This window comes from Mycobacterium sp. pUA109 (assembly GCF_041287095.1).
Lineage (GTDB): Bacteria > Actinomycetota > Actinomycetes > Mycobacteriales > Mycobacteriaceae > Mycobacterium.
Genome location: NZ_JBGGKS010000008.1, coordinates 57,672 through 115,342, shown reverse-complemented (window position 1 = coordinate 115,342; position 57,671 = coordinate 57,672). Strand labels below are relative to the sequence as shown.

Genomic DNA, 57,671 nt, shown 5'->3' with positions numbered 1-57,671 from the left:
GGCCGCCGAGAGCTGCTCGGCGACCGTCTGCAGCGTCTTGGTTTTCCCGGTGCCGGTGGCGCCGGCCACCAGGCCGTGCCGGTTGATGGTCGCCAGCGGAATGCGGATCTGCGCGCTCGGGTCGACGGCGCCGTCGACGACGACGGTGCCCAGCTCCAGGGCCTGGCCGCCGACGGCGTAGCCGCTGGCGATCTGCTGTGCGGGGGTCCCGGTGGATTCTGGGCTCATACGACATGAGACTACTTGGCACGGGCTGACCTTTGCTGCGGAAGGTGCCCCAGCGGCCAGCCTCGCCGCGGCGGGCGCGATCACATCACCGTCGATATTGATGCCGTGGTCGGAGACGTTCTGCCATACCACGGGGGTGTCAGTGGGTGGTGGGATGCTGCGTAGCGATGAGTCGCCACACTACGTTTAAGTTCTGCCTCGACCCCACGGTCGAGCAGCAGCATGCGCTGGCTCGGCATGCCGGGGCGTCTCGGTTCGCGTTCAACCAGTGTCTGCGTATGGTCAAGGTCGGGCTCACCGCGCGCAAGTCCAACCCTGCCATTGAGGTCCCGTGGACTGGTTTTGATCTGATCAATGCGTTCAACGGGTGGAAGAAGACCGAAGACGCCGGCAGAGTATTCGCCGTAGATGCCGTTGGCACGGCACAGACGATCGTGACAGGTCTGTCGTGGCGTACCGAGGTGTGTCAGCAGGTGTTCGAGGAAGCCGCCGTCGACCTGGGCAATGGACTCAAAGCGTGGTCTGCCTCGCGTTGCGGGAAGCGTAGGGGCAAACGTGTCGGCTTCCCGAAGTTCAAGAAGAAGGCCAACACCCGCCCGTCGTTTCGTCTGCGTAATAAGCACCGCAAGGACGGCCGGGCAGCGATCCGCATCGGCGATGGCCGTCGGCCCCGTTCGGTCACGCTGCCTGGCATCGGACATGTCGGGGTGTTTGATGACACCCGCCGGCTGCGCCGGATGCTTGCCAAAGACCGGGCCGCCGTTTTGTTCGCCACCATCTCCCACCACGCCGGACGCTGGTGGGTGTCGCTGAACGTGCAGGCCGCCGACCTACACCCCGCCGCTCAGCACTCGGCTCGTGATCCAGGCGACGCCAGCGGTTGGGTTGGCGTCGACCGCGGCCTATCGGCCTTTGCGGTCGCCGCCGACGCGGCCGGCCACGAAGTCGCCCGCATCACCGGAGCTCCCAAAGCACTCGCCGTCAGAATGCGCAAGCAGCGCCGACTGGCCAGGTCGTTGTCCCGCAAGAAGGAGGGATCACACACCCGACGAAGTGCCGCAGCCAAGCTGGCCCGGCACCACAATCACGTCGCCAACATGCGTCGCCATTTCGCCCATCAAGTCTCCAACCAGCTGGTCAAGACCCACGACCGGCTCGTCATCGAAGACCTGAATGTGTCAGGGATGCTGAGCAACCACCACCTGGCGCGCGGCATCTCCGATGCCGGCTGGGCTGAATTTGGCCGCCTGCTGCACTACAAGCAGGCATGGCGCGGCGGCCAGGTCTTGGTCGCTGACCGCTGGTACCCGTCCAGCAAGCGCTGTGCGGCGTGCGGGGCTATCGACCGCGATCTAACCCTGGCGGACCGGGTATTCAGGTGCGAATGCGGATACTCAGCCGACCGGGACCTCAACGCCGCGGTGAATCTGGCCCGCTGGGGCGAAACCCATCACGCCGCCCACCGATCCCCGGACCCCCAAGCAGGAGGCCGGGCCACCAACGCCCACCGACGAGACGGCTCTGACCAGGATCCTTCGTGTCCTGGCGAAACCGACCCGAATGACGTGGGAACCGACGTTCACACCGCTCCAGCGGTCTGAACCGACGACGCCCGAGAACGGCGGTGCCGACCCAACTCCAGCGAGTTATTCGACACGCTTTAACGTGGGCTCATTGTGAGCGCTGCGCGAGACGAACTGGTGTGGATCGACTGCGAGATGACCGGGCTCGACCTGGGCTCGGACAAGCTGATCGAGATTGCGGCCCTGGTCACCGACGGTGACCTCAACATTCTCGGTGAGGGTGTCGACGTGGTGATCCACGCCGAGGACGCCGCCCTGTCGTCGATGATCGACGTCGTCACCCAGATGCACACCCGGTCGGGCCTGATCGACGAGGTGCGGGCGTCCACGGTCGATGTGGCGACCGCCGAGACGATCGTGCTCGACTACATCCGCGAACACGTCAAGCAGGCTAAGACGGTGCCGCTGGCCGGCAATTCGATCGCCACCGACCGGGGCTTTTTGGCCCGCGACATGCCCCTGCTGGACGCCTACCTGCACTACCGGATGGTCGACGTCAGCTCGATCAAGGAGCTGTGCCGGCGCTGGTATCCGCGGATCTACTTCGGCCAGCCCGCCAAGGGGCTGGCGCACCGCGCCCTGGCCGACATCCACGAGTCGATCCGGGAACTGAAGTTTTATCGCAGCACCGCCTTCGTCCCGCCGCCCGGGCCTCCTACCAGCGATATTGCCGCGGTCGCCGCGGAGTTGGGGCCGCCGGGGGACGCGCCGCAGGGAAACGATTCGGCCGCGGAGCGCCCCAGCGGTTAGTATCGACGTCGCCGCCGCTACGGCTCCGCTCGTCGGACCGGTTAGGTGGCGATGGTGGCTGTAGTTCAGCTGGTAGAGCACCAGGTTGTGATCCTGGGTGTCGCGGGTTCGAGTCCCGTCAGCCACCCCGAGTAGAAATGCCGCCTCACCTGCGAATATGCGGGTGAGGCGGTGTTCGTTTCGCCGGCAATGCGTTAATGTCTCGCAAACGCGGTTTCTGGGCCATCCGCTGCACTTCCGATACTTTCTCCAAACTCCGGGAACAAGGTGCTGCGGCTAACGAGCGTGGGCATCAGCGCCGCCGATGCCCACGTGGTGCAGGAAGTGTGAGCAATCCGTCATTGCACATAACTCCGGGGTTATACTAACCTCATGGCTTGGACAGTCGTCCTCGTCGAGGAGGTGGACGAGTGGTTCTGCAACCTTGACCCGGACGACGCCGAGGTGGTGGCAGCCGCCATCGACCGTCTAGAGGAGCACGGGCCGTTCCTCGGGCGTCCAACCGTAGACAAACTGCATCATTCCAAGCTTCACAACTTGAAAGAGTTGCGACCAGCAGGCTCCAGCATCCGCATTCTGTTCATCTTCGACCCGTGGCGCCAGGCTGTTCTTTTGGTCGGCGGTGAGAAGGCTGGAAAGTGGAATGCGTGGTACGACGACAATATTCCGAAAGCAGAAGAACGGTACCAGCGATGGCTAAGTGAGGAGGGTAAGAGAAATGGCTAGGAATTGGAAAGATGTCCGGGCAGAAGTCATCAAATCTGGCCGGATCACTGAGGCTGGCATCGCCAAGGCTCGTCGTCGCGCCGAGGTCATCGACCACGCTTACAAGTTGTCTGAAGTCCGCAAGACCTTGGGCTTCTTCCGTCAGGTGGACGTGGCTGAGGTGCTTGGCGTGTCGCAGGCCCGCGTGTCCAAGCTGGAGAGCGGCGACCTCAACCACATCGAAATAGGCACACTCCAAGCCTACATCGAGGCTCTTGGTGGATCACTTGCCATCACAGCGGTTTTCGGTGACGAGCGATTGGAGCTAGGCGATTTCCGTGGACTATCCAACCCGAAGGACACCGACTCACTCACCGCCGATTTGACCTAAAAAAGACTGTACGCGAGACCCGGGAACTACCGAAGGACTTGCATACAGTCTTGTTTCATACCGCTCGGGTCAGCGGTTTGTTCTGACCACTCACTGCTGACCTTCCAGCGCCCGACCAATGATGTCGCTGGCAACACCGACAGCACGAGGGTCACCGTCATCGAGAAGGTCTATCGCAGCGACTATTTCCGCGGCGTTGTGCTTGTCGTGGGGATTGCGCGGCACCGCACCCAGGTTCTCCACCACCCATACGACCGCATTCGGAAGCTTGCGCCGGTCCTCGACTCTACGCAGCTCGTAGTCAGCGGCCAGGTCGTCGACGTCGGCGGCGCTGGCGTAGACGCAGAGCCGACCGATCGGTTCCAGGTCGGCGATAGCGTTGTCGCCGCTGACCACCACGCGGTGGTCGTCTTGCAACTCCTCCAGAGCGGGCTTGAACGCCCATGCGCGCATGGGCTTTCCGCGAGCGGCCAGCCAGGAGCGAAGCTGTTGCGGAGCGCTGTCGGGATTCATCTTCCGCAGGCGAAACTCCATCCGCGATTGCAGTTTGTTGCCGTTCGCCAGGTGGTTCATCACCGACCACGCCGACTGCTCGGACATGGGGCGCCCAGCGGACTTCGCCTTGTACGCGGCGACCGCTTGCGCGGGGATCGCCCACCGACCCATCAGTCGTTGAGCTGGGAGCTGCCCATCAGCGATGATCGCGCGAACGCGACGTTCACTGACGCCGAGGTGTTCGGCAACCTCGGGACCACTCATGACTTCGTCCATGTGCACAATCGTACCGATAGCGGAATAGTTGTGCAATAACGGCTGGTAGTTGTGGATAGTCCGGAAACCCTATACAGAAACGGCCTTGTGGTTGAGGGTTTCCTACGCCGCGTTCGCGGGGTCGGCATCATCAGCGGTGCCCACCTGCTTCGCTTGGCACCGATGAGAGCACGCAATTCCGAACTAGCCGCGCCGCGGCAGCTCACCCTGTGGGCAAGATGAAACCCGTGGGACTGTCCTGGCGAATGCTGACGCCGCTGCTGCTGGCGGCGGCACTCGCAACCGGCTGCACCGTGGTGCGCGACGGCGCGCCACGGCCGGCACCCGATCTGGCACCGCGACCGGTCACCGGCGAAGCCATCAAACAAGTGCTTCCGGATCGGCAACAGCTCGAGAAGCTACTCGATCACCCGCTGACCGCCAGCCACCTGTTCCCGCCGAAATTCGGTGGGATCGATGAGATGCCCGTCGGGGTGTTGTCCGACCCCAAAACCTCACCGCGGGAGTGCGCCGGGGTGGTGGCCCAGGCGCAGCAAGGCAGCTACCGGGGCGCGCCGGTGCAAAGCTTCGCCTCGGTGCACTTCGGGCCCCCGACCGTCTCGATGAAACTAGTTGGGGTGGACGCGGCCGCGGTAGGTCTGGCGACCACGGCCGACGCCCAGGCGTTGTTCACCACGTTTGCCCAGCAGTGGTCGCACTGCGACGGCACCACCGTGACCGTCTTCGGCGGCAACGGCGATGCGCCGCAGGAAACCCGGGCGATCAGCGGCGTCAAGACCACCGATGCGCTGCTCACCGCCTCGGTGCGCGCGACCAATCTCGGCCAGCAGGTGACGATCCTTCGCCACCGGGCCCTCGGGGTCCGGGTGAACTGCATCGTCGAGGTCAACGTCGACGTGGATCCCTATCTGCTCGAAGAGCGCGGCGAGTTTGACGGCAGCGCCGCCGGTATCGCGCGGCTGATGATGGACAACGTCGCGGCGGGAGGCCGGTGACGCATGCTCGCCGTGGGGTCCGTGGTCGCCGGGTATCGGGTGCAGCGGGTGCTCGGTACCGGCGGGATGGGCACCGTGTACGTGGTGGCCAACCCGGAGTTGCCGCGGCTGGACGCGTTGAAGGTGCTCAGCGCGGAGTTGTCCCGCGACCCCGAGTTCCGGTCGCGGTTCCTCCGGGAGGCCGAGGTGGCGTCCCGGCTGGATCACCCCAACATCGTGTCCATCTATCGGCGCGGCGAAACCGACGACGGGCAACTGTGGATGGCGATGCAGTTCGTCGACGGCACCGACGCCGACGAGGCGCTGCGCCGCGGTCAGATGACCCCGCAGCGGGCCATCCACATCGCCGCCGAGGTCGCCAAAGCGCTGGACTACGCCCATCGACACCAGGTGATACACCGCGACGTCAAACCCGCGAACCTGTTGCTGTCGGGCCCGGTCGGCGCCGAGGAACGGGTGCTGCTGGGCGATTTCGGTATCGCCCGGGCGCTCGATGACGTCAGCTTGACCGGGACGGGCGCGGTGATGGCCACCCTGTCGTACGCGGCGCCGGAGATCATCGCCGGCGACCCGCCGGATGGGCGCGCGGATCTGTATTCGTTGGCCTGCAGCCTGTTTCGGTTGCTGACCGGCAAGACCCCGTTCGCCGACGCGCACGGGGCGGCGGCGATGATGATGGCCCACCTGCAGCAGCCGCCGCCCCGGGTCACCGCTGTGGCGCCCTGGCTGCCGGCGGGGCTCGATGACGTGATCGCGACCGCGATGGCCAAGGATCCGGCGCGCCGGTTCGCCACCGGCGCCGAATTCGCCGCGGCCGCCGCCGCGGCCCTGCACCAGCCCGGCTATCGCCACCCCGCACCTGCCCCGGACCGGTCGCCCGCACCCCGTGGCCGCCACCGTGCCAAGATCGTTGGGGCGCTGGCGGCGGTGGGCGTGTTGGCGATCGGGGCCGTCGCGGCGATCACCTGGAAATCGCACGGCGGCCGGTCCCCCGACCAGCACACCACCATCAGCGGCACCGCAGCGCCAACGAGCACCACCGCCGCGGCGGTGGCCGCGACCGCGCTCCCTGGCCTGTTGCTCAGCCCCGACGACCTCGGCGCCATCATGGCCGTGCCGCTGCAGGCGGGCCCGGTCAGCGACGTCATCGCCGAGGACCGCGACTGGATTTCCGAACCAGGCTGTGCCGGCGCGTTTTGGCCGGCCGAGGCGGCCGCCTACGACCACAGCGGCTGGACCGCGCTGCGGGCCCAGCAGCTCACCCAGCAGCCCTCCGGGGCCGCGACGGTGGTGCAGGCCGTTGTCGCGTTCCCGTCGCTGAGCCGAGCCCGTGACCTGTTCGTCAAGCAGGAAGGCCAGTGGCTAACCTGCTCGAGCCGCGCATTCACCGTCACCAAGGCGGGGCCCGCCCACGCCTGGACGTTCGGCGGGCTCAACCACCAGGGGGATGTGGACACCATGTCGGCAGCCCAAGTGGGCGGCGACATTTCGTGTGCACGGGCCATGACCCTGCGCGGCAACGTCGTCGTCGACGTGTCCGCCTGCCGCCCCGGTGCCAGCACCCAAGCCGTCGTCGACATCGCCGACCGGATCGCGGCCAACGTGCCCGGTTAGTCGTTGGCGTTGCCGGCCTTCCACTGCGCCCAGGGGATATTCCAGTCACCGAGGCCCTCGGTGCCCGGCAGCGTCGGCCCCACCGTGTTGACGATCTCCACGACGTCGCCGCGTTTGGTGTGGTCGTAGAACCATTCCGCGTTGCTGTTGCTGACGTTCAGGCAGCCGTGGCTGGTGTTGCTGTGGCCCTGGGCGCCCACCGACCACGGCGCGGCGTGCACGAAGATCCCGCTGTAGGAGATCTGCGTCGCCCAGTCGACGTCGGTGCGATACCCGTTGGGCGAGTTGACCGGAACCCCGTAGGTCGAGGAGTCCATGATGATGTGTTTGAACCGTTCCCCTACCAGGTAGATGCCGTTGTTGGTCGGGGTGCTGTCCTTGCCCATCGAGGTCGGGATCACCTTGGCGACCTCGCCGTTGATCCGCACGGTGATCATCTTGGTGGTGTCGTCGACGGTGGCGATGACCTCGTCGCCGATGGAAAAGTGGGTGGTCACGTTGTCCTGGCCGAACACCCCGTTGCCGAGGTCGACGCCGTAGGTGTTGACCGCCACCTCGATCGTCGTGCCGGGCTTCCAGAAATGCTCTGGACGCCACCGCACTTCGCGGTTGTTCAGCCAGTAGAAGGCGCCCTCCACCGGCGGGTTGGCCGTGATTTTGATCGCCTTCTGCGCGGCCAGGCGGTTGGCGATGTTCTCGTCGAACCGGATCGCCACCGGTTGGCCGACGCCGACCACCTCCCCGTCCTGGGGCATCACGTAGGGCATGGTCAGGTTCTCGGGCGAATGGGTTTGGAAGCTCATCTGCTTGGTCGTGACCCCACCCAGACCCAGGGCTTTCGCGTTGAGCGTGTAGCGCCGGTTGAAGCCCAGCGGCTCGGTGGTCTGCCAGGTCAGGCTGTCCGGGCTGAGCTGCCCGCTGACCGCTCTGCCGTTCTCGTTGACCATGGTGACCGCGCCCAACACGCCGTCCTCGGCGGTCACCGTCACCGGGGCGTCCACCGCGACGCCGACCGCGCCGTCGGTCACCGACGCGGTCAGCTTCGGCACCAGCAGATCGGTGTACGGGGTGCCCTTATCGGTGATGGCCTGCGAGGGCTCCGGGGCGTCACTGCTGCCGCAGGCGCTCAGGCCAAACACCACGGTGGGGACCATCAGCGCAGCCGCCCACCAGGGTCGACGCCCACAGACGCGGGCCATCGATCCGACCTGCCACATACCGTCCCCACCTCGCACCCGGACCAAACTTTGGCAATAGTCTAAAGGTCGCCGAAGGGTGCTGCGACCAATCAGCCAACAGCGGACACGACGCGGCGCTTGTGCTGCCAATTCGCCAGCCGGTGCCAAGCCTGTTATCCTCGCTCTCGCGGTCAAGGCCGCGTCGCGCCGTTAGCTCAGTTGGTAGAGCAGCTGACTCTTAATCAGCGGGTCCGGGGTTCGAAACCCTGACGGCGCACTTAGTGAGCTAGTGACCGGCGCCGACGCGCGCCGACGGGTTCGAGCAGCCCACCCCGTTGCCGGGCCGGCGGTTGGGCAAATTTCCGTAGACTCGTAGAGCCACCCAAACGCTTCAGCTGCGTTCGAGCGAGCCGGCCGGCGTTAGCCAGCTTCAAGGGAGAAAGCATGCCCGCTCAGCAAGGCCGCCGTTCGGCCATCCGAGAACTGTTCGCTGCGACCACCATCGGTTTGCTTACTGGCGTGGTCGCCTGCTCGGTTGCCCCGTCCGCCAAGGGGCTTCCCGGCCACCGGCCGAGCATCGAAGCGCCGCCATCGCAAAAGCCCGACATCACACAGTTGACCGAGTCCATGTTGGTCGACCAGTCCTCATTTCCGAATATTCCGGGTTCAAAATTCGTTCGCTCTATCAGCGGGAATACGGTAGATGTCGAAGTTTCTCCGTCCGAATGCTCACCTCTAGTCGTGGGTGACAGCACACCGCAAAGTGGCTATGCCGGTGTCGTAGGGGTGGGCGGAATGGACGTTCACCTCACCGTGACTTCGGATCCACCCGACATCCGGACTCTGTTGGACAACTGTGGCACGGTCAGCGGGTCCGGCCCGACAGTCCCCTTAGTAACCTGGCACATAACACCGATCGATGTCGCCGGAGTACCCAGCTGGGCGGGGGCGGTAGACATGAGCGGGAACGCCACGGTTTTCGGTACGTACCGTGGCGTATTTGTCAAATCTAATGCTGATCGAGATCGAGAAAACGATGCAGTGAAAGTCTTTAATGACCAGGTGGCGAAACTAGCGGCCGTCTGAGCCGGGTGGCCTCGCGGTACAACGGTGCGCTCGGCTACGCGAAGATCGGAGCGACAACGTTGGTCAGGTAATTGACCATCGGGGTGATGTCGTAATCGTAGTGATCGGCCGCCGCGCCAGCCCCAAGAAACCTTAATCCGTTGGCGATGGCCTCGGCGTCGGCGAGCGGCATGCCGACGTCGGCGGCGACCTGTTCAATCGTGCCGAGGCTGGGATCGTACACGGCGTTGTAGACCGTGGTTTCCACGTAGCCGGGAGGGGCTTCAGCGGTCCACGGGTTCGGCCCAACCGGACAGCTGCTGTAGAGCTCTGTCGCCCCGCCATCAGAGCCCAGCCAGACGAAATCCAGCCAGTTCGACGGGGTTTGGGCCGGGGTCAGGTCATCTGGGCCCGCGATACCGCCCGTCAGAACACCGTCAACCTGCCCCGGCATCCCCCAGCCGGCGTAGGCGTTGCCGTTCGCGAAACCGGGTGAGCGGCACGGGTTTCCCCACATCAAGCCAGCGGGCACACGGCTAGTCAGGTTGTTGGCGAGAATGTAGTCACGCCACCAGTGGCTGCCACAAATCGCTCCCTCCGAATAGCCGAGCGGGATGATCAGGTTGTCCGGCCACACCTGGGTCGCGAGCCGAACACCCTCGTTGTAACCGTCATCGACCGACTGACCCAAAGACGGGTTCACTATCGATGCCGGGTAGTTGCCGACCGGCTGCCAGTAAAAAACTTGCGGGAACGCTGTGGCCGCGGCTAACCCGACGGCCGCCGGCTGGGGCGGGGTTGTGTCCCACATGCTCACCCCGGCGCCCGACCACGTCAGCAGAACGATCGGCAGGGTGCCCGAATACTGCGGCGGGTAATACAGCCCGTCGAGCTTGTCGGAAACGTCCGACCATGTTGTGGCCACGTCAGCCCGCGGCCTTCTTCTGCGCCAGCACCCACTCGAGGATCGTCATCAAAGCGTCGAACTCGTTGTAAGTATTGCCGTCCGATGCTTGATAGGTGGCGGTGTGGATCTTGCCGAGCGTGGTGGTGACGTCGAGAACAGACGTGGTGGTTTGCTTTGGTGTTTCGGGATAAGGAGCGCTGGAGGCTAGGCCGAAGATCGCCATCGGGGCGAGTTGATCCACTTCCCGGTAGCTCAGCGGGCCCGACGGGCCGACGCCGTCGAGCTTGTCGGAAACGGATTGCGCGGTGGCCCCCACGTTAGGGCTTGTCATGAGCTTTCTTACCTCCCTAGTTGGCGTACTTGATCTAAGGTTTCGACGCTCAGGCTCGTGCGCGACCGGCGGCTGGCAACCGATGGCCGGCTACAGCGGGGGCGACGGCGGTGTTGAGGCATTCTTTCGCGTAGCCGTTAAAACCTTATCCCCTTTCACAATTAGCCGCCGGCTTTTAGCTTGCCTCGGTGACGAGCGGCGCGATTTGGCTGCGGTCAACCCAGCCTTGCCACCACGGCCGCGGCCCCGGCCCCACGGACTCGGTAGTCGTGACCAAAATGTGACCCAGGCTTCATCGCGCCGTTTCCGCGCACCGGTCAGCACAGCCCTAACATCGACCGTCGGCGGCGACAATTTCCACCCGAGAGGTGATTCGAAGCGATGCGGGCGGTGGTTCGGCCGGTTCTTGTCCTAGCCGTGATCGTGGGCGCCGTGGTCGCAGCCCCGCCCGACGTGCGTCCGGCGGCGGTTGAGCTGCCGCCCGACCTCACCATCACCTCGGTGCTGCCCGCCAGCGGCGCGGTGGTGGGGGTCGCGCACCCGGTGGTGGTGACGTTCAGCGCACCGGTCACCAACCGTCGGGCCGCCGAGCGCGCCGTGCACGTGACGTCGACGCCCGCGATGACCGGCAGGTTCGACTGGCTGGACAGCAACGTCGTGCAGTGGGTGCCGGACCGATTCTGGCCGGCGCACAGCGCGGTGGCGCTCTCGGTGGGCAACCTGGCTCTCGACTTCAAAACCGGACCCGCCGTCTTGGGAGTCGCCAGCATCTCGGAGCACACATTCACCGTCAGCATCGACAGCGACGACGCCGGGACGGCACCTCGGCTGCCCGCACCGCACCATCGGCCCCGCTGGGGAGAAGAAGGGGTGCTGCCGGCGTCACTGGGTAAACCGGAATTCCCGACGCCGGTCGGCACCTACGCCGTTATCTCCAAGGACCGCAACGTGATCATGGATTCCAGCAGCGTCGGCGTTCCGGTCACCGACCCCGAGGGCTACCGTCTCTCGGTGGATTACGCCGTCCGCATCACCCACCGCGGTCTGTACGTGCATTCGGCGCCGTGGGCGCTGCAAGCACTCGGGGTGGACAACATCAGCCACGGCTGCATCAGCCTGAGCCCCGCCGACGCGGAGTGGTACTTCAACGCGGTCAACGTCGGCGACCCGGTCATCGTGCAGGAATAGCGCCACCTTTGCGCTCCGGTGAAATACGTTCTGCGCGAGCCTATTTGCCGCAGGACCCCGCTCCCGGCGCCATCCCGCCGCATACCGGGGCCGGACCGGCAACCGCCAGGCCGGGAAGCACCGCCGGCCCCCCGCCCACCGGCGCTCCCGCCGGCCCGGGCGCGGCCGGCAGCCCAGCAACCGGAGCCACCGGCACCACCGGCACGGGTGCTCCCGCCGGCAGCGGCACCCCGGCGACCGGCACCACCGGCGCCCCGGCAGGCGCCGGCGCGGCCGCTCCCGTCAGTGCCGCCGCACAGGCCGGCGCGCCGGCCGCGGGCATCTCGGTGCAGGTCGGGCCGCCGGTGGGCCGCGGGAAGGCCGCCGCGTCGGCGCTAAACGCCAACGCGGCCCCGCACAACCCGACGCCGGCAACTGTTGCGATGTTGAATCGGCTCAAGATTTCCAACGCTCATTCCCATGAGTCGGCTATTCACGTATCCGCGCTCAGCTGGTTCCGCTCATCACTCAGCGCAGCGAAACCGTAACGCGGTGACGCAACCGTGCCTAGACGCGGAACGAAATGGGTGTGGGATCGAGACACAATGCGCGCCATACCGTGACCGCATCATTTCCCGATCGTGACGGCGCCCTGTCAGAAGGTGTTGTCGGTCCCGAACCGGGCGACCGGGTCCGCGGTGGCTAGCGGTTGCGGATCTTGCGGATGACCAGCACCACGCCCAGCGCCCCCAGGCCGGCCAGCGACATCGCCACCGCCGGTTTCTTGACAAAGCCGAGCACCCGCGCCTTGGCGTCATCGGCGAGTCGGCGGGGATTGGCCCGCTCGGCGAGCGAATCGACGGCGGTGGCCAACCGATCGCGGGCCTCGTCGATCTCCTTTTTGATGGTGTCGGGATCCCGGTCCGCCACGCTCGTCCTCCATGTCCTCCCGCACCGGCCGCTGGGTGGGCTCGGTCCTTGAGTTGCTGCCTTGTCGCATACCCTAGAGCAGCCGGCGCCCGTCCCGGTGCTCCGGTGAGCAGAAAGGGATGTTCGTTGACCGACACCGCGCGCCTGCAGCCCGGCGACACCGCGCCCGCGTTCAGCCTCCCCGACGCCGACGGCAACCCGGTGTCGTTGGCCGACTACCGGGGACGCCGGGTGGTCGTCTACTTCTACCCGGCGGCCTCCACCCCCGGGTGCACCAAGCAGGCCTGCGACTTCCGCGACAACCTGCGCGACCTGGGCGACGCCGGGCTCGACGTGGTCGGCATCTCCCCGGACAAGCCGGCCAAACTGGCCAAATTCCGTGACGCCGAAGGGTTGACGTTTCCGCTGCTGTCCGACCCGGAGCGCAGCGTGCTGACCGCGTGGGGCGCCTACGGCGAGAAGAAGATGTACGGCAAGACCGTGCAGGGCGTGATCCGCTCGACGTTCGTCGTCGACGAGCAGGGCAAGATCGCCGTCGCGCAGTACAACGTCAAGGCCACCGGGCATGTCGCCAAACTGCGGCGGGATCTGGGCGTCTAAGTCCGCCGCCGCGCGCCGAAAGTGCGCGCACGCAGGTGCCCACTCGCGCTTTCGCTGCGTGAACGCACTTTCACGGCCCGGGCTTCTTAAGTGCCGGCCAGCGAGCCCAGCAGCAGCGCCTCGCTGATCGCGGCGCGCTCCAGCACACCCAGGTGCAGGCTTTCGTTGACGCTGTGTGCCTGGGTGGCGGGGTCTTCGACCCCGGTGACCAGGATCGTCGCCTGCGGATAGGCCGCGGCGAATTCGGCGATGAACGGGATCGAGCCGCCCATGCCCATCTCCACCGGGTCGGTGCCCCAGCCCTGCCGGAACGCGGCCCGCGCGGCGTCGTAGACCGGGCCGCTGACGTCGATGGCGTAGGGCTGACCGACATCGCCGGGGATGACACTCACCCGAGCCCCCCACGGCGCATGCTGTTCGAGGTGTCGAGTCAGCGCCTGCAGATGCGCGGCCGCGTCGCCGCCGGGGGCGACCCGCATGCTGATCTTGGCGCGGGCGCGCGGGATCAGCGTGTTCGACGACGCCGCGATCGAGGTGGTGTCGATGCCGATCACGGTGAGCGCGGGTTTGGCCCACAGCCGTTGCGGCACCGACCCCGAACCGATTTCGCGTACCCCGTCCAGCAGCCCGGATTCGGCGCGCACCCGCTCGTCGGGGTAGTCCACCGCCGCGGCGGTGCCCTCGTGCAGCCCGGCCACCGCCACGTTGCCGTCGTCGTCGTGCAGGCTGGCCAACAGCCGTACCAGCACGCTCAGCGCGTCGGGCACCACCCCACCCCACAGCCCGGAGTGCAGCCCGTGATCCAGGGTGGCGACTTCCACGACGCAGTCGGCCAGCCCGCGCAGCGACACCGTCAGCGCGGGCACGTCCACGCTCCAGTTGTCCGAGTCGGCGATGACGATGACGTCGGCGGTCAGCTTGTCGCGGTGGGCGGCCAGCAGCGCCCCCAGCGACGGCGACCCGGACTCCTCCTCCCCCTCGACGAACACCGTCACCCCCACCGGCGGCCGGCCGTCGTGCGCCCGGAACGCCGCCAAATGCGTTGCGATGCCGGCCTTGTCGTCGGCACTGCCCCGCCCGTACAGCCGGCCGTCGCGTTCGGTCGGCTCGAACGGCGGCGACGCCCACTGCCCGGCGTCACCCTCGGGTTGCACATCGTGGTGGGCGTACAGCAGCACCGTCGGCGCGCCGGGCGGGGCCGGATAGCGGGCGATCACCGCCGGGGCGCCGCCCTCGGCGACGATCCGAACCTGCGGAAAGCCCGCCTGCGACAGCAGATCCGCGACCACCTGGGCGCTGCGATGCACCTCGGGTCGGCGCTGCGGGTCGGCCCACACCGATTCGATGCGGACCAGATTCTCCAGGTCGCGCCGCACCGACGGCAACACGTCGCGCACCCGCTGCACCAGATCGCTCATGCGGCGACAGTAACCCGCTGGCGACACCGAGATCGACACCAGCGCGGAAAAATGCGAGTGGAGCCCGCGCTAACGTCGATCTCGACGCCGCCAGGACGCCAGGTAATCACACCTCCAGGATGGCCACGGCGGCGGCGGTGTCGGCCTCGTGGGTCAGCGACACGTGGATCGTCACGTCGGCCAGATGCTCGGCGATGGCGCCGGTCAACCGGACCCGCGGCCGGCCCCACATGTCGGTGACCACCTCGATGTCGCGGTGGATGCCTTCGGGCAGCACCGGCCGCTGCGCGAACCGCGACCCCGACCAGGCCTTGATCACCGCCTCCTTGGCCGCCCACCGGGCCGCCAGGTGCCGGGCCGCCGACGAACTCTTATCGCTGGCGTCCCGGCGTTCCCCGGGGGTGAACGTCTCGGCGAACACCGTCCCGGGCTGGTCGACCTGATCGGCGAAGTCCGGGATCGACACCAGATCGATCCCCACCCCAACGATGCTCATCGGGCCTACCGCAGGTAGACGTCGTCGTCGCCGAGCCGGGCGTCCGGGTTGAGCAGCATCGCGGCTTCCTGACGCTTCTCGGACAGCTCGTGGTCGAAGCGCCGGTCGGCGGGCCGCTCATACATCGGCCGGCCACCGGCGATCGCCGACGCCAACCGACGCTGCCCGGCCAGCAGCCGCGCATCGGCCTGCCGGCGGTACTCCTCCCGTTGAGCGGGGTCCAGCGCGGCCAGGAACGCCTGCGGATGCACCAGCGCGATCAGCCCCGACACGTGACCGAAGCCGAGGCTGGTCACCAGCCCGGCCTTGAGCGGGAACTTCTCGCCGAGCCGCAGCGTGTCGCGCACCCACACGAAATGCCCGGAGGAGGCCAGCTCGTCGTCCACGCAGTCCAGGCTGCGGTTGGGCGGAATGACCCCGTCGCGCAGGATCTGGCACAACCCCAGCATCTGGAACACCGCCGCCCCGCCCTTGGCGTGCCCGGTCAGGCTCTTCTGGCTCACCACGAACAGCGGCGCGCCGTCGGAGCGCCCCATCGAGTCGGCCAGCCGCTCGTGCAGCTCGGTCTCGTTAGGGTCGTTGGCCAGCGTCGAGGTGTCGTGCTTGGAGACCACCGCGATGTCGTCGGGCCCCACCCCGAGTTTGGCCAGCGAACGCGCCAGCATCGACTCGCGGCCGCCGCGACCGGCGCCCAGCGCCCCCAGCCCCGGCGCCGGGATCGAGGTGTGCACCCCGTCGGCGAAGCTTTGCGCGTAGCCGACCACCGCCAGCACCGGCAGCCCCATCTTGGCGGCCAAATCCCCGCGGGCCAGCAAGATGGTGCCCCCGCCTTGGGCTTCGACGAAGCCCAGCCGGCGACGGTCGTTGGCGCGGGAGAACTTCGCGTCGGAAATCCCCCTGGCGCGCATCATCTCGGTGTCGGCGGTGGCCGCCATGTCACCGAAGCCGATGATGGCCTCCAGCGTCAGATCGTCGTAGCCACCGGTGACCACCAGCTCGGCCTTGCCCAACCGGATCTTGTCGACGCCCTCTTCGACCGACACCGCCGCGGTGGCGCAGGCGGCCACCGGGTGGATCATCGCCCCGTAGGACCCGACGTAGGACTGCACCACGTGCGCGGCAACAACGTTGGGCAGCACCTCTTGCAGAATGTCGTTCGGTTTGTTCCGGCCCAACAGGTTGCCGTGGTACATGGTCTGCATCGAGGTCATGCCGCCCATCCCGGTGCCCTGGGTGCTGGCCACCAGCGACGGGTGCACCCAGCGCAGCAATTCGGTCGGGGTGAAGCCGGCCGACAGGAACGCATCGACGGTGGCGACGATGTTCCACAGCGCCACCCGGTCGATCGAGGTGGCCATGTCCTGGCTGATCCCCCACACCGTGGGGTCGAACCCGGTCGGGATCTGACCGCCGACCGTCCGGGACAGCTTGGTCTTGCGCGGCACCCGGATCTCGGTGCCCGCCTTGCGGATCACCTCCCAGTCCGACGAATCGGGCACCGGCCGGGCGACGGTGTGCTCCGGGTCGAACTGCACGAACGCCCGGGCGTCGGCCTCCGACGACACCACGAACGAGAAGTCCTTGTCCAGGAACACACTGACCAAAAGCGGCGAGGCGTGATCGGGGTCGATCGCACCGTCATCGACGAACTCGCGGATCCCGACCCGCTCCACCACGGTGTCGTGGTAGCGCTCGACCAGCTCCGACTCGTCGACCAGCTCCCCGGTGCCGGTGTCGTACCAGCCGGGGGTCGGGTCGTCCTCCCACTTGATCAGCCCGGTGGTCCAGGCCAGCTCCAGCACGCCGGCCGCCGACAGCTCGCCGGAGACCTCCATCTCGAAGCGGGTGCGCGACGAGCCCAGCGGGCCCAGTTCGGCACCGCCGACGATGACCACCAAGTCGGCCGGGTCGACGTCCAGGTCGTCCCAGACCGGCGGCGGCGCCGGGGTGTAGCCGCGCGGCGGGCTCGGCAGCGCCGCGATGGTCCCCTCGGCCGGCTCGTCGTCGGACGCGGCCTCGCTGACCATCTCCTCGCGGGCCTTGGCGGCCAGCTCGGCCATGTCCAGTTCGACGTCGGCCAGCCCGCCGGTCAAATCGGCGGTGATCGGGGTGTGCGCGGCGGCCACCTTGGACTCCACATCGCACAGGCCCAGCAGCATCGCCGCCATCTGCTCGGTGGAGTAGGTGGTGACCCCGGCCCGTTCCACCGCGGACACGATGGCGTCGTTGTGGCCCATCAGCCCGGTGCCGCGGGTCCAGCCGATCAGCGCGTGCGCGAGGCTAACCCGCTCGGCCCACGACGATTCGGCGCTCCACCGGGTCACCACCGCGTCCAGCGCGGCCTTGGCCTCGCCGTAGGCGCCGTCCCCGCCGAACATGCCGCGGTTGGGCGAGCCGGGCAGCACCACGTGCAGCCGCGACGCGATGTCGCGTTCGGCGCCGATCTTCGACAGCCCGCCGATCAGCCGCTGCACGGCCCACAGCAGCACCTTCATCTCCATCTCCGAGCGCGCCCCGGCCTCGGACAGGTCGCCGGCCACCCGGGGTGCCGCGAACGGGAACAGCAGCGTCGGCGTCTGCGCGTCCTTGATGTGAATCGACTGCGGCCCAAGGCTTTCGGACTGGTCGCTGCCGACCCACTGCACCAACGCGTCGATGTCGGCGTAGGACGCCATGTTCGCCGGCACCACCCACAGCGCGGCGTCGAAGCGGGCGTGGTCGCGGTACAGGCCGCGGTAGAACGCCAGCCGCTCGTCGTCCAGCCGGGAGGTGGTGGCGATGACGGTGGCGCCGCCGTCGAGCAGCTGCCCCACCACCGACGCGGCGATCGAGCCCTTCGACGCGCCGGTCACCACCGCGACCTCGTCGCTGTGGCGGCCCTTGCCCGGGTTCTCCGCCCCGGCCGCGATCCGGCCGAACAGCGAGGCGTGCACGGTGCGCCCGGCGGCCAGCGCCTTGCCCTGCCACCAGCTGGCCTGGGTCGCCACCACATGCCCGGCGCCCTCGAAGCGTTCGGACAGCCGCTGCCAGTCGGCGTCGATGTCGCCCTCATCGGCCAGCCACAGCTTGACCAGATCCTCGCGGGCGCTGGCCCACCGGTCGTCGAAGACGACGGCCTTGCGGGCGTCGAACACCGGCGCCACCAGCCGCGGCCAGTCGGCGCCCAGCTCGGTGGTCACCAAGTCGATCAGCTCGGCGTCGGTGGCGGTCTCCGGGGTGACGACCGCGTCGTCGAGGCCCAGCTGGCTCAGCACCAGCCGCGCCGCCGAGGCCAGCACCCCGTCGCGGCCGGTGATCTGCTCGGTGAACTCGCCCAACGCGGCGGCGTCCACGGTCGCGCCGCCGCCTCCCCCGGATGACGGCAGCGCCACCGCGACGCCCCGGCGGGCGGCCACCGCACCGACCGCGGCGTCGATGACCTTGTCCACGGCGGCGGCGTCGGCCAACGCGCCCTCGTGCAGCCCGCCCAGCGCCCCGCCGCGCACGCTGCTGCCCTCGCGGGTGCCCAGCGCGACCTCGACGGTGACGTGCTTGGCCCAGCCGTCGCCGAGTTCCCAGGTCTTTTTGACCCGTTCGGCGATCGCGGCCGGCCGCTTGCCCGACGGCCCCAGCGCGGTGCGCAGCTGGTCGTTGATCGCGTCGGTCAGCACCGGGCCGTAAGGCTTGTAGGTGCGGGCCAGCTTGGTCACCTGGGTCTTCAACCCGGCCAGGTCGGCTTCGGCGGCGCCGTCGATGGCGCCCAGGTTCAGCTCCGAGCCCAGGTCGACCAGCAGCTGGTTGCGCCGCGACGACGCGCCGTCGGTGATCGATTCGATGGAGTCCAGCGGCTCGATCTGGTCGATGCGCATCTTGGCGCTCAGCGCGATCAGCGCCAGGGTGGCGTCGGCGGCGTCGAACCCGATGTCGTCGGGCCGGGGCCCACCCGACGGAGCGGCCGGGGCGGCCGGCGCCGGGGCGGCGTCCGCCACCGGAGCGGCGTCGGCGGCAGCCTCGACCGGCACCTCCTCTTCGTCCTCGGGCTCGGGGTCGGTGTCGGTGGCGAACAGCACCGCCGCGTCGCGCTCGGAGTTGAGCACTTCCACGGTGGAATGGGCGTATTCGGGCAGCTTCAGCGTGTTGGTGGCCAGGCCGGTGACCGTCGGCGAGGACTTCACCCCGATCTCGACGAACCGCTCCACCCCCAGGCCGCCGGCGGCTTCCTCGATGAACAGCAGATCCTGGGTTTCGATCCAGCGCACCGGGCTGGCGAACTGCCAGGCCAGCAGCTCGATGACGATCTTGCGGCACAGCTCCCGCGGCTTCTCGGTCCGCCAGGTGTCGTAGTCGGCGAGGATCTCGTCGAGCGGCTCGGCGGGCACCAAATCGCGGATCTCCTGGATGAACTCGCGGTCCAGGCTGAACGGCTTGGGCACCAGGTTGGGGATGTAGCGCCCGATGATCAGGTCCGGGTCCTTGTCGCGCGGCATCACCCGTTCCAGCGAACGCCGGAAGTCGTCGACCCCGACCCGGAGCACCCGGGAGTGGAACGGCACATCGATGCCGGGCACCAGGATGAAGGACCGCTTGCCGCCGGTGATTTCGCGGCGCCGCTCCACCTCGGCTTCCAGCTCCTCCAGGCCGCGCACCGTGCCGGCGATCGCGTACTGCGAGCCGCGCAGGTTGAAGTTCACGATCTGCAGGAATTCCCCGGTGCGCTCGGCGATCTCGGCGACGAACGTGGTGACGTCGGCGTCGTCGAGGTCGATCTGCGACGGCCGGATGGCGGCCAGCCGGTAGTTGGACCGGCCCTGCGCGTCCCGCGGCACGATGTCGTGCATCTTGGAGCCGCGGTGGAACACCACCTCCAGCAACGCTTCCAGCTCGTAGACACCGGACACGCAGGCCAGCGCGGTGTACTCGCCGACGGAGTGCCCGCAGGCGATGGCGCCCTCGACGAACGCGCCCTGCTCACGCATCTCGGCGACCTGGGCGGCGGCCACCGTGGCCATCGCGACCTGGGTGAACTGGGTCAAATACAGCACGCCCTCGGGGTGCTGGTAGTGCACGCCGGAGGCGATCAGCGACGTCGGGTTGTCCCGCACCACGTGCAACACCGAGAAGCCCAGCGTGTCCCGGGTGAACTTGTCCGCCGAATCCCACACCTTGCGGGCGGCCTTGGAGCGGGCCCGCACGTCCATGCCCATGCCCTTGTGCTGGATGCCTTGCCCGGGGAAGGCGTAGACGGTTTTGGGGGCGGCCAGCCGTGCGGTCGCCGACATCACCAGATCCGAGCCGACCCGGGCGGCGATCTCCAAAACCTCGGCGCCCAAATCGATGCCGACCCGGTCGACCCGGAAGTCGACGTCGTCGCCGGGCCGCACCATGCCCAAAAAGCGCGCGGTCCAGCCGATCAGCCGGGCCGGGGGCCGGGCTTGGCCGTCGGTGGCGGTGACCACGTGCTGGGCGGCGGCCGACAGCCACATGCCGTGCACGATCGGCGCGTCCAGCCCGGCCAGCAGCGCGGCGGCCCGGTCGGTGTGGATCGGGTTGTGGTCCCCGGACACCACCGCGAACGGCCGCATGTCGGCCGGGGCGGTCAGCGTCACGTCGCGGCGACGCCGGCGCGGGGTGTCGGTGGCGTTGTCGGACACCGCGCCGCCGGCCCGGGCCGGGTCGGTCAGTTCGGCGGCGCCGGTGCGGCCGCGGATCGCGAACCGCTCCTCCAGCCGGGCCAATTCGACCCCGGCGGTGTCGGCGACGGTGACCGACACCGGCACCACCCGGCCGACCTCGGTGTCGGTGGCCGCCGACACCGCTGCGGTGACGGTCAATTCGGCCGCGGCGCCGGGCAGCGGGGCGACCAGGTGCGCGGCGTGGTCCAAGTGCACCAAGCTCAGCAGGCCCTCGACCACCGGGAAACCGGTGTCGGTGGCGGCCGCGCCGATGGCGGCGAACACCGCCGGCCAGCAGCGGCCGACCAACGCATCGGGCACGGTGGTCAGCCCGGGCGCCAACGGGGCGCCGAAGGTGGCGGTGACCCCGGTGTGGTCGGCGACCTGCTCGGGGTTCCAGCCCACCGTCACGGTCGCCACCCCGTCGGTCACCGGCGGCAGCGCGTCGGGTCCGTCGACGCCGGCGGCGATCGCCAGCACCGCGCGCATCGCGGCCGCGGCGTCCTCGGTGCGCACCACCGGGGTGCCGCCGTCGACGGTGACGGCGGGCAGGGTCAGCCGGATGTCGATCCAGGTGCCCGACAGCGGCACGGACAGCACCACGTCCTCGCCGTCGATCTCCAGCCGCGCGCCGGTGGACGGGTGGTTGGCGGTGCGGTTTTCGTGCACCTGCCACTGGTCGGGGGCGGCGATGCGGTGCACCGGGTTGGTGGCGGTGCGCCCGGCCCACAGCACGTCGGGGGCGTCCAGCACGATCGCCAGCGGCCCGGTCACGTCGGTGCGGCCCTGCCGGCGCGCGGTCACCGGCTGCGGCTGCCCGTTACCGGAGGCCACCTCGTCGATCGCGGCCTGCTCGAACCGGTCCAACAGTTCGCCGACGGGCTCGTCGATCCGGGTGATGCCGGCGACCGCCGACGTGCCCGGGATGATGCACACCTGGTCGGCGTTGTAGCGCGCGTCGTGGGCCTGCCACAGCGAGTCGCTGCGCCACCACCGGCGCACATCCTTGTCGATCACCGGCACGAAGTTGACCGGCTTGCCCAGCGTCTTGCACAGCTGGATGAAGAACGGCACGTCGGCCGGGTGCAGGTGCACGGTGTCGGCGTCCGGGTAGTGCGCCAGCAGCGCGGCGATCGCGTCGGCCGGCCGCTCCAGCAGCGCCGGGTCGGCGAACAGGGTCTCGATCGGGCCGAAATCGGCGGCGTGCAAACGGGCTTCGGCGCGCTGCAGCATCGACGCGAACCGGTCCCGCCAGGTGTCGGCCAGCCACGGGCTGCCCGGGGAGGCGGTGTCGGCGGTGGAATCGCCGTCGCCGATGGTCAATTCGACGTAGCGGTCCAGCCACTGCCGGTAGGTCATCTCGGCGACGTCACCGAAATACGGTTTGGCGGTGTTGGCCATCGCCGCGATGATCTCGTCGCGGCGGGCCGCGACCGCCTCGGCGTCGCCGGCGACCTCGTCGAGCAGCCGGCCGCAGCGCGACGCGGTGTTGTCGATCTCGTGGATGTCGGCGCCGAGCTGGCTGCGGCTCGACGCCATGCCGCCCTGGGCTTTTCCGGCGCTGATCCACTGGTCGGTGCCGTGGGTGTCGACCAGCATCTGCTTGACCGACGGCGAGGTGGTGGCCTCCTTGGTGGCCATCGCCGCGGTGCCGACCAGGATGCCGTCCACCGGCATCAGCGGGAAACCGTAGGCCTGGGCCCACCGCCCGGTCAGGTACTCGGCGGCGCGTTCCGGGGTGCCGATGCCGCCGCCGACGCACACGGTGATGTTGGACCGCGACCGCAGCTCGGAGTAGGTGGCCAGCAGCAGGTCGTCGAGGTCTTCCCAGGAGTGGTGGCCGCCGGCCCGGCCGCCTTCGATGTGCATGATGACCGGTTTGGTCGGCACCTCGGCGGCGATGCGGATCACCGAGCGGATCTGTTCGACGGTGCCGGGTTTGAACACCACGTGGCTGATGCCGATGTCGTTGAGCTCGTCGATCAGCTCGACGGCCTCTTCGAGGTCCGGGATGCCGGCGCTGACCACCACCCCGTCGATCGGGGCGCCGGACAGCCGCGCCTTTTGCACCAGCCGCTTGCCGCCGACCTGCAGCTTCCACAGGTACGGGTCCAGGAACAGGGTGTTGAACTGCACGGTGCGGCCCGGCTCCAGCAGGCCGGTCAGCTCCTCGATGCGGGCGGCGAAGATCTCCTCGGTGACCTGCCCACCGCCGGCCAGCTCGGCCCAGTGCCCGGCGTTGGCGGCGGCGGCGACGATGTGCGCGTCGACGGTGGTCGGGGTCATCCCGGCCAGCAGGATCGGCGAGCGGCCGGTCAGCCGGGTGAATTTGGTGGCGAGCTTGGTGCGGCCGTCGGGCAGGGCCACCACCGACGGGGCGTAGCTGGTCCAGGGCCGGGCCACCTCCGGGACGGCGCCGACGGTGAACAGGTTGCGCTGGCCGCCGCGGGTGGCCACCGGCACGATGCCGATCCCCAGCCCGCGGATCACCGGGGCGGTCAGCCGGGTCAGGATGTCGCCGGGACCCAGGTCCAGAATCCAGCGGGCGCCGGCGTCGTGCAGCGCGGTGACCTCGTCGACCCAGTCCACCTGACGCACCAGGATGGCCTCGGTCATCTCCCGGGCCAGCGCCACGTCCAGGCCCACCTGCTCGGCCCAGCCGCCGACCAGGTCGATGCCGTCGGCCAGCCGCGGGGTGTGGAAACCCACCTCCACCGCCACCGGCTCGAACACCGGGGCAAAGACGGCGCCGCCGCGCACCTTGTTCTTGCGGTCGGCGGCCTCCTTCTCGGCGATCTGTTCGCAGTACAGCTCGAAGCGGGACAGTTGCTCGGGGGTGCCGGTGATGACGACCGCGCGCCGGCCGTTGCGGATGGACAGCACCGGCGGCAGCACGGTGCGCACGTCTTGGGCGAACTCTTCGAGCAGTTCGTAGAGCCGCTCGGGGTCGGCGCCCGAGACCGACACCATCGGCGGGCGGTCGCCGAGCACCGAGATGCCGCGCCGACGCGCCACCAGGGTGCCGGCGGCGCCGATCAGCTGGGCCAGGGCCAGCAGCTGCACGTCGGCCGCGCCGGCCGCCTTGAGCGCCTCCACGGCCAGCACACCCTGCGAGTGCCCCGCGACGGCCACCGGCGGGGTCGCCGACAGGTCCATGCCCTGGCGGGCCAGGGCCCGCATCGCCGCGACCTGGGTGAGCAGCACCCCGGGCACCGACACCGCCGCCGAGGTCAGGTGCTTGGCCGCCGGGACCGGGTCCTCGGCGGCCAGGGCCCGCACCCAGCTCAGCGGCTCGAAGCCGATCGGGCGGACCACCACGAGTTCCTTGGCGACCGGCTCCAGCAGCAGTTCGGCCTCACCGACCAGCGTGGTCAGCTCGGATTCGATCCCGGCCGAGGACACCAGCTCCTCGAGGGTCTCCAGCCAGGCGCTGCCCTGGCCCCCGAACGCCACCGCGTACGGCTCCCCGGCGGTCAGACGATCGACCAGCGCGTGGGTGTGCGTCGACTCCGGGGTGGTCCCGTCGTGGTCAGCGGACACCCGGTCGTGCTCGTGGATCGTCACGTTGTTTATCTCCCTGTAGTGCTCGTGTCGCGTGTCCGGCGTGCGCTCCCTGCGGGGGCGGTGGCCGTCGGTGGTGAGTCCTCGTCGACTCCAGCTCAGCTGTCCCGGGTCGGTGTCCGGCGGGTCAAAACGCCGCGGCGGACGTCATCGGCTGCATTAAGGGTGGCATAAGAATCTGGGCCGTTTCGTCGAGAAATCGGTTACTGGTGAGTTCTACGCACGGGTAACCGTGCCCTGGGTAACACCGGGTTGAACGACGGTCAGCGGCCTCCGGGACAAACGTCCTGCATGCGGGTGGTTACGGTCGAGTAGCCACAATAGCGCAGATCAAAGCAGTATTGTTATCGAATCGTTATCTTCGGTTTTCGGCCCGCCAACGGGCGCCGACGCGGCCGGACGACCGCACCGCGGTGCGCGTAAGTTTGCTGGGCCAGACCTCAGCCGACGGCGTCCAGGCCGGCCATGCGGCCCACACCCCAGCTGCGCTGGATGTATCCCACCACCCGGTCCAGTTCGGCCTGGGTGACCGAGGCAAGTTCGCCGGGCTCCAGCGGGTCGAAATGAAAGATGTACAGCCGTGAGGCGAACTGCTCGAACGGCAGCGACGCCTCCCCGGACCGCTCCCCGTTGCCGGCGGTGCTGACCACGACGCCGTCGCCCCAATCCTGGCCGCTGTCGTTGTTCGGGTTGTAGAAGTAGACCCGCATCGTCTCCTCGGGGTCGAGGCTGACGCGCAGCACGGTGATCGCGTGCCACCCGATGAACCGGGCGGCGCTGTCGGTCACCGCCACCCCGGCCGGCTGCGGGTGGATCAGCGGCTGGTTGCCGTTGTAGAACGGGTGATACGCCGCGTAGAAGTGGCGCAAAAACCCGTCGACGTCGACGAGTTCGCCGGTGGCCACGTCGACGTTGATCCGGAATCCGCGCCCGGACCACCAGCCGTGAAATTCCGGGTTGACCCAGCGGTGCGGGTCGCCGTCGCGCCCGACGCAACGCCGGCCCATCTCCGCGTAGATGCGGTCCAGGTGCGGCACCACCAGCAGCGAGACGGGGTCGAGGTCGATCGGCAGCTTGGTCGCCACCCCGGTGTCGACCTCGCGGGAGGAGATCGGCTGCCCCTCGAAGTGCATGACGATCTCGTCGTCGCGGGCCGCCCAGGCGATCGTCTGCAGCAGATAGTCGGGATCGTTGTACGCCCACATCGACAGGGCGCGCGCGGACTGGCAGGTGGGGTTGTCGCCCTGCCCGACGCCCAGCGGCAGCCCCAGCATCGACAGCGTCCCGGCCAGCAGCCAGGTGTGCGCGTCGCGGGCCAGCCCGAACGCCAGCGTCAGCCGCTGCCGGGAGTACTCCGACAGCGGCAGCGCCAGTTGCCGCCACAGCGACGGCGCCACCGGCGGCTGGTAGAGGATGCCGCGCTCCAGCAGCAACGCCAGCCCGTAGATGCATTGGGCGGTGTCGGTGTGCACGGCCGCCGAGATCAGGGCGTGCACCAGGTCGTGGTAGCACAGCAGACAGTCGCGCCCGGTGCTGGACAGGCCCAACGCCTCGCCGAGCAGATAGTCGCTCTTTTCGGCCAGGAAACGCAGCAGCACCGCGTGATACGGCGACACCAGCCCGGTGTCGTGCATCGAGCGGGCGAACCCGGCCGCCTCGTACTGCAGGGTGGGTTCGTCCATCGACTCCAGCCGGCTGCGGTAGACCTCGACGCCGGGGTCCTCCCGGCAGGCCTCGGTGGTGCCGTACAGGCTGGTGATCAGCCGGTCCACCCCCAGCCCGCCGTTGCCCAGGTCGATGTCCGGGTCGCCGCGGGCGATCGAGATCTGGGTGATCATCGCCTTGATCTGGTCGACCTGGATCGGGCGCTGCCGCAGGATCCGCCAGATCTCGTCGACCAGCCGGTCCAGCACGTGCTCGTAGCCGATCTCGTCGGCCAGATACCGGAACAGGTCGCGGGTCACCGCGGCCATCCGGCCCTGCAGCTCGCGTTCGGCCTCGGTCGGCGGGGTGAACAGCAGCGACAGGTTGATCGCCAGCACCTGGGACAGATGGTGGCGGGCCTGCTCGGCGGAGATCAGCGGGTGCAGGTAGTCGCCCTGGGCGACCGCGAGCAGCCGCAGCAGGCTAACCGCCTCCAACACGACGGTGTCCTGGTTGTCGCTGCGCAGCGAGCCGGTGCTCAGCGCGGGCAGCAGGGTCTGCGGGGTCGCCCAGTCGGTGCCGAGGAACAGGCCGGCGGCCTCCAGCTCCTGGGCCCGCGCCCGCACCGCGGCGCAGCCGCCGGGTTGCAGCAGCGCTAGCCGCAGCCCGTCCAGGACGCGACGCAGTTTGCCCGGTTTGCCGACGTCACCGGCCTCCGCCAGGATTCGGGTGGCGTCGCTGAGCCTCGCCAGACGCTTGTCCAACACCGTGCCTTCGCCGTTCCCGTTGCTGCTCGGTGAATTCAACCAGGTTCCTCACGTCTTTGCCGCCGGAGCCGTCAGACGTAGAAGTCGAGTTCTTCTTGCCGCTTGAGCAGGCGCCGCATTTCGTACGGATCCTCCCCGAAGAAGTAGACCAGACCCCAGTGGGTGCCGAACGCGGTGCGCTTGGTCACCGTCTCTTCCAGCGGCGCGGTCAGCTCGTGGGATTCGAAGTACTCGTGGTCCTCGGTCTCCTCGGGCATGGCCAGGGTGCTGACCACCCGGCGCCGCGGATACACCCCGAAGCAGCCCGCGTGGCCCTTGGCGTCGACGACCTCGCGGGGGAAGAAGGCCTCGAGTTCCTCCTCGGTGGTCTTCGGGTCGAAGGCCAGCACCAGGCCCTGGTAGGCGTTGAAGCCGTAGGTGCGTTCCAGCAGTTCGAAGACCTTGAAGCCCGGCGGCCGGTAGGCGACCTCGCCGAAGTACATTTCGCCGTCGCTGGTGACGAAGTATTCCGGGTGCACAAATCCGAAGTCGATGTCGAAGGTCTTGATCAACTTCTCCACCTGGCGGGTGATCTGCTCACGGTAGCGCTCCAGCTCCGGTGAGGCCGGGACGAACACCGAATAGCCCAGCGTCACATATTCGGAGATGTTGAGGAAACGGATCTTGCCGTTGTGCACCCAGGCTTCCACGGCGAATTCCCAGCCATCCAAATGCGATTCCATCAACGCCGGGAATTCCTCATCCGGGATCGAGTCGATGTCATCGGGGGTGCGGATCACCCGGTGCCCCAGGCAGCCGGCCTTGTCGAAGGCCTTGAAGTGGATCGGGTCGTTGGGGTCGCCGTCCAGCTTGAGCAGGGTCTGGTTGACGCGCTTGAGGAAGCGGATGACGTCGTCGCGGTCGTGGGCTTCCTCGAAGATGCCGACCCGGATTCCGCCGAGCTGGGCACGGCGCTTCATCAGCGACTTGTCCCGCAGCAGCATGGCCTGACCCAGCAGCCGCGGATTGTCCATCAGCACCGAGTTGATCGCGCCGGCCCACTCCACGGTCTCCTCGAACAGCGGGATCGCGACGTCGACGCCGCGGTCCTTGAGGGTCTCGGCGATCTCCATAGATCGCTCGTTGAGTCGCTCGAAATTCCAGGCGATGTAGGGGATGTCGTGTTGCTGGCAGTATTCCTCGGCCCAATCCGGCGCGACCACCACATAGCGGCGGTCGAAACGGTCCACCGCATCGATGGCATTCAGGCTCCAGCCCAGCAGCGCGATATAGCCCTTTTCCGGGTTGCGAACCTTGTCCGAATTGCTATTGTCCGGTGCGCCTGCGGAATTCGGCAAAATAATACCCCTCTTATCCCTTCTTCGAACGTGATTTCTCCCCACGTTACCTGCCGCGCGCCGGCGGTGCCCGCGGCACACGGGGCCGGCGGCGCTCGCGCAGGTGGCGGCGCGGGCCGCTCGGTGGGTCCCCGGCCACCGAACACCTCAATTGCATCAGTGGCAACGCTTGTGGCATCGGCCCCAGCCGCATCAGTTCTTGCCGCGGATTCGTCATACCCGGGCACGACCGGGCAGGATTGGACGGCGAAACGAACCCCGAGGAAAGGCCCACCCCCAAGTTGCGTCCCTGGATCGTGTGGTGCACCGGGCTGCTGGCCTACATCGTGGCCGTGCTGGACCGGACCACCTTCGGGGTGTCGGGGCTGGACGCGGCCGACCGGTTCGGGGCGAGCTCCAGCGTGCTGTCGACGTTCGTGGTGCTGCAGATCATCGTCTACGCCGCAACCCAGATCCCCGCGGGGGTGTTGCTGGACCGGTTCGGCCCCAAGGCGATGATCGCCACCGGTTTGGCGATCATCTCCACCGGGCAGCTGACCCTGGGGTTGACCCATTCGCTGCCGACCGCCATCGGCGCCTACGCGCTGGTGGGGTTGGGTGACGCGTTCATCTTCATCTCGGCGATCCGGCTGGTGCCGAACTGGTTCGCTCCGCCGATGGTGCCGTTGGTGACCCAGCTGACCGGGATCTGCGGCCAACTCGGCCAGGTGCTGTCGGCGGTGCCGTTTCTGGCGCTGCTGCTGCACCACGGCTGGACGGTCGCCTACGCCGCGGCGGCGGCGTTGGGCGTGTTGTCGATCGTGTTGACGCTGGCCCTGGTGCGCGACACCCCGCACGGCACCGAAGTCGTTGCCGAGCCCCGGACCGTGCACAGCACCCTGGCCGACATCAAGGCGGTGTGGTCACGGCCGGGGACCCGGCTGGGGTTCTTCACCCACATGGGCACCCAGTTCGCGATGACGGTGTTCGCGCTGATGTGGGGCGTGCCGTATTTGACCAAGGCGCAAGGCCTGACCCCCAGCGTGGCCGGCGGGTTGCTGACGGTGTCGGTGGCGACGTTCGCCGTGGCCGGGGTGGCGATCGGGATCTTCTCCGGGCGTCATCCGCATGCCCGGCCGGCGTTGGTGCTCGGGCTGATCATCGCCAGCGCGACGATCTGGACGGTGGTGCTGGCGCTGCCGTTCCGGGCGCCGGGGTGGCTGCTGGTGCTGCTGGTGGTGGTCATCGCGGTCAGCCAAACCGTGTCGCTGGTCGCGTTCGACTTCGCCCGCACCTACAACCCGCGCACCAGCCTGGGCACCGCCCAGGGCATGGTCAACACCGGCGGGTTCATCGCCTCGCTGCTGGTGATGCAGGCGATGGGCATCATCATCGGCGGCGTGTATTCGTTCGACTCGTTCCGGGCGGCCTGGACCGTCCAGTACGTCGTCTGGGCGGTGGCCGCGGTCGGCGTCGCGCGCAGCGGTCGCCAGGCACGCCACTCCGAACGGCTCGGGGAGCCCGGCGCGCTCACCATTTCCCCCGGCCACTGACCGGACGCCGGCCACGTTTGATGGGCCCACGGGGGTGGTACACCCCAACGCGAAAGGCCCCCACGGTGTTCGAGGTGACGCGTACGTCAATGCGATGTTCGGTTTTGCGTCCGCTCGCGGCCGATCCTGCGCGGACCCAGCGCGGTCCGGCAACCGGAAGTGTGTGGCCATGCCACTGGTGAGTGGCGCGGAGGCGGCTGGCGGTTTCCGGATCATCCGGCTGCTGGGCTGCGGTGGGATGGGTGAGGTTTACCTGGCTGAACATCCCCGGCTGCCACGCCGCGACGCGCTCAAGATTCTGCCGCGGGACGTTTCGGACGACCCGGGGTTTCGCGCCCGGTTCAACCGCGAATCCGAACTGGCCGCCGGGTTGTGGCATCCGCATGTCGTCGGCCTGCACGACCGCGGCGAGTTCGGCGGGCAGCTGTGGCTGTCGATGGACTACGTGGAGGGCACCGACGCGGCGCAGCTGCTGTGCGAGAAATATCCGGCCGGCATGCCCACCGACCTGGTGGTCGAGATCGTCACCGCCATCGCCGACGCGCTCGACTACGCCCACGACCAGGGGTTGCTGCACCGCGACGTCAAACCCGCCAACATCTTGATCAGCCACTCGTCGCCGGGGCCGCAGCGGCGAATCCTGTTGACCGATTTCGGGGTGGCGCGGCGCCTCGACGACGTCAGCGGATTGACCGAGACCAACATGACGGTGGGCACCGTCAGCTATATTGCCCCCGAGCAGCTGGTGGACGGCCCCATCGACGGGCGCGCAGACCAATACGCGTTGGCCGCCACCGCGTTTCACCTGTTGACCGGGTCGCCGCCGTTCGCCGACAAGAACCCCGCCGTGGTGATCACCAAACACCTGCATGCGCCGCCGCCGCCGCTCGGCGATATCCGGCCGGACCTGGCCGGCTGCGACGAACCGTTCATCCGAGCGCTGGCCAAACGCCGGATTGATCGGTTCGGGCGCTGCCAAGACTTCGCCGACGAACTGCGGCGCTGCACCCACTCCGCCTGCGGGGCCCCGGCCGGCGCCACCGCCTCGGCACCCGTCGCCCTGGTTGCGCCGGGCGTGCACACCGACCGACCACCCGTGGCACCCGCCCCCGCTGCTCGGGCGCCCGCCCCGCCGCTTCGACCGGTGGGCAAAACCGCCGGCCTCATCAGCGCCATCTTGGCCATCTTCGCGGTCGGGTTCCTGGTGCTGCTGGCGCTCGGGTTGCCCCGCGAGCGCCAACCGGCGCCGCCCAATATCGACGTACCGTCCGCGACCATCACCGCGCCGCCCGGGCCACCTGAGCCCGAGCCGCCGGTGGTGTCGACGGTGGTGCCAGCGGAGACCGCCACGGAGCCGTCGCCGCCGCAGACCGCGACGCCGACGGAGACGTGGACGCCGCCCCCGACCACCACCACGTGGGTACCGACAACCACCCCGCCGGCGACGTCCACCCGCCCGACCACGACCTCCGTTTCACCGCCGGTCACCACCGCGGTGACCGGCAGTGGCAACAGGCCGGCGGTCGGCTCGGCCTGCACCGCCAGCCAGGTCGGTGCGGTCGCCACCTCGAACACCAACCTGCCCGTTCGGTGCGTAAGCACGCCCAGCGGGTTCACCTGGGTGTCGGGGTCGTAGCCTCGGCCAGCACGGCCGCGGTGCGCCGGTGCCCACCCAGCTCGTAGCCGATCACGACCGCCGTCGGTGCGACCGCGACGATCACCAGGCACACCCCGATCGGCACCCCCGCCGCGGCCAGCCACACCGCCCCGGCCAACACCGCCGCGGCCAGGCACACCAGCAGCGCGTACAGACCGTCCCAGGTCCGCGCCACCGCCAGGTACACCGCGAACAGCGCGCCCAGGTACGCGCCGACCGGGACGGCGACGGCCAGCACGGTCGCCGCCGAACTCAACTGCGAGCGATGGTCGAGGTATTCGGCGGCGGTGTGCAGGCCGGCGCCGGTGGCCACGATCGCACCGAACACCACGATGTGCAGGTAGCCGTAGGAGAACGAGCGCTCGCGGTGGGCGTGCAACAGGTCGCCGAACGGCACCACGAAGTAGACCCACCACAGGCCGAACGTCAATCCGGTTCCGGCCACCGCGACCAGCACGGTGGTGATCGACCAGCCCTGTTCGGCGACCACCGCCGACAGCGACGCGACCGCCCCCACCACACCCTCACCCAGCGCGATGATGGTCAGCAGCCCGTAGCGTTCGGCCATGTGGTGCGCATGCCACGGGGTGCCGCCGATCCGCTTTTCCGCGACCATCGGACCGGCCAACTCGATCGCGGCCATCACCGCGACCAGACCGAACGTCACCGCGACCGAGGTGTGGGCGATGATGACGCCGACCCACCCGATCTGGGCGATGGTGATGGCGGCCGCGTAGGTCAGGCATGCCAACCGCCGCTGCGGATCGTGCCGGGCGGCGCGTAACCATTGACCCACCATGGCAATTCGCATCACCACGTAGCCAGCGACCAACACCCGATTGTCGACGTGGCGGCCGTCGGCGATCGAGGAGAACACCGGCGGAATGCCCAGGGCCAGCAGCAGCACGCCCACCATCTGCAGCATCGTGCTCAACCGATACACCCAGTCGTCGGTGTCATAGGCCGACGCGAACCAGCTGAAGTTGATCCACGCCCAGCACACCGCGAAGGCGGCGAAGGCGAAACCGGCCAGACCCGCGCCGAGGTGGTGGGCGGCCAGCGCGTGGCTGAACTCCGAGGCGGCGACACCGAACGCGATGACGAAGGTCAGGTCGAACAGCAGCTCCAACGGGGACGCCACCCGGTGCCGTTCGTGCGGGTCGCGGCCCGACATCCGGCGCATCCGATGCGCACGCGTCCGCGCCGACAGGGAATCTGCGGTCATCAGCACGGCACTTTCGACGACGCCGGCAACACGATGACGCTGACGGCGGTCAGCCCGCGCCGGGTGACCTCATCGGTCAGCGCGTCGATGAACTCCGCAGCCGCCGGGGTGATCGACGCCGCCCAGGCGTGAAATCCCTGGACGATGACCGGGTCGCGTTCCAGTTGCGGCTGCACGCACCGCAATACCTCGACAACGTCGTCGGGCAGCGGATCGGCCAGCTGCTGGTCGATCCAGCTGTGCGCGAGTTCCTGCGCGGCACCGTCCTTTTCGTCCAGCGCCACCACGTCCCCGGCCAACCGGCGCAGCCGGTCGAACAGCACCTGGCGGCCCGGCGTCGTCGCCATCTGCTCCAGCAGGGTGCTGGCCGCCGGCGGCAACACCATCTGCCCGAATAGCGCGGGAACGGGGAGCTCCCAGTCGTTGAACAACTCGGCGTACATCGCGGCGACCGGAGGAGACAACGGTGCGCTGAGCCGCCCGATCACCCCGATGCTGTCCCGATGCGAGGTGGCCAACCGGCGCAGAATCCGCTCGTCGATGTCGACCTCGGGAGTGTCGATGGCGGCGTCGATGGCGGCCACCAACCGATCCAACCGGTCGCGTTCGGCGAGCAGCAGTTTGCGGTGCTCGTCGAGAATGCCGGCCAGCGTGCTGGGCGGACCGTTCAGCACCCGCTGGATACCTTTGATGCTGACGCCCAGGCTGCGCAGCAGATCGATGCGCAGCAGGTCGAGCACCTGCTCGACGTCGAACACCCGGTAGCCGTTGGCCAGGTGCGTCGCCCGCAGCAATCCGACCTTCTCGTAGTGGCGGATCCGGCCCGACCCGATCCCGGTCAGGGCGGCGACGTCGCCGATCAGCAGCTGTTCAGCCACGCTTTGACCTTACAACCGGTCTAAGGCGTGTACTGGAGCGATGGACCGTGACCAACTCGTCGACCTGACCCGGCGCGCGCTGAAGCTGGCGCGGGATAACACGACCGACCTGGCCCCGGCCGAGCACACCGTCAACGCCGACGACTACACCTCACCGGGGCGGCACGAGATCGACCGGGCGATGCTGCTGGCCAGCCCGCAGCTGGTCGGCTACGCCTCAGAGCTGCCCACGCCCGGCTCCTACTGCACCAAGACCGTGATGGGTCGCTCCATCCTGTTGACCCGCACGGCCGACGGGTCGGTGCACGCGTTCGACAATGTCTGCCTGCACCGGCAGTCCCAGGTGGTGACCGGCTGCGGCACCGCCAAGCGGTTCAGCTGCCCGTACCACGCCTGGACCTACGACAACACCGGGCGCCTGGTGGCGATCCCGGGCCGGGAGGGCTTCCCCGGGGTGGCGGTGAAATCGGCCGGGTTGACCGAGTTGCCGGCCGCGGAGTTCGCCGGGTTCTTATGGGTGGCGCTGGATCCGGCCGCCGGCCTGGACGTCGCCGCCCACCTGGGTGGGCTGGCCGACGAACTGGATTCCTGGGGGATCGGGCGCTGGTGCCCGCTGGGCGAGAAGGTGCTCGACACCCCGATCAATTGGAAGCTGGCGGTCGACACCTTCGCGGAGAACTATCATTTCGCCACCGTGCATCGGCAGACGTTCGCCACCATTGCCCGCAGCAACTGCACGGTGTTCGACGCATTCGGGCCGCATCACCGGTTGGTCTTTCCGCTCAACGGAATTCTGGAACTCGAGGACATCCCCGAAGATCAGTGGGATCCGTTCAAGTACATGGTGGTGATCTACGCGCTGTTCCCCAACATCGTGTTGTCGGTGACGATCGCCAACGGCGAGCTGTTCCGGATCTACCCGGCCGACGGGCCGGGCCGGTCGATCACCGTGCACCAGAATTCGACACCGCTGGATGTCTCCGACGAGTCCGTCGCCGCCGGCGCGCAGGCCGTCTTCGACTACGCGCACGCCACCGTGCGCGACGAGGACTACCGGCTGGTCGAGGCGCTGCAGGCCAACCTGAAGTCTGGGGCCCGCGGGCAGCTGCTGTTCGGCCGCAACGAACCCGGTCTGCAGCATCGCCACCTCTCCTGGGACGCGGCCCTGACCCCCCTCGCGGCTCCCCTCGCCGAGATCGACGTTAGCGCGAAAAAACGCGAGAGCACCCCTCGCTAACGTCGATTTCGGCGCGGGCGGCGCGGGCGGCGCGGCGGCGCCTCAGCTGATCGCGTCGTATTTGTCCGGGCCGAGGAATTCACGCACCTTGTCAATGTGCTCCTCGGCGCCCAATTCCACGGTTTCGGCGGCCAACCCGTAGTCGACGATGGCCACCGCGGCCTGGGCGATGTGCTTGGAGAACGCGCGTTTAGTGGTCTGCAGCGCCCGGGCCGGTTGCGCGGCGAGTTTGGCCGCCAGCGCCCCCGCCTCGGTCATCAGCGTGTCCGCGGTGGTCACCCGATTCGCCAGGCCCAGCTGCACCGCCTCGGCGGCGGGGATACGCGCGCCGGTGTAGATGTACTCCTTGGCCCGGATCATGCTCATCATGTACGGCCACAGCAACGCCCCGCCGTCGCCGGCCGTCAGCCCGATCGAGACGTGCGGATCGCACAGATAGCTGTCCTCGGACATCAGCACCAGGTCACAGCACAGCGCCAGCGAGGCACCCAGCCCGACCGCGGGACCGTTGACCGCCGCCACCACCGGCAGCCGGAAGTTGATCATCGCGTTGAGGATGCCGCCGGCCTGGTGGGACACCGCGTACCGCAGCTCCAGCGACTGGTGCTGCGCCTTGAGGAACGCGAAGTCCCCTCCCCCGCTGAAGGTTTGACCGGCGCCGGTGAGGATCACGCAGCGCGCGTCCGGGTCGCGGTCCAGGTCATGCCACACGTCGAGCAGCTGGTGGTGCAGGGCGGCGTCGATGACGTTTTTGGCCTGCGGACGGTTCAACGTCACGGTCCGCACGCCGCCGTCGGCGGTTACCACAAGTTCGTCGGTCAACGTCGGCCTTCCCGGTCGGTTTTTTTGCTATGTTAGCGGCAATAGCGAAGTTTCCTGCCCCCTGCGCAAGGCGGTGCCCGATGACGCAATGCCTCGACCATCGTTCGTATGACGATCTGTTCATCGCGGGCCGCTGGCAGCGCCCGGCTTCCGGTCGGCGGCTGGCGGTGATCTCGCCGCACACCGAACAGCCAATCGGCGAGGTCCCCGAGGCGGTGCCTGAGGACGTCGACAAGGCGGTGGCGGCCGCCCGGCACGCCTTCGACCACGGTCCGTGGCCGCGGCTGAGCCCGGATGAGCGGATGGCGAAGGTCGAGCAGCTGGCGACGGTGTACGCCCGGCACGTCGACGAGATGGCCGACCTGATCACCGACGAGATGGGTTCCCCGCGCCGCTTTTCCCGGCAGGGACAGGCCAACGGCGCGGCCGCGATGATGCATCTGGGGTTGGCGGTGGGCCGGGAGTTTCCCTGGCTGGAGCGACGCCAAGGGGTACTCGGTGAGGTTCAGCTGCGCCGGGCCCCGGTCGGGGTGGTCGGCGCGATCGTGCCGTGGAACGTCCCGCAGTTCGTCATCATGCCCAAGCTGATCCCCGCCCTGATCGCCGGCTGCACCATCGTCGTCAAGCCCGCGCCCGAAACCCCTTTGGACGCACTGTGGTTGGCCGAGATGCTGGAGGAGATCGAACTTCCGGAAGGGGTGGTGTCCATCCTGCCCGGCGGCCGCGACGTCGGCGAACACCTGGTGCGCCATCCCGGGGTGGACAAGATCGCGTTCACCGGATCGTCGGCGGCCGGCCGGCGGATCGCGGCGATCTGCGGAGAGCAACTCAAACGGGTGAGCCTGGAGTTGGGCGGCAAGTCGGCGGCCATCATCCTCGACGACGCCGATGTGGGTCGCACCGTCGGCGCCCTGAAGAACGCCGGGCTGATGAACAACGGGCAGGCCTGCGTGGCGCAAACCCGGATCCTGGTCAGCGAACGACGCCACGACGAGGTCGTCGACGCGCTCGCGGACATGATGTCGGGCCTGCAGGTCGGTGACCCCACCGACGAGGCCACCGACGTCGGGCCGCTGGTCGCGCAGCGCCAACAGCACCGGGTGCAGGGCTATATCCGGTCCGGCGCCGACGAGGGGGCGCGCATCGTGGTGGGCGGCGACGACGCCCCCGCCGACCGCGGTTGGTATGTGCGGCCCACCCTGTTCGCCGACGCCCGCAACGACATGCGCATCGCCCGCGAAGAGATCTTCGGCCCGGTGCTCACGGTGCTGCGCTACCGCGACGAGGCCGACGCGGTGCGCATCGCCAACGACAGCGACTACGGACTGGCCGGGTCGGTGTGGACCGACGACGTCGCGCACGGCCTTCAGGTCGCCTCGGCGGTGCGGGCCGGCACCTACGGCGTCAACATGTACAACCTCGACATCAGCACCCCGTTCGGCGGCTTCAAGCAATCCGGGATCGGCCGCGAGTTCGGCGCCGAGGGGCTGGCCGAGTACGTCGAGTTGCAGGCGGTGGTGGCCAAGGGGGTCATGCCGCCGCTCGGCGCGGCGGGCTAGTTCGGGTCAGCCAACGTCGGCAGGACCAGGGTGGTCAGCTCGCCGATGAGGGGTCGCAGACCCACCGCGGTCGGGTCTTCGGATCGTGACCGCGTCATCATCGCCAACAGCACCCGCTGACCTTCCGGGCCGTAGGCGATGCCAATGTCGTTGGTGCTGCCGTAGTCCCCTGAGCCGGTCTTGTCGGCGGTTGTCCACCCGGGCGTCAGGCCCGCCCGCATCGACGACGTCTCGTTGGCGCGCATCCAACCCTCGAGCAACTGGCGTTGCTTGGGCGCCAGCGCGTCGCCGCTGAGAAGGGTGCGATACCCGCCGCCGAGCGCCTCGGGGGTACTGGTGTCGCGGGGATCGCCCGGGACCGCCGCGTTCAGCTCGGTCTCCCAGCGGTCCAGTCGGGATTGCTGATCGCCAATGCTGCGGGCGAATGCGGTGACAGCGGGTGGCCCACCGATGATCGTGAGCAACAAGTTCGCCGCGGTGTTGTCGCTCAGCTGAAGCGCCGCACGGCACAGCTCATCGATCGTCATGTCGCCGCCGGCCCGCGGTTGTGTCCGCGGCGAGTTGGCCACGATGGCGGCCGGGTCGACGCGCACGGCGTGGTCCAGCCTCAGCTCTTCCCTCTGCGCCATCTGCAGAACGCGGGCGACGACGTAGACCTTGAACGTTGAGCACATCGCGAATGGTTCGCTGGCGCGGTGGGCCACCGAGCGGCCGGACTTCAGGTTGACGGCGAACACACCGATCGTCGCATCGCAGCGGCGTTCCAGAGCGCCGATCCGGTCCTCGATCGGTGGCGCCACCTCGGTACACGCGGCCAGCCCGGCAAGCGTGACCCCGCCGAGCATCAGCTGCCGCCGGGACAGTCGGCTCATCGGCATTAGGCTACCGTGAGCCGACGATGTGCCTGAATCTGTTGCAACAACGCATTTTTGGGCTGCGTTTCGCGCGTTAGGCTTACGCAATCACAGGATCGGGTCCAGATAAGCCCCGGACAGAGCGCCCAGTCGCACTCCGCGTTTATCCACAGTTGGCATTTGATCGACAGTTCGGCCCTTCTTCGAACATGCGTGTGGCATATGTCACACTTCCTCGCTATAATCGAAGGCATGTTCGATACCATCTTTCCGGAGCTCGAGGAGTTGGCCGATGCCCACGAGAGCATGGTCATCGCCTCGATCACCGGATGGGGCCTGATCGAGGCCGCCGCCTCGGCGCGCCGGTTGGCGGCCATCGCTGAATTGGTACACCGCCGCACCGACAGCGCGGCCCACGCCCAATGGGCCTGCGACGACTGGGATGCCACCGCCGCCGAGGTCGCGGCGGCACTGAACTTGAGCCACGGCAAGGCCTCCGGGCAGATGTATTTAGCCACGGCGTTGCGTGACCGGCTGCCCCATGTTGCCGAGGCGTTCGCCGAAGGCCTGTTGAGCTACCAGGTGGTCTCCACCATCGCGTGGCGCACTCAGCTGATCAAGGACGATGAGGCGTTGGCGTTGGTGGACAAATCCCTGGCCCGCGACGCGGTGCGCTACGGCCCGCTGTCGGCGACCAAAACCGCCCAGGCCATCGATGCAATCATCGATGAATACGATCCCGGCGCGCTGCGCCACACCCGCGCTTCCGCGCGTAGCCGCGAGATGGTGATCGACACCCCCAACACCGAAGGCGGTGTCACTCCGGTATGGGGGCGGCTGTACGCCCATGACGCGGCCGTGCTGGAACGGCGGCTGATGCAGATGGCCCACGAGGTCTGCGACGACGACCCACGCACCATCGCCCAACGCCGTGCCGATGCGATGGGCGTACTGGCGGCCGGCGGGGACCGGCTGGTGTGCGGCTGCGGCGATGCCGACTGCCCGATGGCCAGCGAGGCTTCTTCCTCGGCCAGCGGTGTGCTCGTGCACGTCCTCGCCGAGGAGGCGGCGATGGAGACCCCGGTGGATCCGCACAACAGCGGCGAGCCACCCGCGTCGCGCCCCATCACCCCGGATATGACGTTGGCCGAGGCGTTAGCCCCCGAGCCCGAGCCCGACCCTCCGGCCGTCAAGCCACCGCCGGCACTGATTCTGGGCGAGATGCTCATGCCCGCACCGCTGTTGGCTGAGATGCTCCGCGCGGGCGCCAGGGTCCGGCCGCTGCGCCTGCCCGATCCGGACAACCCGCCCGAACCCGAACCGGGCTATCGGCCGTCGACCGCACTGGCCGACTTCATCCGCTGCCGGGATCTGACCTGCCGGTTCCCCGGTTGTGCCCGGCCGGCGGAGTTCTGCGACATCGACCACACGATTCCCTATGACGCCGGTGGCCTGACCCATCCATCCAACCTGAAGGCACTGTGCCGAAAACACCACCTGCTCAAAACATTTTGGGCCGGTTGGCGCGACCGGCAGTTCCCTGATGGCACCGTCGAGTGGACCTCGCCCAGTGGCCAAATCTACACCACCTATCCGGGCAGCCGCCTCCTGTTCCCGAGGCTGTGCGTACCGACCGGCGAATTGCCCACTCCCCCAACGGCGCAGCCGGATAACGGATACTGCCGCGGACTCGCGATGCCACTGCGAAAACGCACCCGCGCCCAAAACCGCAACCGGCAGATCAGAGCCGAGCGCGCGCTCAACGCCGCCCACATCGCCGAGCGCAACGAACCGCCGCCCTTCTAGCGCCGGTCCAGGCAACGCGCGCGTTGGCGTAGTTGGTCAGCGACCCAGTAGGCGTTGCTTTTGTTCGCGGAATTCGGTGTCCGTGAGCAGTCCTTCATCGCGGAGCTTGGCGAGTTCCCGCAGGTCGGCGGCGAATTCCGTCACCGAGCCGCCCGACGATGCTCGTGACGGTACCGTGCGGTCCTCGGCGCGGGCCGCAAATTTGTCCGCGGGCGAACGGCGGCTTTCCGTGGTTGTGGCGCCCGCTGCGGGTTGGCTGTGGACCGTGTCGTGACCACGTCGTATCGGGCCAGCGAGGGTGCCGGCCACGGCGCGACCAGCCATACCCGCGAGGCCCATCTCGGCGAACGTGGTTGCCGAGCCGGCTTCTAGCGTGTTTGCGGCGACCGAGCCGGCGCCGGCGGGTAGCGCTACCGCCACCGGACGTATCGCCGGGCTGACCGCGGTCCAGGCCGGCGGCACCGACAGGGCACCGATGGTGTTCGCCTGTCCCAGACCGGCCGATAGCACCGTGGGCACCGCGGTGGCGGCCGGAAACGGTGTGCCGGCCAGCGCCGCTGCCTCCGGTATGACGGCCGCCTCCGGAGCGAGCGCGGCCTCCGCCCAGCCACTGACAATGTCGTCGGTGTGGACACCGGTCACAGCGCCGATCGCATCGAGGGGGAACGATGCCACGCTCAACGGAGAAAACGGGGCGTCCTCGAAATAGGCGACCAGGTCCGCCCCGAAGCCCATCAGGTCGGACGGCAGCAGCGTTGGACTAGTTCCGCTGGAGGACGCGAGGCTGCTGAGTTTGTCCGGCACCTGGGAAAACGCCTGGGATATCTGCGAAACCGTGCTTTGCGCAGTACCGGTCGATGTCTGTGACGCTTGGTTGGCCGTTTGATTAGCTGGCCCGTCGGTGATCTGCCGAGGCGAGTTGAACGGGGCCAGGGTGGTTGCCGCCGCCGACGACCCCGCATACTCATACATCGCTGCGGCATCTTGGGCCCACATTTCGGCGTAATGGGTCTCGGTGGCCGAGATCGCGGGAGTGTTTTGTCCGAAAAGGTTGGTGGCCACCAGGGTCGCCAGCAGGCTGCGGTTGGCCGCGATGACCGGCGGGGGCGCCGTTGCGGCAAACGCCACATCGTAGGCAGCCGCGGCCGCTTTGGCTTGACTGGCGGTCTGCTCAGCCTGCGCGGCGGTGCTGCTCATCCACGCCACATGGGGGGCGACCGCGGCCACCATCGAGGCCGCTGCCGGACCCTGCCACGGCCCGGCGGCCAATCCCGCGATTACCGATCCAACCGAGTTAGCCACCGACGACAGTTCGGTGGCCAACTCGTCCCATGCCTGCGCGGCGGCCAACAGAGAACCCGACCCTGGGCCCGCGTACATCCGACCAGAATTCACCTCCGGTGGAAGCGACCCGTAATCCATTGCTGAAAACCTTTACTACCGTTCAATTAGTCTCGGGGGGCGATCGCCACCACGCCGCGATATAGAGCAGCATCGAGACCACCAACGCCACCAGTACCCACAAAACGATCGTGAGATCGATCCAGCTTCCGAACGCCGGCGAGCCAGGAAGCGCGTTTCGCAGCGGTACCACCGCGAACAACATCGCCGCGTACCAGGTTGTCAACGGCGCCTGATACCTCCGTGGGTCGCGCAGTGTCTTGATCGCCACAAACAACCCAAGCGCCCCGATCGCCACGAAGATGCACAGGATGACGATCGCGAATACCATCGTGCTCGCCGAGCGCTGCAATTCGACCACATAGGGCGAGAACGGGTTAGCGTCGTTGACGCGATCCACGCGAATTTTCCAGCCGGTCAGCTGATCGACGAAACTGATATCCGCACGTTCCGGCGTTTGCGCCGCACCGGTGAACACGGTGACCGTGAGCGGCCCGGTGTAGTAGCTGTCGAACGGCCAGCGTTCGACGTTTCGGGCCAGGGTAAGCGGGACAGGGAAAACACCGGGCAACATGCCCTTGGACCAGGTGCGCTTGACCGGCGTCGTGGTGGAGGTGACTGCCACGGTGAGGTCCTGCTTGAGAGCATCGGTCGCAGAATCCAGCAGCTCGGGCCCGGGCCTGACGATGAGGTCGCCGACGAGCTCGCTGTAGGTGTTCTGAATGGTCACCACATTCAGCGTCACAGTTGTCCCGCTGCCGGTGGGCGCCCCATGCGTGGCAACACGTTGCGAGGCGGCGCCATCGTGGTATAGCACGATCGACGTGACCATGGCGCACACCGCGGCGACCAGTACGACAACGCCAGGTCTTATCCGCGATCGCCACGACCGGGTGCTCAGCCCAGACTGCGCACACCCACTGGGCTGCAATGGTGCTGGTCGAATCCGGGAAGCGACTTCAGACACGCGACATTTCCGGGATCGGCGCGGGTGAATTCCGAACCCGCGCACGGTTGTTGATCGCGCGGTAGAGCGGCGCGGTCACCGCAGTGGTCACGATGGCAAGCACACACAGCATCGCAAACGCATAGGGACCGACCAAACGGGATTGCAGTCCCACCGTCGCAATGGCAAGTTCGGTGACGCCGCGGCAGTTCAGCAAGATGCCGAGTTCAGCCGAGGTCGCAAGCGGCCAACGTTGCATCCGGCCGGACACCAGACCGACCGCGATCTTCGAACCAAAAGCAGCGATGGTCAGGGTTAGCAGGCACAGCAGACCGCTCCATCGAAACACATCGTCCAGTACGTGCAGCGGCACAGACAGCGCGCTCGAGACGAAGAACGCCGGAATAAGTACGTCGGCGACCGTGGCTAAGGTCCGCTGTGATGCCTCGTTGAACACCCCCGCGGGGAAGAATAGGCCGGCGATCACGGCACCGATGGCTGGGTGGACGCCTAACGCCTGCGTTGCCGACCCACCGACCAGCACGTAGGCCAATACCGCTACCACAACGGAAGCGCTCTGCTGGGAGTCTCGGAGCCACCGCCGCACAATTCGCGGCAGCACGAACATCACTGCCATCAGTAGCGCGGCGCCCACGCAAAGGGCGGTGATCGAGACCGAGCGCAAGTCGGTGGTCAGCGCGATCAACGCGGTCACCAATGCCCATGCCGTGGCATCGGTGGCAACGGCTATTCGCAGCGCTACCCCCGGGATGGGCGGCGGGACCTTGAGGTCTTGGACGAGGAGCACCAGAACAGGCACGGCGGTGACACTCAGCGCCACACCAACGAACAACCATGCATCGAGCGGATTGCGGCCCGGCCCAACCAGTCGGTGTGCAAAGGGGAAGGCTGCAGCTGCGCAAACGACGATCGGGATCGCCACGGCGGGCACCAATTGCCAGTGCGGTGACCGCGGGCCCGATTTGCCGTAGCTCCGCAGCTCAACTCCTACCAAGAACATCAGCAGCAGGAGGCCCACTTGGCCCACCGCCTCGATGAGAGATTTTGAAGTCGGTGAAAGCAGGGCAGAATTTACGGAATGAGGACTGACGGCCAGGACGACACCCAGCACAAGGCCGAAAAAAAATTACGCCGACGACCGCGGGCTGATTGATCCGGCGGGAGAGGTTGGCGACAAAAACCGAGCCGGCCAAGACTACCGCCAGCATGATTAGCGCTACCAATACATTACCGAGTGGCATCGAATCCCCCTTTCAACCGACCGAAATCGCCTGCGGAACAGTGCGCTCGGCAAGATGCTCCGAGCGCTCCCCCGCGGCTATGTGTACGTCTCTCATGCAAACCGCCCGGCATTGCTGCCGATCCCAGGCCATTCCAAATGTCCCATGCCGCAACCGCATCACGGACAATAGTCCTGTGGGCAGCCTTCACCGAGGCCACCTGCGCACCGGTCATCGCACCGTCGCGACCCACGGCACCGAACGGGGAAATAATAGCCACGTGCGTCTCCTAACGTGAGGATTAGCCTCGCAAGTCCAACTGGCATCACACTGCCGGGCTGCTGGACATCTGCTGAAAGTGCCACGGCCCCTTCGACGTCGTGGGCCATCTTCGCTATCCGGCTAGCGCGCTCCTAGTCGACTGGGCATTCCCAGTTCGGGTCCCGGTCATCCCGGTACCTGCACGGTCAATTCCACCGGGCAACACAGCTCGCCGCGCTGATTGGTCACCTCGATCTGCAGATCCACCAGATACCGTGGCGGGTCGACGCTCACATCGCAGCGCTTGTCCACCGCCCGACCCCGGCCCACCATGGTGTCCCCGGCGTAGATGGAGCCGACCAGCCGCATCTTGCGGCGCACCACCCGGCTGCCCGGGCCGGCCCAGTCGGTCGCGATCCGGTCGGCGAATCCGGCCAGGTGCATGGTGTTGACGAAAATCGTCGGATGGCCCTGGCTTTGGGCGTAGCCGGGGTCGTAGTGGCCGGGAAAGTAATCCCACGTGGCGGCCGCATTGAGCACCACCCGCGAGTAGTCGATCTCGTCGAGCACCGGAGGCAGGTCCACCGGGACGCTCAGCCGTTCCCAGTCCACCATCACGAAGACTCCGGCGTGTAGCGGAACAACGTGTTTCGGTTGCGGGCCACCACCGCACCGTCCTGGCGGCTAAAGGTGTCCAGCGTCTCGACGAAATGGCCGACCCCCAGCCGGGTCCGCTTCTCCGGCGACACCGACAGCACCTCTTCGACGACGGTCAGCCGGTCCCCCTCGACGATGGGCAGCAGAAATTCGGCGTCGTTGGCGGCGTTGATGAACGTCGTGCCCGGCAGCGGCACCCGCAGCGCAATCGACACCGGGCGCTCCCCCGCGCCCGGCTGCCACGGCGGCGGTATCAGCCAGCCCATCAACAGCGCCGGCGGCGCCAGCAGACCGCCCGACCCACCGAACTCGGCATCCCAGTACGCGGGGTTGGCATCGCGAACCAGCGCCGCGAACATTTGGATGCGTGCCGCGCTGACCACCGTGCCCGCGGTACGCGGCTCAGCCGCAACACCGACCATGCACAGCGCGTCGTCGTAGCTGCCGAACGCCAGCTCCATCAAATCGGCGCCGCGTCCCAGTGCAACTCACGGGTGGTGAAGTACCACCCACCCCGCTCGTAGATGAGCGTGTCGCGGTAGGTGCCGGTGGCCCGCAACGTACTTATGCCCCGGTTATCCAAGGCGTACAAGATCGCCACACACCGCTGGGTGGCGTTGATCCCGTCGACGGTGATGTCGTGGTCGACGGTAATCAGCCGTTGTCCGCCACCGCCGTCGAACGCCGCATGCAGGTCGGTGAAGACTTCGGTGTCTTGGGTGAAGCGGGCGCCGGTGTGCCGGAAGGTCGCGATCCAACCGTTGCGGTCGCCGTCGGAGTAGTACCGATTGTGCCGGGCGGTGAGATTCAAGATGGCGTCGCGCCCCGTCGCCGCGTCGAGCAGATGCTGCTGCTGGTAGGTCAGGGTCATCGGGCGTATCTCCCTCTTAGCGGTTCAGGCGGTATCCGTGGCGTTCACGATCCCAGGTGTCCGGGCCGACACCACGGGCCCGCAGCAGGTCTTTGCGCACCCGGCCGATGACGGTCTTCGGGATCTCGTCGACGATGTCGACGTAGCGCGGCACGCAGAAATACGGCATCCGCTCGGCGCAGAAGTCCAGCAGTTCAGCGCAATCCAGGCCGGCCGAGGCACGCGCGACCAGCAAGATGTCGTCCTCTCCCAACTCGCTGGGCACCCCGACCACCGCGGCCTCGGCCACCGCGGGATGGGTCAGCACCGCGGTCTCCACCTCGATCGAGGAAATGTTCTCCCCGCGCCGACGCAGCGAATCGGTGAGCCGATCCACGTAGGTCAGGTTTCCCGCCGCGTCCAGCACGCCCAGGTCTCCGGTGCGAAACCATTCCGGGTGCGCGACGACGCGCCCGTCCTGCCCCAGGTAGCCCTCGCTCATCACGTGTGGATGCCGAGGGCGGCAGGCGATCTCGCCGACTTGCCCGACGGGCAGCGGGTCGCCGCCAGCGTCGAGGATGCGCACCTCGAAGTTGCCGGTGGGTCGGCCCGACGCCCCCGGCACCCCGTCGTCGCCGACGCCGCAGACGGTGATGGGGAACGCTTCGGTCAGCCCGTACATGGTGACAATGCGGCAGCCGTACCGCTGCTCGATCATCCGGTAGTCGGCAGCGGCAATCGGCGCGGCGGAGATGAACCGCAACGGCAACTCCCGATCACCGCCACCCAGGTTCAGCAGCATCGACACCATGGCGCCGGCGCCGGCGAAACCCACGGCGCCGCAAGCGCGGATCTCATCCCAGACCTCGGTGGGGTGGAAGGCCTCGGCCAGCACCGTGGTGCCGCCGACCAGCATCGGCGCCAACACGGTGGGCGCGGCGCTGAGATGAAACAGCGGCATCGCCGTCCACACCGTCTCACCGCCGCCGAACCCCCACGCCGATGCCACGGAGGCCGCCGCCGAGAACAGGTAATGCCAGCTGGTGGCAACGGCTTTGGATGCCCCGGTGGTGCCCGAGGTGAAAAACAGCACCCCCACCTCACCGGCCGCGGCCGCATCGCCCGTCACCGGCCGCGCGCTCCCGCGGTCCGGCAACGCGCTCACCACATCGGTCAGCGCCGGCAACCGGTCGCGGATCTCCGCGACGCGCGGCAACCGCTCGGCGTCGGCGATCACCGCCTTGGCCTGCGACAGCGCCAACGCATGCCGCAAGAATTCGCCCCGATAGGCGGCGTTCACCGCCGCGCTCACGGCGCCGATCCGCGCCGCCCCCAGCCAGAAGTAGATCCATTCCGGGCGGGTGGCGGTGAACAACGCCACGCAGTCGCCGCGGCCGATGCCCAAGTCCAGCAACGCATTCGCCGCCGCGCAGGACCGTTCCCGCATCTGCTCGAACGTCACCGTCTCGCCGGCGATCACCATCATCGCCCGATCCCCGAACTGCTCGGCGCGACGGTCCAGCACCGCCGGCACGGTGAAGTCCTCCACGCCGAACGCAGCGGGGCCGGGCATCAGGCGCCTGCGGCCACCGGATCGGGCTGCCCGTCGGGGGTGTAGCCGAAGTCGTCGGCGGTGGGCTGCTCTCCCGGGTAGAAGCGGTGCGCCCAACGGCGCAGCGCCGCATAGTCGCGCGCCTCTTCGGGCGCCAGGTTCGGCTTCTCCAGGTACTTCATGTTCTCCCAGGTGAAGAAGTCCTGTTTGATGACTTCTTGCTGCAGCGCCAGGAATCGGGCGGCGCGCCCGGTCGGGGCGTCACCGGTGTCGCCGGGCTCGCGCACCGAGGCCTGGGTGTAGAAGTAATCGGTGTAGTCCTCGTCGACCGGGGTCTGCCCGGTCACCTGCAGGGTGGCCACCAGATCGCTGGGGAAGCGCACCAACCCCAGGCCCAGCGAGTAGTTGTCGTAGATGATCTTGGCGTCGACCGGGCCGTGCGGGGTCAGCCAGGTTTGCGCCCGGCCGCCGCCGAAATTGGCGTTAACGGTGGCGTGCAGGTGATAGCCGGACACCTCGAACGACGCGGTGTGCGCGGGGTTGGCGGCCTTGTGCACGTATTGCACGTGATACGGGTCGGCGGCGTTCTCGATGATCATCTGGGCGTGCACCTTGACCCGGTTCACCATCCGGGTGTGCGGATGCAACGGGTAGTACTCGCCGGTCTCCAGTTCCGGCAGCACCGGCGGCTGCCAATACGGTGCCCGACCGTGCCGCTCATGCCAGACCAGGATGAACCCGTACCACTCCAGGACCGGATAGCTGCGGATGTGCACGTGGGGTTTGCAGCCGATTTTGCTGTACGGGATCAGCGCGTTGCCGCCGTCGCCACGCCAATGCCAGCCGTGCCACGGGCAGACGATGTGCTCGCCGTCCACGGTGCCGCCGACCCCCATGTTGGCGCCCAGATGTTGGCAGTAGGCGTCGAGCGCATGCACCTGCCCGGAGATGGTGCGAAACAGCACCAGTTCCTCGCCGAAGTAGTGCACCCGCTTGACTTCGGCGACATCGAGGTCCGAGGCGAATCCGACGATGAACCATCCGGTCGGGAACCGGTAGGCAGACAATCCGATGCCGCTCGGACCGAACTCACGTTCCGAGGGATCCGAGTCCGAAACCGTCTGCGTCACGCATTCTCCGTTCCCACTGCGCCTATTTTTACTATTTTAAGAATTGCACGTCAATCATCGGCGGCGATGCCCGTCGTCGACGCCATCGACACCGCCAACCGTGCCCGCACGCCGTCACAGCCCGTTGGGGCGGGTCCCGATCACTCCTGCTGAGGCCAGCCGGGTGAGTTCTGCCCCGCTCACCCCGCCCAGCGCGGCCAGCACCTCGGCGTTGTGTTCTCCCAGGGTCGGCGGCGGCCGCCGCAGCCAGCGATCCTGCCCGCTCAGATGAGCGAACGGCGGACGCGGATACAGTCCGGCGCCGGTGCGCGGATGCTGCAACTCCTCAAAAAAGCCGCGTGCACGCAGCTGAACGTTGTCGGTCACCAGCGACGGGGACACCACCGGTGCGGCGGGAATGCCGGCGTCGGCGAGCCGCTGCACCGCGTCGCCCAGTCGCTGACCGGCGAACCATTGAGCCAGCCGGGCGTCGGCATCCTCGGCGCTGCACTCCGGTCGGCCCATCAGCGCGACCAGCGCCCGCCACTGCGCGTCGGTGGCGACGGTGACCGCGATCCAGTCGTCGTCGCCGGCGCACCGGTACAGGTTCTGCAGCATGACGCCGTGCCCACGGTTGCCGCGCCGGGTCAGGGTCACCCCGAACACCTGCCATTCGATCGGCTGAATCGCGGTGGCGTTCAACACCGCTTCGAGCATCGGCAATTCGACGAGCTGGCCGGCCCCGGTGCGCTCGGCGAAGTGCAGCGCCGCAACAACCGCGAACGCGGCGTGCACCCCGGCCAGCGGATCGCACGCGCCGCGCGGGGCGACGGGTGGGCCGTCGGGCAGCCCGGTCACCCAGGCCAGACCGGCGATCTGCTCCATGGTGGGCGCGAATCCCACCCGGTCGCGCCACGGGCCGTCCAGCCCGAACGCCGGCATCCGGGCGATCACCAGCGCCGGGTTGGCCGCCAGCAGGGCCTCGGCGGTGAGCCCGAAATGGTCCATCACCCGCGGTGAGAAGTTCTCGATCAGCACGTCGGCGTCGGCCACCAGCCGCAGCAGCAGCCGACGGCCGTCCTCGGAGCCCAAATCCAGGGTCACCGAGCGTTTGTTGGTGTTCATCGCGTGAAACACCCAGCCGTACTCCCACCAGTCCTCGACGTCGGTGCGCATCCCGCCGGAGTAACGGATGCCGTCGGGCCGCTGGATGGATTCCACCTTGATCACGTCGGCGCCGAACGCGGCCAGCAGGTGGGTGGCGGCCGGCCCGGCCCAGAACGCGGTCAGGTCGATAACCCGAACCCCGTCCAGCGGCAAGCCGGAGACCGAGGGCGCCGGCCCGGATTCGCGTTGCTGCCAGGGTGTTTCGTCATCCGCCGAACCCAATGCCGGCGCGGAGCGCAGCGGCGCGGGCCGGCAGCGCGACATCAACCACGGCGGGCGGGGCTGGTCAAACCCGGCCGGGTTTCGCACGAACACGCCCCGCTCGGTCGCATACGGCATGTCTGGGATCGTCGCGCCGGTGCCCACCGGCGCGATCGGCACCCGGAACAGCGCGCCGAGTTCGACGATCTCGTCCACGCTGCGCTGCGCCAGCCAGTCGCCGATCAGCGCGCGGATCCGGTCGCGGTGTTCCCAGCGGCCGAGCTGGAAGCTCAGCTGCGGGTCGTCGGTTAACTCGGGGCAGTCGACCATCGCGGCGAAGTCCAGCCACTGTTGACCGGTGACCATGGTGATGCCGACGTAGCCGTCGCGGGCCGGCTCGATCGACGGCACCTCCACGGTGCGGGTGATCGGCGGCACCCGCAACAGTTGGCTGTGCAGCCATTCGCTGCTCTGCATCGCGGTGATCGCCTCGAGCATCGACAGATCCAGGTGCTCACCGGCACCGCCGTGTTCGACCCGGCGACGCACCGCCAGCACGCCGAATGCGGCGCACACCCCGCCCATGTACTCCCCCAGATCGCCGCCGATGGCGATCGGTGGCCCGGCCGGATCGCCGCGGAAACCGGTCAACCCCGACCAGGCCTGCAGGGTGAATTCGCTGGCGGCCCGCTCGGCGTACGGCCCGGTCCAGCCGAAATCCGAGATGGTGACGACGACGGTCCGCGGCGCGACGTCCAGCAGCCGCTGCGGGTCGATCCCGAGTTTCAAACCCTGGGAGCGGGTGGCGGTGAGCACGACGACGTCGGCGCCGGCCAGTTCGGCGCGCAGCCGGCCCGGTGCCGCCACGATGCTGCGTTTGCCGGCGTTCAGATAGCTGAACAGCGGCGAGTCGGTGGCCAGCCGTGCACCGCTGGCGGTGTAGCGCCGCAGCGGATCTCCTTGCGGCGGTTCGATTTTACGCACCTGGGCACCGGCGTCGACCAGCAGCTTGCCGCAATAGCTGCCGGCGATCCGGTCGCTGATCTCGATGACACGGAGCCCGTCCAGCGGTGTCGGCCCGCCGCTCACGTGCATCGGTCAATTATGTCATCACTGCTAAAATAGCAAAGTGACTGCGCTGGGAAGTGGCCCCAAGGCCCGACGTCGGCTCTCGGCGCCGCGAATCGCCGAGATCGTCGCCGAGGAGTTACGCCGCCAGATCATCGACGGCGAACTCGCCGACGGCGATCTGCTGCCCCGCCAAGAGGTGCTGGTCGAGCAGTTCAACGTCAGCCTGGTCTCGCTGCGCGAAGCGCTGCGCATCCTGGAAACCGAGGGCCTGATCTCGGTGCGCCGCGGTAACCAGGGCGGCGCCGTCGTGCACGCGCCGGCGAAAACCAGCGCCGCCTACATGCTCGGGCTGCTGTTGCAGAGCCAGCACGTGGGCCTGGCCGATCTGGGCTCGGCGCTGCTGGAACTCGAACCGGCCTGTGCGGCGCTGGCCGCCCAGCGGCCCGACCGTGCCGACACCCTGGTTCCCGAACTCAAGCAGATCAACGACGCCATGGCCACTCACCTCGACGACGGTCGCCGGTTCACCGAAATCGGGCGCCAGTTCCACGATCTGGTGGTCCGCGGCTGCGGCAACGACACCATCATCGCGGTGGTCGGCGCCCTGGAGACGCTGTGGAGCAGCCACGAGCAGCAGTGGGCCGAGGAGAGCGCGGCCCGCGGCACCTACCCGTCGCTGGCCAAACGGCGCGCCGCGCTCAACACCCACGTCAAGCTGACCGAGACGATCGAGGCCGGTGACGTGGAGCGCGCCCGCAAGATGGCCGCCCGCCACGTCGCCGACGCCCAGACCTATGTGTTGTCCGAGCGGACCGATCAACGGATCTATGCGTTGTCGCCGCAGGCGCTGTCGAGGCGATAGTCGCCCGCCGTGAAAACCGCACTGGTCACCGGCGGCAGCGGCGGGATCGGCAAGGCCTGCGGGCGCACGCTGGTGGAGGGTGGCTACGACGTGGTGTTGGTGGCCCGCCGGGACGCCCCGCTGCGCGCGGCCGCGCAGGAAATCGGGGCCCGTCACCTCATCGCCGACGTGTCCGATCCCGACGGATTCACCGCGGCGCTCAGCCCGCTGCCGCACCTCGATCTGGTGGTGCACGCGGCCGGGGTGCTGGGCGGAACCTATGCCCGCAAGCAGACATTCGACCAGTGGCGCACGATCATGGCGGCCAATTTGGACTCCTGCTTCGTGGTGACCGCCGCGGTGCTGCCCAAGATGGCGCCCGGGTCGCGGCTGGTGTTCATCTCCTCGTCGGCCGCCCATGAGCCGATGCCGGCCCGCACCGCCTATTCGGCGGCCAAGGCCGGGATGAACGCGTTCGCCCGGGCGCTGGCGTTGGAGGTGGACCGGGACGGGATCGGCGTCCACCTGGTGACCCCGGGCCCGGTGGAAACCGAGATGCTGCAGGACGTTCCGTTCGAGATGTACGCAATCCAGGCGGCCGACGTCGCCGAGGCGGTGGCCTGGCTGGACACCGTCGACCCGTCGGTGGATCTGCCGGAGATCCGGCTCAACGCGGTGCGGCGCGGCCCGTTCGCCCGGCCGCCGACGGTGCCGACGGAAGCCCGCCGGCGCCGGCAACGGCCGTGATCACCGATTCGCCGAATTCGGCCAGCGTGGCCGGCGGGGCGAAATCGGCGAACCACACGTAGAACCGCTCAACGCCGGCGTCGACCAGCCCGGAAAAGTACTCGACCAACTCGCTGGCATTCCCGCACACCAGGCCCGACCCCAGGTGACCGAAGCGGCGCACACTGACCTCACGCACCGACACCGGATCGGCGCCGGCGCCGACGAATCCCACCATCTGCTGCACCGACACCCGGGCGGGCGCGGCCGCCGGCCCCAGCCGCGGCAGCTTGTCGAGGTGGTTGCAGGGCAGATTCCACCACTGGGCGTGGCGGCGCACCAGCGCCATCATCTTCGGACCGGTGCCGCCCAGCACCAGCGGGATCGGGTGCTCCGGCAGCGGCGCCTGCGCGGCGTCGGGCTCGCCGCCGCGTCCCCAATACTCGGCGATCAACTCCAGGTGCCGTTCGAGCTGCTCCACCCGGGCCACCGGATCCTGCTGGCCCACCTCGAATCTGGTGAACTCCGCCGGCCAGGAGCCGGCCCCCAGGCCGAGTTCGAAGCGGCCCCCGGAGGCCGCGGACAAGGTGACGGCCTGTTTGGCCAGTACCGCCGGATGCCGGAACGCGTCGCACAGCACCAGGTGGCCGATCGCCAGCCGGTCGGTCTTGGCGGCCACCCAGCTGGCGATACCCATTGCCTCCCAGATGTTTTCCGCTGGCTGACCCGGGGCTTCCAGGTGGTCGATGAACGCGACGCCGTCGAATCCGCTGGCCTCGGCGCGCTGGGCGCGGGTGACCAGGTCGGCGACCGGCAGCCGCACCTGCGGTAGGAACAGAAACCATTCGGGCATAGCCGATCACCCTACGTCGCCGCCGCCCCCGTGTACCCCTAGTTTGCTATTTTTGCTATGTTAGGGGTCTTATGGAGATAGGGCCGAACAGCGACCAGCTCGCGCTGCGCGACAGCGTCCGCGAGGTGCTGCACGCCGAATGTCCGCCCGAGGTCGCCCGGCAGGCGCTGACCGACCCGGAGCGGTGGCGCCCGCTGTGGAAGACGGTGCGTGAACTGGGCTGGACCGAACTGGCCGCCCCCGACGACACCTACGGCCCGGTCGAGCTGGCGGTGGTCCTCGAGGAGTGCGGCGCCGCCCTCGCCCCCATCCCGCTGCTGAGCAGTGTCGGTTTAGCGGCCGGGCTGCTGCGCGCCGCCGGCCCCGACCTGGACGCGGTGCGGGCCGACATCGCCGCCGGGGCGGTGGCCGCGCTGGCCGCACACCGGCCCGGGCAGCGGCTGCCGGGGCCCACGATGACGCTGGAGGCCAGTCGGCTGCGGGGGCGTGCGGTCGCGGTGCCCGGGCTGCCGCGGGCGGAGTTGCTGGTGGCGCTGGCGGATTCGGATGGCGCGACGGTGGTGGCCGTGACCCGGATCGGTGACGGCGTCACCGTGACGCCGGCCGACTGCACCGACCCGGCCCAACCGGTGGCCGATGTGCAGGTCGACGCGGTACCGGTGGTCACCGCGCCGGTGGACGCGGACTCGGCGTGGGCCGCGCCGCTGCTCGCGGCGGCCGCCGACCTGGTCGGGGTGGCCCGCGCCGCGCTGGACCGCTCGGTGCAGCACGCCACGACACGGCAGCAGTTCGGCAAGCCGATCGGCGCGTTTCAGGGCATCAAACACGCGCTGGCCGACAACTACGTCGCCGTCGAACGCGCCCGCAGCCTCAGCTACGCCGCCGCGGCCCACCTCGCCGACCCCGACACCGGCCCCGCCGACGCCTGGCGGGCCGCCGCGCTGGCCAAGGCGGCCGCCGGCGACGCCGCGCTGGGCTGCGCCCGCACCGCGGTGCAGGTGCACGGCGCGCTCGCCCAGACCTGGGAGCACGACATGCACCTGTACCTGCGCCACGCCTGGCAGGCCGCCACCACGCTGGGCGACCCCCGCGCGCTCTACCACGCGGTGGGCGCCCAATTCGCCGGGGGCACGCGATGACCGAGGTGGTGGCCGAATTCGCCGGCTGGCTCACCGAGTTTCTGCCGGCCGACTATCAGGACCGCTACGGCGAGTATCGCTGGGATCTGGGGCTGCGGCGCGACTATCAGCGGGCGCTGTTCGAGGCCGGCTGGCTGCAGCCCACCTGGCCGCGTGAGCACGGCGGGCGGTCGCTGGGTCTGCGGGAGGCGATGGAGATCCGACTGGAGGCCGCGGTGCGCTCGGCGCCCAAGCTGCCCAACATCGCCGGGCCCAACGTCGCCGCCCCCGGCATCCGGCAGTTCGGCACCCCTGAGCAGATCGACCGGCTGCTGGTGCCGCTGCTGCGCGGCGACGAATGGTGGGCGCTGGGCATGTCCGAACCGGAAGCCGGGTCGGATTTCGCGGGTCTGCGCACCCGCGCCGAACGCGACGGCGACACCTTCCGGGTCAACGGGCACAAGATCTGGACCACCCAGGCGCACCTGTCGCGGTGGTGCACGCTGTATGCCCGCACCGACCCGGCCGCCCCCAAACACCGCGGCATCTCCTGCCTGCTGCTGGACCTGCAGTCGCCCGGGGTGACCATCAACCCGATTCGGATGTCGTCGATCTCCGACGAGACGTTCTGCGAGGTGTTCCTCGACGACGTCGAGATTCCGGTCGCCAACCTGCTGGGGCCGCTGCACGGCGGCTGGCAGGTCGCGTTGGCGTCGCTGCAGCACGAACGCCAGATGATCTGGATCATGAACTGGGTCGAGATCCACCGCGGCCTCGAGACGATCAAGGGCGGCGACGACACGTTCGCCGAACTCGGTTCGCTGCTCGCCGACGCCGCGGCGCTGCGCGCGACCGGCTACCGGGTGCTGCACGACGAGCTGGCCGGCCGGCCCAGCCCGGCCGCCGACATCCTCAAGCTGCTCGGATCCACCACCTTGCAACGGGTGTGGGAGCTCAGCGCCGCGGCCGCCGGCCCCGGCTCGATCGCCGACCCGGACCTGCTGTTCGAACGCCAGGACGCCCTGGCCGCCACCATCTACGGCGGCACCTCGGAGGTTCAGCGCAACATCATCGCCGAGCGGGTGCTCGGGCTGCCGAAGGGATGAGCACGATGGACTATGACCTCGGCGCCGACGCCGGCCAGCTGCGACACCGGTTGCGGGACTTGATTTCCACCCACATTCCCGACGGCTTCCTGGGGGCGTGCACCGACGACCCCCGCGATTTGGCCACCACCGAAGCGTTTTGCAAGCTGTTGGCGGCCGAAGGGCTGCTGGCGCTGGCCTGGCCGAAAGAACACGGCGGGGGCGGCGGCTCGGTGTGGCAGCAGACGGTGCTGCGGGAGGAGATGTGGGCGCATCACGAACCCCGCGGCGCGCAGTACATGGGCGTCAACTGGGTGGGCCCGGCGGTCATGCGCTACGGGACCGCCGAGCAGCAGGACCGGCACCTGTCGGCGATCGCGGCCGGCGAAGTGATCTGGTGTCAGGGGTTTTCCGAGCCGGAGGCGGGCAGCGACCTGGCGTCGCTGCGCACCCGCGCGGTGCCCGACGGCGACGGCTGGCGCATCACCGGGCAGAAGATCTGGACGTCGTACGCGCAGATGGCGTCGTGGTGTGTGCTGGCGGCGTGCACCGACCCGCAGGCCCCGAAGCCCAAGCGGCTCACCCTGTTCCTGGTGCCGATGGACCGGCCCGGTTTCACCGTGCGCCCGATCCGGTCGATGCTGGGGCCGCACCACCTCAACGAGATGTTCCTCGACGAGGTGCCGGTGACGCGCGCCGACGTGCTCGGCGAGGTCGGCGACGGCTGGCGGGTGATGCGCGAGGCGCTGGCCTTCGAGCGGGTCGGGATCGCCCGGTATGCCCGGTGCGAGTCGCTGCTGCACCGGTTGCGCACCGCCCTGGGCGACGACTGGGAGCGGCTGGCCGAATCGCTGCGCAGCCGGTGGGTCCGCGCCCTGGTCGACCTGCGGGTGGCCCGGCTGCTGGCCTACCGGGCGGTGTCATTGCTCGACGACCCGGCGGCCGGGGCGGCGGCCAGCGCGGCGAGGATCGCCGCCACCACCTGCGACCAGCAGGTCGCCGAGCTGCTGTTCGAGGTGCTGGGCCCCACCGCGCTGGACGCCGGCCCGGCCGCCGCGCTGCACGGCGCGATCGAAGACCATTGGCGTTACGCCCAGGCGGCCACGGTAGCGTCGGGCACCATCGAGGTGCAGCGGATGCTGGTGGCGCGCGACGTGTTGGGAGAACATCGATGAAAACTGCGCTGCCGCAAGACATTGCCGAGTTCGCCGCCGTCGCCGCCGACCGGTTGACCCGGCTGGGCGGGCCGCAGGCGGCGCTGCGGGCCGAAACCGACGACGCGGTGCGCGCCCAGGCCGGTGCGGCGCTGACCGAGTTGGGCGCCTGGGACCTCGACGTCCGGGCGTCATCCGATGAGCTGCTGGCCGCCGCGGTGCTCTGTCAGGCCGCCGGCGCCACCGCGCTGCCCTACCCGCTGGTCGAACAACTGCTGGCGATCGACGGCGCCCGGTTGGCGTTGGTGCACCCCCACGCGCCGCGCATCGATCACGGCGACCTGCCCGGCGGCTGGATCGCCGCCGACGTCGACGGTCGCCGCTACCGCCCGCAGCCGTCGTCGCGCACCGGTGCCCGGCTGGGACCGTTTTTGGTGCCGGCCACCCTGAGCGGACCCGACGGCACCGTGCCCGCCGCCGACGTCGACGCACATCTGGTGCTGGGGTCCTGGCGGATCCTGGGCGCGGTGCAGCGATGCCTGGAGATCACCTGCGAGCACGTGCGGGCCCGGGTGCAGTTCGGCAAACCGCTGGCCGACTTCCAGGCGGTCCGGTTCGCCGTCGCCGACGCCTCGGTGGCGGTGCGCGGGCTCGGTGAACTCGCCAAATACACGGTGTGCCGGCTGGAGTCCGCCCCGGCGGCGCTGCGGTCGGCGGACGCCCTGGTGCTGCGGCTCAAGGCCGTGGAGACCGCGCGGCAGGTGCTGCGGATCGCGCACCAGCTGCTGGGGGCGCTGGGATTCTGCGACGAATCTGATATCAGCGTGCTGGACCGCCACACCCAGCCGCTGATCCGGCTGCCGCTGGGCCCGGAGGCTTTGGCGCTGCGGCTGACCGCCGCGGTGCGCGACGACGCGTTGGAGACCCTGTTCACGAGGACGGCATGATCGACGGCATCCCGTTTCCGGCCCGGCTGCGGGCGCTCGCCGCCGACCGCGGCAACGACCTCGCGGTCGTCACCCTGGCACCCGACGGTGCCGCGCGGTCGCTGACCTTCGGCGACCTCAACGCCCGGGCCAACCAGTGGGGTCGGGCGTTGGCCGCCGACGGCGCCGGCCCGGGTTCGCTGGTGGCGCTGGCGATCCCGAACTCCACCGAGCTGGTGCTGGCCGCGTTGGGCTGCTGGAAGGTCGGCGCGGTGCCGGTGCCGATGCGCTGGGATCTGCCCGACTGGGAACGCGACCGGGTGCTCGCGGTGATCAACCCGGCCGTGCTGGTCGACGACGAGCGCCGCGCCGCGCTGGCCGCGTCGGCGGCGCGCGAATCCGCTACCGACCTGCCCGACGTGGTCTCCCCCACCGTCAACGGGATCTGCAGCAGCGGCTCCACCGGGCTGCCCAAGGTGATCCTCAATCTGGCGCCGGCGGTGTGGACCCCGGAAATCTCCACCCCGTTTCTGGCGGCCTGGGCGCCCACCCCGCAGCCGCAGACGATTCTGGTGCCCGGACCGATGTATCACACCAACGGCTTCGCCCCGCTGAACAACCTGCTGGGCGGTGACCGCCTGGTGGTGCTGGAAAAGTTCGACGCCGCCGCCGTTGTCGCCGCGATCGAGACCTACCGGATCACTAACTTCACCGCCACCCCCACCATGTTGGCCCGGATCGCGGCGCTGCCCGATATCCGGTCGCGGGATTTGTCCAGCGTGGTGTGGATTCTGCAGGGCGCCGCGGTGATGCCGCCGACGCTGCTGCACACCTGGTTTGAGCTGCTGTCCCC

Annotated in this window: 47 protein-coding genes and 2 tRNA genes (2 of these 49 cut by a window edge); 23 read left to right on the top strand and 26 right to left on the bottom strand. The window is 68.7% G+C overall.

The features are described from left to right. Positions 1–228, bottom strand: the 5' end (the start) of a protein-coding gene (locus tag ACAG26_RS11405) for a helicase HerA-like domain-containing protein (protein ID WP_370482253.1). Its footprint begins 1,338 nt before the window's first position; the window shows 228 of its 1,566 coding nt (coding positions 1–228); its start codon is at positions 226–228; its stop codon lies off the left edge, out of view. A 167-nt stretch (positions 229–395) separates the two neighbouring features. Here ACAG26_RS11405 and ACAG26_RS11400 point away from each other — a divergent pair, with 167 nt between their 5' ends. From ACAG26_RS11400 to ACAG26_RS11380, 5 genes are all read left to right on the top strand, one after another. Further along, complete coding sequence (locus ACAG26_RS11400) at positions 396–1,829, top strand: RNA-guided endonuclease InsQ/TnpB family protein (RefSeq protein WP_370482251.1); 1,434 nt, start codon at positions 396–398, stop codon at positions 1,827–1,829. A gap of 75 nt (positions 1,830–1,904) precedes the next feature. After that, positions 1,905–2,561: an oligoribonuclease gene (gene orn / locus ACAG26_RS11395; protein ID WP_370482250.1), complete on the top strand. Its 657-nt coding sequence runs from the start codon at positions 1,905–1,907 to the stop codon at positions 2,559–2,561. Between the two features lie 54 nt (positions 2,562–2,615). Then, a tRNA-His gene (locus tag ACAG26_RS11390) sits at positions 2,616–2,688 on the top strand. A 245-nt stretch (positions 2,689–2,933) separates the two neighbouring features. Further along, positions 2,934–3,287 carry a type II toxin-antitoxin system RelE/ParE family toxin gene (locus ACAG26_RS11385; protein ID WP_370482248.1) on the top strand — a complete coding sequence of 118 codons (354 nt, stop codon included), beginning with the start codon at positions 2,934–2,936 and terminating at the stop codon, positions 3,285–3,287. Further along, the gene (locus ACAG26_RS11380) at positions 3,280–3,657 is read left to right on the top strand and encodes a helix-turn-helix domain-containing protein (RefSeq protein ID WP_370482247.1); all 378 of its coding nucleotides are present in this window, start codon (positions 3,280–3,282) and stop codon (positions 3,655–3,657) included. Before ACAG26_RS11385 ends, ACAG26_RS11380 begins: the two co-directional genes overlap by 8 nt. 90 nt (positions 3,658–3,747) lie before the next feature. Here ACAG26_RS11380 and ACAG26_RS11375 read toward each other — a convergent pair whose 3' ends face one another. After that, positions 3,748–4,428, bottom strand: a complete 681-nt coding sequence (locus tag ACAG26_RS11375) for a helix-turn-helix domain-containing protein (RefSeq protein ID WP_370482246.1) — start codon at positions 4,426–4,428, stop codon at positions 3,748–3,750. A 218-nt stretch (positions 4,429–4,646) separates the two neighbouring features. Between ACAG26_RS11375 and ACAG26_RS11370 the strand changes: the two genes are divergently transcribed. After that, complete coding sequence (locus ACAG26_RS11370) at positions 4,647–5,423, top strand: sensor domain-containing protein (protein WP_370482244.1); 777 nt, start codon at positions 4,647–4,649, stop codon at positions 5,421–5,423. A gap of 3 nt (positions 5,424–5,426) precedes the next feature. Then, positions 5,427–7,037 carry a serine/threonine-protein kinase PknH/PknJ gene (locus ACAG26_RS11365; RefSeq protein ID WP_370482243.1) on the top strand — a complete coding sequence of 537 codons (1,611 nt, stop codon included), beginning with the start codon at positions 5,427–5,429 and terminating at the stop codon, positions 7,035–7,037. Here ACAG26_RS11365 and ACAG26_RS11360 read toward each other — a convergent pair. Next, a complete protein-coding gene (locus tag ACAG26_RS11360) occupies positions 7,034–8,254 on the bottom strand; it encodes an Ig-like domain-containing protein (protein WP_370482241.1) in 1,221 nt (406 codons plus the stop codon). The two genes, ACAG26_RS11365 and ACAG26_RS11360, sit on opposite strands and share 4 nt — an antisense overlap. A 165-nt stretch (positions 8,255–8,419) precedes the next feature. Here ACAG26_RS11360 and ACAG26_RS11355 point away from each other — a divergent pair. Together ACAG26_RS11355 and ACAG26_RS11350 are read left to right on the top strand one after the other, a co-directional pair. Beyond that, a tRNA-Lys gene (locus ACAG26_RS11355) sits at positions 8,420–8,492 on the top strand. Between the two features lie 167 nt (positions 8,493–8,659). Further along, on the top strand, positions 8,660–9,301 hold the full coding sequence (locus ACAG26_RS11350) for a hypothetical protein (RefSeq protein ID WP_370482239.1): 642 nt from the start codon (positions 8,660–8,662) through the stop codon (positions 9,299–9,301). 34 nt (positions 9,302–9,335) lie between these two features. On the opposite strand, the gene ACAG26_RS11345 is transcribed toward ACAG26_RS11350, so the two are convergent. Both ACAG26_RS11345 and ACAG26_RS11340 read right to left on the bottom strand, forming a co-directional pair. Then, positions 9,336–10,205 (bottom strand): hypothetical protein, encoded by an 870-nt coding sequence (locus ACAG26_RS11345; protein WP_370482238.1) that lies wholly within the window; start codon positions 10,203–10,205, stop codon positions 9,336–9,338. Between the two features lies 1 nt (position 10,206). Beyond that, positions 10,207–10,503 (bottom strand): hypothetical protein, encoded by a 297-nt coding sequence (locus tag ACAG26_RS11340; RefSeq protein WP_370482236.1) that lies wholly within the window; start codon positions 10,501–10,503, stop codon positions 10,207–10,209. A 396-nt stretch (positions 10,504–10,899) separates the two neighbouring features. Here ACAG26_RS11340 and ACAG26_RS11335 point away from each other — a divergent pair, with 396 nt between their 5' ends. Then, positions 10,900–11,706: an Ig-like domain-containing protein gene (locus ACAG26_RS11335; RefSeq protein WP_370482235.1), complete on the top strand. Its 807-nt coding sequence runs from the start codon at positions 10,900–10,902 to the stop codon at positions 11,704–11,706. A 40-nt stretch (positions 11,707–11,746) separates the two neighbouring features. Here ACAG26_RS11335 and ACAG26_RS11330 read toward each other — a convergent pair whose 3' ends face one another. Both ACAG26_RS11330 and ACAG26_RS11325 read right to left on the bottom strand, forming a co-directional pair. Further along, positions 11,747–12,145, bottom strand: coding sequence for a hypothetical protein (locus ACAG26_RS11330; RefSeq protein ID WP_370482231.1), 399 nt, complete (start codon positions 12,143–12,145; stop codon positions 11,747–11,749). 242 nt (positions 12,146–12,387) lie between these two features. Next, positions 12,388–12,615: a DUF3618 domain-containing protein gene (locus tag ACAG26_RS11325; RefSeq protein ID WP_370482229.1), complete on the bottom strand. Its 228-nt coding sequence runs from the start codon at positions 12,613–12,615 to the stop codon at positions 12,388–12,390. A 126-nt stretch (positions 12,616–12,741) separates the two neighbouring features. Between ACAG26_RS11325 and bcp the strand changes: the two genes are divergently transcribed. Further along, the gene (gene bcp / locus ACAG26_RS11320; RefSeq protein WP_370482228.1) at positions 12,742–13,215 is read left to right on the top strand and encodes a thioredoxin-dependent thiol peroxidase; all 474 of its coding nucleotides are present in this window, start codon (positions 12,742–12,744) and stop codon (positions 13,213–13,215) included. A gap of 86 nt (positions 13,216–13,301) precedes the next feature. Here the strand turns inward: bcp and ACAG26_RS11315 are convergent, their stop codons facing one another. The 5 genes from ACAG26_RS11315 to ACAG26_RS11295 all read right to left on the bottom strand — a co-directional run bounded on the left by ACAG26_RS11315 (position 13,302) and on the right by ACAG26_RS11295 (position 27,864). Next, complete coding sequence (locus ACAG26_RS11315) at positions 13,302–14,633, bottom strand: dipeptidase (protein ID WP_370482226.1); 1,332 nt, start codon at positions 14,631–14,633, stop codon at positions 13,302–13,304. A gap of 106 nt (positions 14,634–14,739) precedes the next feature. Continuing rightward, positions 14,740–15,129: a holo-ACP synthase gene (locus tag ACAG26_RS11310; protein WP_370482224.1), complete on the bottom strand. Its 390-nt coding sequence runs from the start codon at positions 15,127–15,129 to the stop codon at positions 14,740–14,742. Positions 15,130–15,134: 5 nt separating this feature from the next. Then, on the bottom strand, positions 15,135–24,344 hold the full coding sequence (locus ACAG26_RS11305) for a fatty acid synthase subunit beta domain-containing protein (RefSeq protein WP_370482222.1): 9,210 nt from the start codon (positions 24,342–24,344) through the stop codon (positions 15,135–15,137). Between the two features lie 437 nt (positions 24,345–24,781). Continuing rightward, positions 24,782–26,791 carry a hypothetical protein gene (locus tag ACAG26_RS11300; protein WP_370482219.1) on the bottom strand — a complete coding sequence of 670 codons (2,010 nt, stop codon included), beginning with the start codon at positions 26,789–26,791 and terminating at the stop codon, positions 24,782–24,784. A gap of 32 nt (positions 26,792–26,823) precedes the next feature. Beyond that, entirely contained in the window at positions 26,824–27,864 is a 1,041-nt protein-coding gene (locus tag ACAG26_RS11295; RefSeq protein ID WP_370482408.1) for an acetyl-CoA carboxylase biotin carboxylase subunit family protein, read from the bottom strand. A gap of 506 nt (positions 27,865–28,370) precedes the next feature. On the opposite strand from ACAG26_RS11295, the gene ACAG26_RS11290 reads away from it, so the two are divergent. Both ACAG26_RS11290 and ACAG26_RS11285 read left to right on the top strand, forming a co-directional pair. Next, positions 28,371–29,621 (top strand): nitrate/nitrite transporter, encoded by a 1,251-nt coding sequence (locus ACAG26_RS11290; RefSeq protein WP_370482406.1) that lies wholly within the window; start codon positions 28,371–28,373, stop codon positions 29,619–29,621. Positions 29,622–29,790: 169 nt separating this feature from the next. After that, positions 29,791–31,257, top strand: a complete 1,467-nt coding sequence (locus ACAG26_RS11285) for a serine/threonine-protein kinase (RefSeq protein ID WP_370482217.1) — start codon at positions 29,791–29,793, stop codon at positions 31,255–31,257. Here ACAG26_RS11285 and ACAG26_RS11280 read toward each other — a convergent pair. Beyond that, positions 31,235–32,503, bottom strand: coding sequence for a low temperature requirement protein A (locus ACAG26_RS11280; RefSeq protein WP_370482215.1), 1,269 nt, complete (start codon positions 32,501–32,503; stop codon positions 31,235–31,237). The genes ACAG26_RS11285 and ACAG26_RS11280 overlap by 23 nt on opposite strands. Further along, positions 32,503–33,381: a MerR family transcriptional regulator gene (locus ACAG26_RS11275; protein WP_370482214.1), complete on the bottom strand. Its 879-nt coding sequence runs from the start codon at positions 33,379–33,381 to the stop codon at positions 32,503–32,505. The genes ACAG26_RS11280 and ACAG26_RS11275 overlap by 1 nt, the downstream gene beginning before the upstream one ends. A 40-nt stretch (positions 33,382–33,421) precedes the next feature. Here ACAG26_RS11275 and ACAG26_RS11270 point away from each other — a divergent pair, with 40 nt between their 5' ends. After that, positions 33,422–34,618, top strand: a complete 1,197-nt coding sequence (locus ACAG26_RS11270) for an aromatic ring-hydroxylating dioxygenase subunit alpha (protein ID WP_370482212.1) — start codon at positions 33,422–33,424, stop codon at positions 34,616–34,618. A 42-nt stretch (positions 34,619–34,660) separates the two neighbouring features. Here ACAG26_RS11270 and ACAG26_RS11265 read toward each other — a convergent pair whose 3' ends face one another. Next, the gene (locus tag ACAG26_RS11265; RefSeq protein WP_370482210.1) at positions 34,661–35,440 is read right to left on the bottom strand and encodes an enoyl-CoA hydratase/isomerase family protein; all 780 of its coding nucleotides are present in this window, start codon (positions 35,438–35,440) and stop codon (positions 34,661–34,663) included. An 80-nt stretch (positions 35,441–35,520) separates the two neighbouring features. Between ACAG26_RS11265 and ACAG26_RS11260 the strand changes: the two genes are divergently transcribed. Next, positions 35,521–36,999 (top strand): aldehyde dehydrogenase, encoded by a 1,479-nt coding sequence (locus ACAG26_RS11260; protein ID WP_370482208.1) that lies wholly within the window; start codon positions 35,521–35,523, stop codon positions 36,997–36,999. Here ACAG26_RS11260 and bla read toward each other — a convergent pair. Next, the gene (gene bla / locus ACAG26_RS11255) at positions 36,996–37,871 is read right to left on the bottom strand and encodes a class A beta-lactamase (RefSeq protein WP_370482206.1); all 876 of its coding nucleotides are present in this window, start codon (positions 37,869–37,871) and stop codon (positions 36,996–36,998) included. The two genes, ACAG26_RS11260 and bla, sit on opposite strands and share 4 nt — an antisense overlap. A gap of 234 nt (positions 37,872–38,105) precedes the next feature. On the opposite strand from bla, the gene ACAG26_RS11250 reads away from it, so the two are divergent. Then, on the top strand, positions 38,106–39,659 hold the full coding sequence (locus ACAG26_RS11250) for a DUF222 domain-containing protein (RefSeq protein WP_370482205.1): 1,554 nt from the start codon (positions 38,106–38,108) through the stop codon (positions 39,657–39,659). Between the two features lie 36 nt (positions 39,660–39,695). On the opposite strand, the gene ACAG26_RS11245 is transcribed toward ACAG26_RS11250, so the two are convergent. The 9 genes from ACAG26_RS11245 to ACAG26_RS11205 all read right to left on the bottom strand — a co-directional run bounded on the left by ACAG26_RS11245 (position 39,696) and on the right by ACAG26_RS11205 (position 50,139). Beyond that, positions 39,696–41,081, bottom strand: a complete 1,386-nt coding sequence (locus tag ACAG26_RS11245) for a PPE domain-containing protein (protein WP_370482203.1) — start codon at positions 41,079–41,081, stop codon at positions 39,696–39,698. Between the two features lie 22 nt (positions 41,082–41,103). Continuing rightward, positions 41,104–41,892, bottom strand: coding sequence for a DUF4436 domain-containing protein (locus ACAG26_RS11240; protein WP_370482201.1), 789 nt, complete (start codon positions 41,890–41,892; stop codon positions 41,104–41,106). A gap of 127 nt (positions 41,893–42,019) precedes the next feature. After that, positions 42,020–43,138: a cation:proton antiporter gene (locus ACAG26_RS11235; protein ID WP_370482199.1), complete on the bottom strand. Its 1,119-nt coding sequence runs from the start codon at positions 43,136–43,138 to the stop codon at positions 42,020–42,022. Positions 43,139–43,694: 556 nt separating this feature from the next. Beyond that, positions 43,695–44,123 (bottom strand): MaoC/PaaZ C-terminal domain-containing protein, encoded by a 429-nt coding sequence (locus ACAG26_RS11230; protein ID WP_370482197.1) that lies wholly within the window; start codon positions 44,121–44,123, stop codon positions 43,695–43,697. Further along, a complete protein-coding gene (locus tag ACAG26_RS11225) occupies positions 44,123–44,626 on the bottom strand; it encodes a MaoC family dehydratase (RefSeq protein ID WP_370482195.1) in 504 nt (167 codons plus the stop codon). Before ACAG26_RS11225 ends, ACAG26_RS11230 begins: the two co-directional genes overlap by 1 nt. After that, positions 44,626–45,036 carry a nuclear transport factor 2 family protein gene (locus tag ACAG26_RS11220; protein ID WP_370482193.1) on the bottom strand — a complete coding sequence of 137 codons (411 nt, stop codon included), beginning with the start codon at positions 45,034–45,036 and terminating at the stop codon, positions 44,626–44,628. The genes ACAG26_RS11225 and ACAG26_RS11220 overlap by 1 nt, the downstream gene beginning before the upstream one ends. A 16-nt stretch (positions 45,037–45,052) precedes the next feature. After that, positions 45,053–46,588 (bottom strand): AMP-binding protein, encoded by a 1,536-nt coding sequence (locus tag ACAG26_RS11215; protein ID WP_370482191.1) that lies wholly within the window; start codon positions 46,586–46,588, stop codon positions 45,053–45,055. Then, positions 46,588–47,697: an aromatic ring-hydroxylating dioxygenase subunit alpha gene (locus ACAG26_RS11210; RefSeq protein ID WP_370482189.1), complete on the bottom strand. Its 1,110-nt coding sequence runs from the start codon at positions 47,695–47,697 to the stop codon at positions 46,588–46,590. The genes ACAG26_RS11215 and ACAG26_RS11210 overlap by 1 nt, the downstream gene beginning before the upstream one ends. A 114-nt stretch (positions 47,698–47,811) precedes the next feature. Continuing rightward, a complete protein-coding gene (locus tag ACAG26_RS11205; RefSeq protein ID WP_370482187.1) occupies positions 47,812–50,139 on the bottom strand; it encodes a CaiB/BaiF CoA transferase family protein in 2,328 nt (775 codons plus the stop codon). 34 nt (positions 50,140–50,173) lie between these two features. On the opposite strand from ACAG26_RS11205, the gene ACAG26_RS11200 reads away from it, so the two are divergent. Together ACAG26_RS11200 and ACAG26_RS11195 are read left to right on the top strand one after the other, a co-directional pair. Continuing rightward, positions 50,174–50,977, top strand: coding sequence for a FadR/GntR family transcriptional regulator (locus ACAG26_RS11200; protein ID WP_370482185.1), 804 nt, complete (start codon positions 50,174–50,176; stop codon positions 50,975–50,977). 9 nt (positions 50,978–50,986) lie between these two features. Further along, positions 50,987–51,703 (top strand): SDR family oxidoreductase, encoded by a 717-nt coding sequence (locus tag ACAG26_RS11195; protein ID WP_370482183.1) that lies wholly within the window; start codon positions 50,987–50,989, stop codon positions 51,701–51,703. Here ACAG26_RS11195 and ACAG26_RS11190 read toward each other — a convergent pair. Beyond that, a complete protein-coding gene (locus tag ACAG26_RS11190) occupies positions 51,624–52,535 on the bottom strand; it encodes an LLM class flavin-dependent oxidoreductase (protein ID WP_370482182.1) in 912 nt (303 codons plus the stop codon). The genes ACAG26_RS11195 and ACAG26_RS11190 overlap by 80 nt on opposite strands. A 71-nt stretch (positions 52,536–52,606) precedes the next feature. Between ACAG26_RS11190 and ACAG26_RS11185 the strand changes: the two genes are divergently transcribed. The 5 genes in view from ACAG26_RS11185 to ACAG26_RS11165 are tightly spaced (each overlapping or abutting the next) and all read left to right on the top strand, a layout consistent with a single transcriptional unit that may run on beyond the window. Then, positions 52,607–53,674: an acyl-CoA dehydrogenase family protein gene (locus ACAG26_RS11185; protein ID WP_370482179.1), complete on the top strand. Its 1,068-nt coding sequence runs from the start codon at positions 52,607–52,609 to the stop codon at positions 53,672–53,674. Further along, entirely contained in the window at positions 53,671–54,759 is a 1,089-nt protein-coding gene (locus tag ACAG26_RS11180; protein ID WP_370482177.1) for an acyl-CoA dehydrogenase family protein, read from the top strand. The genes ACAG26_RS11185 and ACAG26_RS11180 overlap by 4 nt, the downstream gene beginning before the upstream one ends. Then, entirely contained in the window at positions 54,756–55,913 is a 1,158-nt protein-coding gene (locus ACAG26_RS11175) for an acyl-CoA dehydrogenase family protein (RefSeq protein WP_370482175.1), read from the top strand. Before ACAG26_RS11180 ends, ACAG26_RS11175 begins: the two co-directional genes overlap by 4 nt. After that, a complete protein-coding gene (locus ACAG26_RS11170; protein ID WP_370482174.1) occupies positions 55,910–56,839 on the top strand; it encodes an acyl-CoA dehydrogenase family protein in 930 nt (309 codons plus the stop codon). Before ACAG26_RS11175 ends, ACAG26_RS11170 begins: the two co-directional genes overlap by 4 nt. Beyond that, a protein-coding gene (locus tag ACAG26_RS11165; protein ID WP_370482172.1) for a class I adenylate-forming enzyme family protein crosses the window boundary here: on the top strand, positions 56,836–57,671 show its 5' portion. Its footprint extends 619 nt past the window's final position; the window shows 836 of its 1,455 coding nt (coding positions 1–836); the start codon lies at positions 56,836–56,838; its stop codon lies beyond the right edge, outside the window. Before ACAG26_RS11170 ends, ACAG26_RS11165 begins: the two co-directional genes overlap by 4 nt.

What these genes read in the sequence shown, in the direction of transcription:
- ACAG26_RS11215 (WP_370482191.1), bottom strand. Translation starts at nt 46,588, where the DNA reads ATGCCCGGCCCCGCTGCGTTCGGCGTGGAGGACTTCACCGTGCCGGCG.
- ACAG26_RS11180 (WP_370482177.1), top strand. Translation starts at nt 53,671, where the DNA reads ATGACCGAGGTGGTGGCCGAATTCGCCGGCTGGCTCACCGAGTTTCTG.
- ACAG26_RS11170 (WP_370482174.1), top strand. Translation starts at nt 55,910, where the DNA reads ATGAAAACTGCGCTGCCGCAAGACATTGCCGAGTTCGCCGCCGTCGCC.
- ACAG26_RS11365 (WP_370482243.1), top strand. Translation starts at nt 5,427, where the DNA reads ATGCTCGCCGTGGGGTCCGTGGTCGCCGGGTATCGGGTGCAGCGGGTG.
- ACAG26_RS11385 (WP_370482248.1), top strand. Translation starts at nt 2,934, where the DNA reads ATGGCTTGGACAGTCGTCCTCGTCGAGGAGGTGGACGAGTGGTTCTGC.
- ACAG26_RS11400 (WP_370482251.1), top strand. Translation starts at nt 396, where the DNA reads ATGAGTCGCCACACTACGTTTAAGTTCTGCCTCGACCCCACGGTCGAG.
- ACAG26_RS11245 (WP_370482203.1), bottom strand. Translation starts at nt 41,081, where the DNA reads ATGGATTACGGGTCGCTTCCACCGGAGGTGAATTCTGGTCGGATGTAC.
- ACAG26_RS11280 (WP_370482215.1), bottom strand. Translation starts at nt 32,503, where the DNA reads ATGACCGCAGATTCCCTGTCGGCGCGGACGCGTGCGCATCGGATGCGC.
- ACAG26_RS11190 (WP_370482182.1), bottom strand. Translation starts at nt 52,535, where the DNA reads ATGCCCGAATGGTTTCTGTTCCTACCGCAGGTGCGGCTGCCGGTCGCC.
- ACAG26_RS11310 (WP_370482224.1), bottom strand. Translation starts at nt 15,129, where the DNA reads ATGAGCATCGTTGGGGTGGGGATCGATCTGGTGTCGATCCCGGACTTC.
- ACAG26_RS11225 (WP_370482195.1), bottom strand. Translation starts at nt 44,626, where the DNA reads ATGGAGCTGGCGTTCGGCAGCTACGACGACGCGCTGTGCATGGTCGGT.
- ACAG26_RS11295 (WP_370482408.1), bottom strand. Translation starts at nt 27,864, where the DNA reads ATGGAGATCGCCGAGACCCTCAAGGACCGCGGCGTCGACGTCGCGATC.
- ACAG26_RS11315 (WP_370482226.1), bottom strand. Translation starts at nt 14,633, where the DNA reads ATGAGCGATCTGGTGCAGCGGGTGCGCGACGTGTTGCCGTCGGTGCGG.
- ACAG26_RS11240 (WP_370482201.1), bottom strand. Translation starts at nt 41,892, where the DNA reads ATGGTCACGTCGATCGTGCTATACCACGATGGCGCCGCCTCGCAACGT.
- ACAG26_RS11230 (WP_370482197.1), bottom strand. Translation starts at nt 44,123, where the DNA reads ATGGTGGACTGGGAACGGCTGAGCGTCCCGGTGGACCTGCCTCCGGTG.
- ACAG26_RS11185 (WP_370482179.1), top strand. Translation starts at nt 52,607, where the DNA reads ATGGAGATAGGGCCGAACAGCGACCAGCTCGCGCTGCGCGACAGCGTC.
- bla (WP_370482206.1), bottom strand. Translation starts at nt 37,871, where the DNA reads ATGAGCCGACTGTCCCGGCGGCAGCTGATGCTCGGCGGGGTCACGCTT.
- ACAG26_RS11350 (WP_370482239.1), top strand. Translation starts at nt 8,660, where the DNA reads ATGCCCGCTCAGCAAGGCCGCCGTTCGGCCATCCGAGAACTGTTCGCT.
- ACAG26_RS11285 (WP_370482217.1), top strand. Translation starts at nt 29,791, where the DNA reads ATGCCACTGGTGAGTGGCGCGGAGGCGGCTGGCGGTTTCCGGATCATC.
- ACAG26_RS11270 (WP_370482212.1), top strand. Translation starts at nt 33,422, where the DNA reads ATGGACCGTGACCAACTCGTCGACCTGACCCGGCGCGCGCTGAAGCTG.
- ACAG26_RS11250 (WP_370482205.1), top strand. Translation starts at nt 38,106, where the DNA reads ATGTTCGATACCATCTTTCCGGAGCTCGAGGAGTTGGCCGATGCCCAC.
- ACAG26_RS11335 (WP_370482235.1), top strand. Translation starts at nt 10,900, where the DNA reads ATGCGGGCGGTGGTTCGGCCGGTTCTTGTCCTAGCCGTGATCGTGGGC.
- ACAG26_RS11370 (WP_370482244.1), top strand. Translation starts at nt 4,647, where the DNA reads ATGAAACCCGTGGGACTGTCCTGGCGAATGCTGACGCCGCTGCTGCTG.
- ACAG26_RS11205 (WP_370482187.1), bottom strand. Translation starts at nt 50,139, where the DNA reads ATGCACGTGAGCGGCGGGCCGACACCGCTGGACGGGCTCCGTGTCATC.
- ACAG26_RS11360 (WP_370482241.1), bottom strand. Translation starts at nt 8,254, where the DNA reads ATGTGGCAGGTCGGATCGATGGCCCGCGTCTGTGGGCGTCGACCCTGG.
- ACAG26_RS11220 (WP_370482193.1), bottom strand. Translation starts at nt 45,036, where the DNA reads ATGACCCTGACCTACCAGCAGCAGCATCTGCTCGACGCGGCGACGGGG.
- ACAG26_RS11380 (WP_370482247.1), top strand. Translation starts at nt 3,280, where the DNA reads ATGGCTAGGAATTGGAAAGATGTCCGGGCAGAAGTCATCAAATCTGGC.
- ACAG26_RS11375 (WP_370482246.1), bottom strand. Translation starts at nt 4,428, where the DNA reads ATGGACGAAGTCATGAGTGGTCCCGAGGTTGCCGAACACCTCGGCGTC.
- ACAG26_RS11175 (WP_370482175.1), top strand. Translation starts at nt 54,756, where the DNA reads ATGAGCACGATGGACTATGACCTCGGCGCCGACGCCGGCCAGCTGCGA.
- ACAG26_RS11260 (WP_370482208.1), top strand. Translation starts at nt 35,521, where the DNA reads ATGACGCAATGCCTCGACCATCGTTCGTATGACGATCTGTTCATCGCG.